The following is a 48,704-nucleotide window of genomic DNA, read 5'->3' as shown; positions in this document are numbered from 1 at the left end:
CCATCGGCGGCCTGGTGGAGATCGTGCCGCTGTTCTTCCAGAAGTCCACCACCGAAGCCGTGCAGGGCGTCAAGCCCTACACCGCGCTGCAATTGGCCGGGCGCGACGTCTATGTGCGCGAGGGCTGCTACAACTGCCACTCGCAGATGATCCGTCCGTTCCGCGCCGAGACGCTGCGCTACGGCCACTACTCGGTGGCAGGCGAGTTCGTCTATGACCATCCCTTCCAGTGGGGCTCCAAACGCACCGGCCCCGACCTGCACCGCGTGGGCGGCAAGTACAGCGACGAGTGGCACCGCATCCACCTGAACAACCCGCGTGACGTGGTGCCCGAGTCCAACATGCCCGCCTACCCGTGGCTGGAAAAGAACCAGGTGGACGCCGAGGCCATGCCGCGCCACATGAAGGCGCTGCGCACGGTGGGCGTGCCGTACACCGACGAAGAGATCGCCGGGGCCTCCGAGGCCGTCAAGGGCAAGACCGAGATGGACGCCGTCGTGTCCTATCTGCAGGTCCTGGGCCGGGCGCTCAAGTAATCAGAAGGAGCTGCCATGGACATCACCACCATGCGCATCGTGGCCACGCTGGCATCGCTGGCGTGCTTCGTGGGCATCTGGTTCTGGGCGTACATGCGCCGCAACCAGGCCCGCTTCGATGAGGCGGCGCAACTGCCCTTCATCGAGGACTGATGGACTACCGCACCCATAAAAGAGATAACCCATGAGCGATTTCACCAGTAATTTCTGGTCCCTCTACGTAGCGGGCATCACCATCGCCGGCATCGTCGGCTGCGCCCTGCTGCTGTGGCTGACCTCGCGCAAGAAGATCGAGTCCGCCGCCGACAACACCACCGGCCACGTCTGGGACGAGGACCTGACGGAGATGAACAACCCCATGCCCCGCTGGTGGATGTGGCTGTTCGTGCTGACGCTGATCTTCGGCGCCGGCTACCTGATCGCCTATCCGGGCCTGGGCACCTACAAGGGCCAGCTCGGCTGGTCGCAGCTCGGCGAGTACCGCGCCGAGGTCAACCGCGCCCAGACGGAGCTCGAACCCATCTACGCGCGCTTCGCCAGCATGAAGACCGAAGAGCTGGCCACCGACCCGGCGGCCATGGCCATCGGCGACCGCCTGTTCATGAACAACTGCGCGCAGTGCCACGGCTCGGACGCCCGCGGCAGCAAGGGCTTCCCCAGCCTGGTGGATGGCGACTGGCTGCACGGCGGCACGCCGGAGAACATCCACCAGACCATCAAGGAAGGCCGTGTGGGCATCATGCCCCCAATGGCCGCCGCCGTCGGCTCCAGCGATGACGTGCGCAACGTGGCCCACTACGTGCTGAGCCTGTCGGGCAGCCCGCACGACTCCCTCAAGGCGTCGCTGGGCAAGTCCAAGTTCACGGCCTGTGCGGCCTGCCACGGCGCGGATGGCAAGGGCAACACGGCCCTGGGTGCCCCCAACCTCACCGATGACATCTGGTTGCATGGCTGGGGCGAGGCCGCGATTGTGAATATCATCAACAACGGCAAGACCAATGAAATGCCGGCGCAGAAGGACAAGCTGACCGATGCGCAGATCAATGTGCTGACGGCCTACGTCTGGGGCCTGTCCAACAACAAGGCCGGCGGCAACCGCTGATGCCCTGATGTGCGGCCGGCGGTCCCGCTCCCCGAGCGGGACTCCGGCCGTTTTTTCGTTTCCGGAAAGGGTCCTGCCAGCCACCGACCCTTTCTCCCCGAGATCGCCAAATGAAGCCAGCCGACGGGCAGCCCCGCAAGAAGATCATTCCCATCGTTCCCGCAGCCCAGGGGAGTTCCCAGGGCGAGATGGTCTCGCTGTACGAGGCGCAGAAGAAAATCTACCCGCGCTCCATCAGCGGCCTGTTCGCGCGCTGGCGCTGGGCCATGGTGTACCTCACGCAGCTGGTCTTCTACGGCCTGCCTTGGCTGCAGTGGGGCGAGCGCCAGATGGTGCTGTTCGACCTGGGGGCAAGGCGCTTCTACATCTTCGGGCTGGTGCTGTACCCGCAGGACTTCATCTACCTCACCGGCCTGCTCATCATCTCGGCGCTGTCGCTGTTTCTGTTCACGGCGGTGGCGGGGCGGCTGTGGTGCGGCTTTGCCTGCCCGCAGACGGTCTATACCGAGATCTTCATGTGGATCGAGCACAAGATCGAGGGCGACCGCAGCGCGCGCATGCGCCTGGACAACGGGCCGTGGACCTTCGAGAAAATCTGGAAGAAGACGCTCAAGCAGGCCGTCTGGATCGCCGTGTCCTTCTGGACAGGCTTCACCTTCGTGGGCTATTTCGTGCCCATCCGCGAGCTCGGCGGCGAGCTGATGGCGCTGCAGGGCTCGTGGCAGATCTTCTGGGTCCTCTTCTACGGTTTCGCCACCTACGGCAATGCCGGCTTCCTGCGCGAGCAGGTGTGCAAGTACATGTGCCCGTACGCGCGCTTCCAGAGCGCGATGTTCGACAAGGACACCATGGTCGTGACCTACGACCCCGAGCGCGGCGAGCCGCGCGGGCCGCGTAACAAGACCATCGACTACAAGGCCAAGGGCCTGGGCGACTGCATCGACTGCACCCTGTGCGTGCAGGTCTGCCCCACGGGCATCGACATCCGAAACGGCCTGCAGTACGAATGCATCGGCTGCGGCCTGTGCGTGGACGCCTGCGACACCGTGATGGACAAGATGAAGTACCCGCGCGGGCTGATCCGGTTTTCCACGCAGAACGGCGTGGCCAACCACTGGACGCAGTCGCAGATGCTCAAGCGCGTGTTCCGCCCGCGCGTGCTGCTGTACTCGGGCGTGCTGGTGGCGCTGTGCCTGGGCATGCTGGCGAGCCTTGTGGTGCGCACGCCCTTCAAGGTGGACGTGGTGCGCGACCGCGCCGCGCTGTCGCGCATCGTGGCCGGCGGCAAGCTGGAGAACGTCTATCGCCTGCAGATCATGAACGCCACCGAGCAGCCGCAGCGCTACGCCATCAGCGCCCGCGGCCTCGAAGGGCTGGAGCTGGCCTCCGAGCCCGAGGTCGACATCGACGCAGCGGATTCGCGCTGGGTGTCGGTGCGGCTGCACCTGCCCTACGGCGCGGTGCCGCCCGGCTCGCATACCGTGTACTTCGACATCCGCGCCGAGACCACCGGCGTCCAGGTGGCGGAAAAATCCGTCTTCCTGGTGCCGCGCTGACGCCACCCGCGGGCCTCGCAGCCGCGGCGATCCACCCCGAAGCCCCTGCCGGGCGGCTTCGGGGCTTTTTCCTTCCATGATGCCCGCCGGTCGTGCGGGCCCGGGCGCCTTCCATGAGCACCAAGATGTCTTCCTCTCCGTCCCCTCAGGCTGCCGGCCAGCCGCCCTCGCAGCCGTGGTGGAAGTACGGCCATGTCTGGCTGATCATCGCCGGCCCCGCCATCGTGGTCGTGGCCGGCTTCTTCACCCTGTGGCTGGCCATGAGCCGGCCCGACCCCGTGGTGGCCGAGGACTACTACCAGCGCGGGCTGGACATCAACAAGACGCTGCAGGAAGAGGGCGGGGCCGCGGCGGGCACCCAGCAGGCTGCCGGCATGGAGCCAGCCATCAAGGGGCGCAACCACGCAGCCACCCCGGCCGAGCACAAGCCCCGGTGAGCGTGCGGCAGCCGCGCGGCACCGCTGCCGCCGCGCCGCTGCATCGCCTCATCGACTCATCGCAGCGGTGCGCCGCTTTAACAGGTTTTTTCGCGGCGCGGTCTGACAGGGATTCAGGAGTGGCCACCTTTGCACGCAGCCGTCGCAGTGCTAGTCTGCAGGCATTGCATGGAGGTCACTGATGCGCACCCAACGGATGATGTGGATAGGCTGGCCCGCTTTCCTGATGGCGGGCGTGCTGGAGATGGTGGTTTTTGCGTTCGTCGATCCGGGCTCGCTCTACTGGTTCGACCAGCCCGTCACGTTGTCGCGCCAGGGGGTCTATACCATCGCCTTCTTCGTGTTCTGGGCCATCGTCATGGTCTCCAGCGCCCTGACCACCCTGCTCGCGCAATCGCCCTTCGAGATGAACCGCTGCCCGGTGCCCACCGGCGAGCGGCCGCTCGACTGCGCGAAGTTCTCGCCCTGACAGCCAGATCCCTGTGCCCACGCGGCAGCCCGGGCTGACCGGGCCGGCCGGGCCTTGGCAGCTGCGTCAGGCCTGGGCGATGGCCGCGGCCAAGGCTTGGCCGACTTCCGCCGTGCTGGCGCTGCCGCCCAGGTCGGGCGTGCGCGGGCCCGAACGCAGCACCTGCTCGATGGCGCGCAGCATGGCGTCGTGCGCAGCGCGGCCCGCGCCGTCTCCCTCGGTAAGAAAGTCCAGCATCAGCGCGCCCGACCAGACCATGGCGATCGGGTTGGCGATGCCGCGCCCATAGATGTCCGGCGCCGAGCCGTGTACCGGCTCGAACAGGCTGGGAAAGCTGCGTTCCGGGTTCAGGTTGGCCGAAGGCGCAAGGCCGATGGTGCCCGTGGTCGCCGGCCCCAGGTCGGACAGGATGTCGCCGAACAGGTTGGTTGCCGCCACCACGTCGAAGCGTCCCGGCTGCAGCACGAAGCGCGCCGCTAGGATGTCGATGTGCTGCTTGTCCAGCACCACGCCGGGGTAGTCCTGCGCCACTTCTTCGGCGCGCTGGTCCCACCAGGGCATGCTAATGGCGATGCCGTTGCTCTTGGTCGCCAGCGTCACATGCCGGCGCTCGCGGCTGGCGGCCAGGTCGAAGGCGAAACGCAGCAACCGTTCGGCGCCCTTGCGCGAATAGACCGATTCCTGGATCACGATCTCGCGCTCCGTGCCCTCGAACATGATGCCGCCCAGCGCCGTGTATTCGCCCTCGGTGTTCTCGCGCACCACCACGTAGTCGATGTCGCCAGGCTTTCTGCCGGCCAGCGGGCAGGGCACGCCCTCGAACAGGCGCACCGGGCGCAGGTTGATGTACTGGTCGAACTCGCGGCGGAACTTCAGCAGCGATCCCCACAGCGAGACATGGTCGGGCACCGTGGCCGGCCAGCCGACGGCGCCGAAATAAATGGCGTCCATGCCGCTGAGCTGCGCCTTCCAGTCCTCGGGCATCATGCGCCCGTGTTCCAGGTAGTAGTCGCAGTGCGCCCAGTCGAGCGGGTGCAGCTCCAGCTCCAGGCCAAAGCGCTCGGCAGCGGCCTGCACGCAGCGCAGGCCCTCGGGCATGACTTCACGGCCGATGCCGTCGCCGGCGATCACGGCAATCTGAAAGGGGCACTGCATGAGGGTCTCCGCGGGATTTTCCGGTTGGTATGAAAAAGTGAGCAACAACCCAGCGTAATTCCTGGACTTGCGATGAAAAACACTTGCAAATCCTTGATAGGCACCGGTCTTTTGCTATGCAAACTATAGCGTCAGCGTGACAGAGCCGCCTTCACCGCGCTGGAGACCTGGCCCATCTCGGCCTTGCCGGCCAGGCGCGTCTTGGCCACGCCCATGACGCGGCCCATGTCGGCCGGGCCGCTTGCGCCCGTCTCGGCAACGATGGCGCGCACGGCCTCCTCGACCTCGGCGGCCGACATGCGCTCGGGCAGGTAGGCCGACAGCACCGCCAGCTCGGCCTTTTCCTGGTCCGCCAGGTCCTGGCGGCCGGCGGCCTCGAAGGCCTGGATGCTGTCCTTGCGCTGCTTGATCAGCTTGTCCAGCGTCGCCACCACGGCGGCATCGTCGAGCTCGATGCGCTCATCCACCTCGCGCTGCTTGATGGCCGCCTGCAGCAGGCGGATGGTGCCCAGCCGCCCGCTGTCCCTGGCACGCATGGCGGACTTCATGTCTTCGGTGATCTGGCTCTTCAGGCCCATGGCGGTCTCCTGATGGAAAAAAGCAACAAAAAACCCGCGCCTGGCGTCCCTGGCGCGGGTTGTGGGGCGAGACCGGTGAACGACAGACTCGTTCGCGGCGCGCCACGGCAGGGTGCCGGTCAGTACAGCTTCTTGGGCAGCTGCATGCTGCGCACGCGCTTGTAGTGGCGCTTGACGGCGGCGGCCTTCTTGCGCTTGCGCTCGGCGGTGGGCTTTTCGTAGAACTCGCGGGCGCGCAGGTCGGTCAGCAGGCCCAGCTTTTCGATGGTGCGCTTGAAGCGGCGCAGGGCCACGTCAAAGGGTTCGTTTTCTTTTACACGGATGGTGGTCATCAGCTCATGTTTTCCAGTGGGTGCCAGCAGAGGGTTTGCGGGAAGATCGGGCCCACAAGCCGTGCGCGGCGGTTTTGCCCGTCTCTAACTAGTATTGGCCGACGGGCGTTTGCCAGCAAAGCCGGGCATTATATAGCGTATTGGTGAGCTCCAGCTCAGGCGGTGGTGACGCCCTGCGCCAGCTGCAGGCCGCCCCGGTCGGCGTCCAGCGTGACCAGGGCGCCCAGCGGCAACGTCAGGTTGGGTCGGCAGTGGCCGCTCTTCCAGCCCGCCAGCACCGGCACACCGAGCGGCAGCAGCCGCTCGCGCAGGACCTGCGCGAGGCGCCGCGCATCCGCCTCGCGGCGCCCAGGCGTGCTGGTGTCCGCCGAAATGTCGGAAAAATCCCCGACCAGCACGCCGCGCACCTGCTCCAGTTTGCCGGCCAGCTGCAACTGCAGCAGCATGCGGTCGATCTTGTAGGGCGCCTCGCCCACGTCCTCGATGAACAGGATGGAGCCTTGCGTGGCCACCTCCCAGCGCGTGCCCATGAGGGCGCTGATCAGCGCCAGGTTGCCCCCCACCAGCGGCCCCTGCGCCACGCCCCCGCGCAGGGGCACGAGGCTGGCCGGCTCGGGGTGGGGCAGCCAGTCGCCCGCGCCCAGCCGGCCCTGCAGCAGCGACCCCAGGAGCGATTCGGTCGGCTCGGGCGGCTCGCGCAGCAGGTCGGATGCGAGCATGGGGCCGTGGAAAGTGACGAAACCCGCCTCGCGCGCCAGTGCCAGGTGTAGGGCAGTGATGTCGCTGTAGCCGACGAACGGCTTGGGATGGCGCCGCAGCAGCTCCCAGTCCAGCCGCGCCAGCAGCTGCGCGCTGCCGTAGCCGCCGCGCAGGCAGACGATGGCGCCCACCTCGGGATCGGCGAAGGCGGCGTGCAGGTCGTGCGCCCGCTCGGCATCGCCCGCAGCCGGAAACTCATGGCCGTCCAGCCCCTGCGGCTGCTGCAGCGCGCTGGCGTGCAGCCGCGGCACGAAGCCGCGGGCGGTCAGCCACTGGGCCGCCGCCTGCGCCTGCCCGGCCGCCGGTGAGGCAGGGGCCAGCACCGCGACCACCGCGCCGGGGCGCAGCGCCGGCACCGGGCGTGCGCCCGGGGTTGCTCCCGCGGCCTGCGCGGGCGGGCGGCCAGGGCGGGGCGCGCCGGCGGGTGCGGGCCCCGGCAGGCCTGCGCCGCTGGCGGGCTGCAGGGGTGGCCGCTGTCCGCATGCAGACAGGGCCGTGGCCAGCGCCAGGGCGGCCGGGGGGCGAAGAAGGTGGCGACGCTGCATGGCTGGCCTCGAGCGGAGTCTGGATGGGGAGTGTGCAAGTGGCGAGGAAGGCGGCAGAAGCGGGAAGGGCGGGGCGGATGCCTCTTCAACCTGCGGCCAGCGCCTGCGCGCAGGCGTGGGCGCTGGACCAGGCCCACTGGAAGTTGTAGCCGCCCAGCCAGCCCGTCACGTCCACCACCTCGCCGATGAAGTACAGCCCGGGTTGGTGGCGACACTCCAGGCTCTGCTGCGACAGGGCGCGCGTGTCCACGCCGCCCAGGGTCACCTCGGCCTTCTTGTAGCCCTCGGTGCCGGTGGGGGTCAGGCGCCAGTCGGCCAGGGCCTCGGCCAGGCGCTGCAGGGCGCGGTCGCCGGCCTCGTTCACGGGGCGCTGCCATTCCTCGTTCTGGCCGGCCCAGGCGTCGGCCAGGCGCGTCGGCACATGGGCGGCGAGTTCGTTGGCGATGCGCTTCCTGGAGCGCGCCTTGGCCTGCAGCAGGGCCGCGCCCAGGTCGGTGCCCGGCGCCAGGTCGATCTGCAGCGCCGTGCCCGGCTGCCAATAGCTGGAAATCTGCAGCACCGCCGGGCCCGACAGGCCGCGGTGCGTGAACAGCAGATCCTCGTGAAAGACGGCTCGCCCCTTCTTGCCCTCGCCCGTGGCGATGGCCACCGGCAGCGCCAGGCCGGCCAGGCCGGCGTAGGGCGCCCAGGCCGCGCCGTCGAAGGTCAGCGGCACCAGGCCGGGGCGCTGCTCCACCAGGGGCACGCCGAACTGGCGCGCGATGCGGTAGCCGAAATCGGTCGCGCCGATCTTCGGAATCGACAGGCCGCCCGTGGCCACGACCAGGCTGCGCGCCTGCACCGGGCCCCGGTCGGTATCGATTTCATAGCAATGACCCGTTGTCTGCTCTGGGCCTGCGGCCAAAAAGGCCACATTTTTCACACTGCAGGGCTGCCAGCGCTCGACGCCGCCGTCGGCGCACTCGGCCAGCAGGAGGCCGATGAGGTCCTCGGCCGAGCGGTCGCAAAACAGCTGGCCCTTATGCTTTTCGTGGAAGGCGATGCCGTGGCGCTGCACCAGGGCGATGAAGTCGGCCGGCGTATAGCGACTCAGCGCCGAGCGGCAAAACTGCGGGTTGGCGCCGACGAAGTGGCGCTGCGGCGCGCGCACGTCCAGGTCGCGGTTGGTGAAATTGCAGCGACCGCCGCCGGAGATGCGGATCTTCTCGGCCACGCGCGCCGAGTGGTCGATCAGCAGCACCCGCAGGCCGCGCTGCCCTGCCTGGGCGGCGCAGAACAGGCCGGCGGCGCCGGCGCCGATGATGACGGCGTCAAAGAAGGGAGGGGTCACGAAAGACAGGGCAGGGCGGCGCCGCCGGGCGGCGCGGGCTCACGGTCCCACGGCGCCCGCCGCGGGAAGGAGCGGGTGCGCGATTGTGCAGCGGAACCGGGCCGGCGCCGTCAGCCGGCGGCAGCCGCTTGTCGCACCGCATCCAGCCGCGGCCCGGCCAGCGCCCCCATGCCCCGCACCACGTCGCCCACCACGATCACGCTGGGGCTGGCCAGTCCCTCGCGCGCCAGGGTCACGTGCAGCGCGGCCAGCGTCGTGGTGGCGTGGCGCTGGTGGGGCAGGCTGGCATGCTGCACCACGGCCACGGGCGTGTCGGCGGCCAGGCCTCCGGCCAGCAGGCCGTCCTGGATCTGCCGTGCGCCGCGCATGCCCATGTAGATGACCAGGGTCAGCCGCGCCTGGCTGGCGGTGGCGGCCAGCAGCGGCCAGTCCACCCCGGCGCCGCCGGGCTGGGCATGGCCGGTCAGCAAGACCACGCCCTGGGCGTGCGCGCGGTGGGTCAGCGGCACGCCCAGCGCCGTGGGTCCGGCCAGCCCGGCGGTGATGCCGTTGACCACCACGGGCTCGATGCCGGCGGCGCGCAGCGCCTCGGCCTCTTCGCCGCCGCGCCCGAAGATGAAGGGGTCGCCGCCCTTCAGGCGTACCACCGTCTCGCCCGCGCGCACCTCGGCCACCATCAGCCGCTCGATGAAGGCCTGGGGCGTGCTGCGGCAGCCCCCGCGCTTGCCCACGTGCACGATGCGCGCGCTGGCCGGCGCCAGCGCCACGATGTCCTCGCTCACCAGGTCATCGACCAGCAGCACCGTGGCGCGCGCGATGGCGCGCGCGGCCTTCAGGGTGAGCAGTTCGGGGTCGCCCGGGCCGGCGCCGACCAGGGTGCAGCTGCCCAGGGGGCGCTGAGGGGTGTCAGGCATGAAGGCTCTCCTGGTTCAAGGCGCCGACCTGGCGGGCCAGCTGCATGATGTGACGCACCTGGCGGGCCAGCGGCGCGGGCACGGGCAGGTCGCCCGCCAGCACGGCCCGGGTGTAATGGCCGGTGCTGACCGCGTCTATGGCGGCGGGCAGGCCGGGCACGCTGTCGGCCGTGCCTGGCTCCTGGGGGCTTGCCAGCACCTGCCGGCCGGCCACGAAGCCGTCATGGCGTGCCTGGCGGCGCGGGTCGGCCGCCACCTCGCCCTCCAGGCCGCGCGAGACGAACAGGTGCATGGCGCGCGTCTGCGCCACGGCGCAGGTCAGGTCCAGGTAGTCGGCATGGGTGTGGCTGGTGACCACCAGCGTCGGCCCGGCGCAGGGCGCCAGCAGCTTGGCCACGCTGTGCGCCGGTGTGCGCAGGCCGATCACCTCGCGCACCGTCAGCAGGCGCGCCAGGCCGGGCAGCAGCGCGGCGCTGGCCAGGTGCGCCACCGCGCCCGGCGCCACGGCCGTGGCGGAGGCAAGCGCGGGTACGCCCAGGGCCTGCAGCACTTCGGGCGCGGTGACGCGGCGCTCCTCGGTGCGCATGCCGTGCAGCAGCACCGGCAGGCCCTCGCGCGCCAGCAGCAGGGCCAGCAGCGGCGTGAGCACGGGCAGCCGGCGCGCGCCGTTATAGCTGGGCAGCACGACCAGCGGCAGAACGCCGGGCGAGGGCGGCAGCAGTGCCATGCGCGCCTGCACGGCGTCGAGAAAGCCGCACATCTCCTCGGCCGTCTCGCCCTTGATGCGCATGGCCAGGCAGAAGGCACCCACTTCCAGGTCGGTGGCCTGGCCGTCGAGCAGCTGGCCGAACAGGTCGGCCGCCTGCGCGCGATCCAGCGCCTGGGCACCGCGCGCGCCGCGGCCGATGTCCTTGAGGTAGTGGCTGATGCCCATGCTGCGCCGCCTGTACGTCCGTTATGCGAAAACGCAGATTGTGGGGGTTGGCTGATGACGCGTGGTTATATGGTTCTGCGGCGCCTGCCCGGCTACCCGGTTTTGTATTGAAAACCGCGGAAACCGTTGCCAGTGCTGGACGGGCAGCTATGGTTCGAGGAGCTGACCCGCCTCCCAGCGCCCGCCCAGGGCGCGGTACAGCGCCACGCGGTTGGCCTGCTCGGCCTGCTGCAGGGCGATCAGGCCCTGCTCGGCGGCGTACAGGCTGCGCTGGGCATCGAGCACGCCCAGGTAGCTGTCGGCACCCAGGCGAAAGCGCGCCTCCGACAGCTCGAACGCGCGCCGCGTGGCCTCCAGCAGCGAGCGCTGGGCGGCCAGGCGGCCGGCCAGGGTGCCGCGGTCGGCCAGCGCGTCCATGACCTCGCGAAAGGCGCCCTGGATGGCGCGCTCGTACTGCGCCAGCGCCGTCTCGCGCGCCACCTCGGCCACGCGCAGGCTGGCGCGGTTGCGGCCGGTGTCCAGCAAAGGCAGGCGGATCTGCGGGGCGAAGCTCCAGGTGCCGTTGCCGCCGGCGAACAGGCCCGACAGCTCGTTGCTGGCCGTGCCCACCGAGGCCGTCAGGCTGATGGTCGGGAAGAAGGCCGCGCGTGCCGCGCCGATCTGCGCGTGCGTGGCCTGCAGGGCATGCTCGGCCGCGCGCACGTCCGGGCGTGCCAGCAGCACCTGCGAGGGCAGGCCGGCGGGCACCTCGGGCAGTGCGGTGGCGGGCGCGGGGGGCGGCAGCGCCGGGCCTGCCTGCACCGGGCTGAAACGGGTGGCAGCTGGCGTCGCCCCGGCCAGCGCCTGCACGCCCGGCGGCAGCAGGTTGGTCGGCACCGGCGCGCCCACGAGCAGCGCCAGCAGGTTGCGCCCGCGCGCCACCTGGGCCTCGAAGGCGCCGGCCTCGGCGCGGGCGGCATCGACCGTGGTCTGCACCTGCGCCAGCGTCAGGCCCGAGGTGGCGCCCAGCTCGTGGCTGCGTCGGGTCAGCTCCAGCTGCTGCTCGCGCGCCTGCAGCGTGGCGCGTGCCAGGTGCAGGCGGCGCGCGTCGGCGTCCAGCGCCAGCCAGGCCAGCATGACTTCGCTGGCCACGCTGATGCGGGCACTGGCCTGGTTGTCCTGGCTGCGCAGGAACTCCTGCAGCGCCGCCTCGTTCAGGTTGCGCACGCGGCCCCAGAAGTCGAGCTCGAAGCCGGCCAGGCCCACGCCCACGCTGTACTGGCTGGCCGTGTTGCCGCGCCCGGCGGCCGTGAGGTCGTCGGCCGTGCGCGCGCGGCTGGCGCTGCCCGTGCCGGCCACGCTGGGCAGGCGGTCGGCCTGGGCGATGCCGTACTGCGCGCGGGCGCGCTCCACGGCCAGCACGGCCACGCGCAGCTCGCGGTTGCCGGCCAGCGCCTGCTGCACCAGGGCGCGCAGGCGCGCGTCCTGCACGAAGTCGGCGTGCCCGGCCTCGCCGGCCAGGGGCGCCAGCGGCACCTCGGCGCCGGGCTCGGCCTGCAGCGCGGCCGGCACGGGCAGCGCCGGTGCCTCGTAGGGCGGCGCCAGCGACATGCAGGCCGGCAACAGCAGGGGCAGGGCCAGCAGGGCGGCGCGCGCCAGCGGTCGGGGCGCGCAAGGGGTGGGCAGGCAGGGCACGGGAGTCATGGCGAGGAGGCGGCGGTGTGTGGGGTGGCGGCGCCGTCATCCGCCGCGCGGGCCGCGCCGCGCGTGAACAGGCGGCGCACGACCAGGAAGAACACGGGCACGAAGAAGATGCCCAGCAGGGTGGAGAACACCATGCCGCCCAGCACGGCCGTGCCGATGGCCTGGCGCCCGCCGGCGCCCGCGCCGGTGCCGATGGCCAGCGGCAGCACGCCGAAGCCAAACGCCAGCGACGTCATCAGGATGGGCCGCAGGCGCAGGCGCACGGCCTGCACCGTGGCCTCGATGATCGACAGGCCGCGCTCCTGCAGCTGCACGGCGAACTCGACGATCAGGATGGCGTTCTTGGACGCCAGGCCCACGGTGGTGAGCAGCCCCACCTGGAAGTACACGTCGTTGGCCATGCCGCGCGTGTAGGTGGCGACGAGCGCGCCGATCACGCCCAGCGGCACGGCCAACATGACCGAGACCGGCACGCTCCAGCTCTCGTACAGCGCAGCCAGGCACAGGAACACGAACAGGATGGACACGGCGTACAGCATGGGCGCCTGCGCGCCCGACTGGCGCTCCTGCAGCGAGGCGCCCGTCCACTCGAAGCCGATGCCCGGCGGCATCTTCGCCATGATGGCCTCGACGGCGGCCATGGCGTCGCCCGAGCTCGCGCCGGGGGCCGTGTTGGCATCCATCTCCAGCGCCGGACTGCCGTTGTAGCGCATGAGCTGGGGCGAGCCGCTGGTCCAGGTGGTGGTGGCGAACGAGGCGAAGCGCACCATCTCGCCGTTCTTGTTGCGCACCGCCCACTGGCCGATGTCCTGCGGCAGCATGCGATACGGTGCATCGCCCTGCAAATAGACGCGCTTGACGCGGCCGTTGTGGATGAAGTCGTTGACGTAGTTGCCGCCCAGGGCAGTGGACAGGACCTGGTTGATGTCGCTGGTGGACAGGCCGAGCGCGGCGGCCTTGCGGTCGTCCACCACTACCTTCAGCTCAGACGTGTCGTCAAAACCCGTGGTGCGCATGTTGATGAGCTGCGGCACGTCGCGCGCGGCGGCGATCAGGTCGTCCTTGGCCTGCATCAGCGCGTCGTGGCCCAGGCCGTTCAGGTCTTTGAGCACGAAGTTGATGCCGGCGCTCGAGCCCAGGCCGCGCACCGGCGGCGGCAGGGTGACGAAGATGCGTGCGTCGCGGATGCGCGCCAGCGCCTTGTTGGCCGCGCGCGCTATGTGCTCGGCGGACTGCGAAGGCAACGGCCGCTCGGCCCAGGTGGTCAGGCGCACGAACATGCTGCCCGAGCTCTGGTTGCCATTGAAACCCAGGATGGCGTTGGTGCTGAAGACCTCGGGCTGGTCCTTGAAGTACAGGCGCACCTGGTCCATCACCTCGGCCAGGCGCGCGTCGGTCGCTCCGGAAGGCAGGGTGACGTTCACGCGCACGAAGCCCTGGTCCTCGTTGGGCAGAAAGGACGTGGGCAGGGCGCGGAACATCAAGGCCACGGCCGCCAGCACCACCGCGAACAGGAGGGCCATGCGCCCGGTGCGGCGCAGCAGGCGCGCGACCGTACCCTGATAACGCGTGGCGCCGGCGTCGAAATAATGGTTGAAGCCGTTGAAGAAGCGGTCCAGCCAGCCCAGCGGCCCGGCGCGCGGCGTGCGCCCGGCCTTGTCGTGGGCGATGGGCTTGAGCAGCGTGGCGCACAGCGCCGGCGTGAGCGTGAGCGCGACGAACACCGACAGCGCCATGGCGGCGACGATGGTCACCGAGAACTGCCGGTAGATGACGCCCACCGAGCCGGCAAAGAAGGCCATGGGCACGAACACCGCCGACAGCGTCAGGCCGATGCCCACCAGCGCCGGGGTGATTTCGCGCATGGACTTGCGCGTGGCTTCCTTGGCCGGCAGGCCCTCCTCGCTCATGACGCGCTCGACGTTCTCCACCACCACGATGGCGTCGTCCACCAGCAGGCCGATGGCCAGCACCAGGGCGAACATGGTCAGCATGTTGATGGAGTAGCCCATGGCCGAGAGCACGCCCAGCGTGCCCAGCAGCACCACCGGCACGGCGATGGCCGGGATCAGCGTGGCGCGGAAGTTCTGCAGGAATAAGAACATCACCAGCGTGACCAGCACCATGGCCTCGGCCAGGGTCTTGACCACCTCGTGTAGCGAGGCGCGCACGAAGGGCGTGGTGTCGGAGCTGACGAAGCCGGTGATGCCGTCCGGGAAGTAGGGCGCCAGCTCGGCAATCTTTGCCGCCACCGCGTCGGCCACGGCCATGGCGTTGGCGCCGTCGGCCAGCACGATCCCCAGGCCGGCGCCGGGCTGGCCGTTCAGGATGGAGCGCACGGTGAGGTTGTCCGCCTCCAGCGCCACGCGCGCCACGTCGGCCATGGTGACCACCGAGCCGTCGCTCTGCGCCTTGAGCACGATGTCCTGGAACTCCTGCACGGTTTGCAGCTTGGAGCGCGCCGTGACCGTGGCGTTGAGCATCTGGCCCGGCACGGCCGGCAGCGCCCCGAGCTGACCGGCCGAGACCTGCACGTTCTGCGCATTGAGCGCCGCCACCAGGTCCGACGGCATGAGCGCGTATTTCTCCAGCAGCTGCGGGTCCATCCAGATGCGCATGGCGTAGCTGGTGCCGAACACCGTCACGTCGCCCACGCCATCCACCCGGGCGATCACGTCCACCACGTTGCTGGTCAGGTAGTCGCCGATCGTCACCTGCGACACATGCGGGTCGGGCGAAGTGAAGACGTAGGTGACGAGGTAGTCCTGCCCGCCCTTGTTGACGAACACGCCCCGGCTTTTCACGGCCTCGGGCAGGCGGTTGAGCGCGCCCTGCAGCTTGTTCTGCACCTGCACCTGGGCCACGTCGATGTCGGCGCCGGGAGCGAAGGTGAGCGTGGTGCGCGAGCGGCCGGCCGAGTCGCTGGTGGACTGCATGTACAGCAGGTTGTCCAGGCCCTTGAGCTGCTGCTCGATGACCTGGGTGACGGAGTTTTCCACCGTCTCGGCCGAGGCGCCGGTGTAGGTGGTGTTGATGGTCACGCGCGGCGGAGCGATGTCGGGGTACATCTCCAGCGGCAGCGTGAAGATGGACAGCGCGCCGGCCAGCATGACGACGATGGCCAGCACCCAGGCAAAGACCGGGCGATTGATGAAGAACTGCGCCATGGCCGGTCAGCGCGCAGCGGCAGGGGTGGCAGACGGCGGGGTGGGGGCGCCCGGCCCCTGGCCCTTGTCGCCGCTGGCGCGCGGGGCCCAGGGCACGGGGCGCACGCTGTCGCCCGGGCGCACGCGCTGGCTGCCGTCGACCAGCACGCGCTCGCCCGCGGCCAGGCCCGACAGCACCTCCCAGCGGTCGGCCACGGCCGCGCCGGTCACGATGCGGCGGCGCTCGACCTTGTCCTCGGGCGTGACCACGAGCACGCTGGCGTTGCCCGCGGGGTCGCGCGTGACGGACTGCTGCGGCGCCAGCAGCGCCGCCTCGTTCACGCCGGCCTGCAGCACCGCGCGCACATACATGCCGGGCATCAGCACGCCGTCCGGATTGGGCAGCACCGCGCGCAGCGTGATGGCGCCCGTGCCGGGGTTGACCTGCACGCCGCTGAACTGCAGGCGCGCCGCGTGGGCGTAGGTGCTGCCGTCGTCGAGCACGATGGCCACGCGCGTGGCCTCGCCGCTGCCGTCGCGGCGGATGCGACCGCTGGCCAGCTCGTTTTTCAGGCGCAGCAGCTCGGTGCTGGACTGGGTGATGTCCACGTAGAGCGGGTCGATCTGCGTGACCGTGGTCAGCGCCGCGGCCTGGTTGGCCGTCACCAGCGCGCCCGGCGTGACGGTGGAGGTGCTGGTGCGCCCGGCAATGGGCGACTTGACCTGGGTGTAGCCCAGGTTGATGCGCGCGGCGCGCACGGCGGCGGCGGCCACCTCCACGTCCGAGCGGGCCAGCTGGGCGGCGGCCTGGCTGTCGTCGTGCAGCTGGCGGCTGATGGCGTCGATCTTGAGCAGCTCGGCGTTGCGCCGGGCGTTGGACTCGGCCGTGGCCAGCGCCGCGCGTGCCTTGGACTGCTGCGCCTGGGCCGAGGCCAGCGCCACCTCGAAGCTGGCCGGGTCGATCTGGTAGAGCACCTGGCCGGCGCGCACCGCGGCGCCCTCGGTGAACAGGCGTTTTTGCACGATGCCGCCGACCTGTGGCCGGATCTCGGCCATGAGCGAGGCGCTGGTGCGCCCGGGCAGCTCGGTGGTGACGACCTGGCGCTCGGGCGCCAGCGTGGCGACGCCCACCTCGGGCGGCGCGGCGGGCGCTTGGCCGCCATCCGCCTTGCTGCTGCCCTCGCCCTTGCAGCCGGCCAGCGCCAGCGCCAGGGCTGCCGTGGCCAAGCCCAGGCGCGCGGCGCGGCGCATTGGTTGCAGGCGGCGGGCTTCATCAAACACGGCAATGCTCATGGAACACGATCGAAGGCAGAGAGGGGGCAGCAGCGCGGCTGCGCGCACGGGCACGGGCCCGGCCGGGCGCAGACGCTCACATACGGAAAAGGGAAACTGTCGCACAAGGCAGCGGCGACGAAGGCGCATGGTAGTGGGCTTCATGATTCTTTACACAGGCCGCAGGCGCCCCGGGTTGGGCCGGGTTGCGCCGGCCGCCGTGTTGTGCAAACACTAGGGCACAGACCCATCCGTCCACTTTGCCCGGGAGGCCCCATGACCAACGTTGCAGAAATCCTAAGGACCAAGCCCGACAACCAGGTATACAGCGTCTCGCCCACGGACAGCGTGCTCACCGCGCTGCAGCGCATGGCCGACAAGGGCATAGGCGCGCTGCTGGTGATGGAGGGCGACGAGATCGCCGGCATCTTCACCGAGCGCGATTACGCGCGCAAAGTGGTGCTGCAAGGCCGCTCCTCGGGCGACACGCCGGTCAGCGAGATCATGACGCACGCCGTGCGCTTCGTGCACCCTTCGCAGAGCAGCGAGGAATGCATGGCGCTGATGACCCGAAACCGCCTGCGCCACCTGCCCGTGGTGGAGGACGACCGCGTGGTCGGGCTGGTCTCCATCGGCGACCTGGTCAAGAACGTGATCTCGCACCAGCAGTTCCTGATCGAGCAGATGGAGCAGTACATCACCGGCGGGCATTGAGCCACGTCCGGCCAGTCGCGCCCGGCCATGCCCCCCCGCCGTCCAGGGCGCCGGGGCGCCACTACACTTCGGCCGCATGAGCGAGCTGATCCTGGGCTTTGAGTCCTCCTGCGACGAAACGGGCGTGGCGCTGGTGCGCGCGGGCGGGGGTGCTGCCCTGCCGCAGCTGCTGGCGCACGCGCTGCACAGCCAGATCGAGATGCACCAAGCCTATGGCGGCGTGGTACCCGAGCTTGCCAGCCGCGACCACATCCGCCGCGTGCTGCCGCTGACCGAGGCGGTGCTGGCCCAGGCCGGCGTGGCACTGGCCGAGGTGGACGTGGTGGCCTACACGCGCGGGCCAGGCCTGGCCGGCGCGCTGCTGGTGGGCGCCGGCGTGGCGTGCGCGCTCGCCGCCGCGCTGGACCGGCCCGTGATCGGGGTGCACCACCTGGAGGGCCATCTGCTGTCGCCCTTCCTGAGCGCCGACCCGCCCGAGTTTCCCTTCGTCGCCCTGCTGGTCTCGGGCGGGCACACGCAGCTGATGCGGGTCGATGGCGTAGGCCGCTATGAGCTGCTGGGCGAGACCATCGACGACGCGGCCGGCGAGGCCTTCGACAAATCGGCCAAGCTGCTCGGCCTGGGCTACCCGGGCGGGCCAGCGCTGTCGCGCCTGGCCGAGCAGGGTGAGCCGGCCGCCTTCAAGCTGCCGCGCCCGCTGCTGCACAGCGGCGACCTGGATTTTTCCTTCGCCGGCCTGAAGACGGCCGTGCTCACGCAGGCGCGCAAGCTCGGCGACGACCTGCCCGGGCGCAGCGCAGACCTTGCGGCCAGCACGCAGGCGGCCATCGTCGATGTGCTGGTCAGGAAGACGCTGGCCGCGCTGGCCGCCACCGGCCTCACGCGCGTGGTGGTGGCCGGCGGCGTGGGTGCCAACCGGCGCCTGCGCGCGCAGCTCGACGCGGCCTGCGCCGAGCGCGGCGTGCGCGTGCACTACCCCGAGCTGCACCTGTGCACCGACAACGGCGCCATGATCGCCATGGCCGCTGCCATGCGGCTGCAGGCGGGCCTTGAGCAGCCGCGGCGCGACTACGCCTTCGACGTCAAGCCGCGCTGGCCGCTGGAAGAAGTGGGCGCGGCTGGGGTCACGCCTGGCGGCTGACGCCTGACGCCTGACGCCCCATGCCGCCCGGCCAGCGGCCTTGTGAAATTTCCATGAAAACAGCTGCAACCCCTTGGTGCACAAGGGCCTGCAGCTATGCTTTCGAGAGTCCTCAGAATGGGTAGTGCCGCGGCGTGGTCTGCACCGTGATCCAGCGCAGCTCGGTGAATTCCCGTACCCCGTCCATGCCGCCGAAGCGCCCATAGCCCGACTGCTTGACGCCGCCGAACGGCATCTGCGCCTCGTCGTGCACCGTGGGGCCGTTGATGTGGCAGATGCCGGCCTCGATGCGCGCGGCCACCTGCCAGGCACGGGCCACGTCGCGGCCGAAGATGGCCGAGGACAGGCCGAACTCATTGTCGTTGGCGCAGGCGATCGCCTCCTGCACCCCCTGCACGCGCACGATGGCCTTGACCGGCGCGAACGACTCCTCGTGGTAGATCTGCATGTCGCGCGTGACGTGGTCCAGCACGGTGGCGGGCATCAGCGTGCTGTCGGCCCGGCCCCCGCACAGCAGCTGCGCGCCCTTGGCCAGGGCGTCGTCGATCAGCGCGTTGCAGCGCTGCACGGTGGTCATGTCCACCACCGAGCCCAGCACCACCGGGCCCTGGCGCGGGTCGCCCAGGGGCAGGGCCTGCGCGCGGGCGGCCAGGCGGGCGGCGAACTCGTCGGCCACGCTCGCGTCCACGATGATGCGCTCGGTGGACATGCAGATCTGGCCCGAGTTGGCGAAGGCGCCGAACACGGCCGCATCCACGGCGGCGCCCAGGTCGGCGTCGTCCAGCACCACGAAGGGTGCCTTGCCGCCGAGCTCCAGCACCGCGGGCTTCAGGTACCTGGCGCAGGTCTGCGCCAGCAGGCGGCCCACGCGCGTGGAGCCGGTGAAGTTCACGCGCCGCACCGCCGGGTGCGCCACCATGGCCTCGACCACGGCGGCCGCGTTTTCGGGCGCGTTGGTGATGAAGTTGACCGCGCCCGGCGGCAGGCCGGCCTCTTGCAGCGCGTCGATGATCAGGCCGTGCGTGGACGGGCACAGCTCCGAGCCCTTGAGCACCACCGTGTTGCCGCAGGCCAGCGGCGTGGCCACGGCGCGCGTGCCCAGGATGACCGGGGCGTTCCATGGCGCGATGCCCAGCACCACGCCGGCGGGCTGGCGCACGCCCATGGCCAGGCTGCCGGGCACGTCGGACGGGATGACCTCGCCGGCGATCTGTGTGGTCAGCGCCGCGGCCTCCTGCAACAGGCCGGCGGCCAGCTGGACGTTGAAGCCGGCCCACAGGGCCGAGGCGCCGGTCTCGGCGGCCATGGCGCGCACGAAATCGCCCTCGCGCGCCAGCAGGGCGGCTGCGGCCTTTTGCAGCAGCGCGCGGCGGGCGTTCGGGCCGAGCGCCGCCCAGGCGGGAAAGGCGTCGGCCGCGGCCTGGACCGCGGCGACGGCATCGGCCGTCGTGGCCGCGGGCGCCACGGTGGCCACGCTGCCGTCGAGCGGGTTGCGCCGCTCGAAGGTGGCGCCATTGCCGGCGGCGCGGCGCTCGCCGTGGATCAGCATGGAAATCGCGCTCATCGAAGAACTCCTGTGTCGGGTCGGGTGGGAAAGGGGGAAAAGGGGGAAGGGCGGGCGTTCAGGCCACGCCGAGATAGGCGCGGCGCACCGCGTCCGAGCGCAGCAGGGCCTGCGCGTCGTCGGCCGCCACGATGCGGCCGCGTTCGAGCACATAGCCGCGCTGCGCGATCTGCAGCGCCTTGCGTACGTTCTGCTCGACCATCAGCACCGTCACGCCCTGGGCCGCGATGCGCTGGGCGATGGCCAGCAGCTCATCGACCATGCGGGGGGCCAGGCCCAGCGAAGGCTCGTCGAGCATCAGGAGGCGCGGGTGGCTCATCATGGCGCGGGCCACGGCCACCATTTGTTGCTCGCCACCGCTCATGGTGCCGGCCAGCTGCTGGGCACGCTCGTGCAGGCGCGGAAAGTCGGCAAATGCCTGCGCCAGGCGCTCCGCGCGCTCGGCCGGCGTGGCCAGCCAGCCGCCGAGTTCGAGGTTCTCCGCGACGCTCATCTGCGCAAACAGCTGGCGGCCCTCGGCCACCAGGGCCATGCCCGAGCGCACGCAGGCGGTGGCGTTGCCGGCCGGCACGTCGCGGCCATCGAGCTGCACCGAGCCGCGGCGCGGCAGCAGCCCCGCCAGCGCCTTGAGCAAAGTGGTCTTGCCGGCGCCGTTGGGGCCCAGGATGACGGTGATGCCCGGCTGGGCGTCGAGCGTGATGTCCCGGAGCACTTCCAGGCCGTTGTAACCCGCGCCCAGGCCGCGCACGGCCAGGGACGCTCCGGTGGCAGCGGTCGTTGTCATGGCTGCGCTCCTTCCTGCAGCGTGTCGCCCAGGTAGGCCTCGACCACGGCGGCGTCGCGCACCACGGCCTCGGGCGTGGCGTCGGCGATTTTGCGGCCCTGGTGCAGCACCAGCACGCGCTCGACGTAGCGCAGCAGCGTGGCCACCGCGTGCTCGATCCACACCACGGCCAGGCCCCAGTCGTCGCGCAGGCGGCGGATGCGCTGGGCCATGGCCTCCACCTCCGCTTCGGTCAGGCCGGCGGCAACCTCGTCGAGCAGCAACAGTCGTGGGCGCGTGCCCAGGGCCATGCCGATCTCCAGCAGCCGCTGCTGGGCGGGCGTGATGTCCTCGGCCGGGTGCTCGGCCAGGTGCGCCAGGCCCAGCAGCGTGAGGATGTCGTCCTCGCTTTGCAGGCCCGGCGGGCTGCTGCGGTGGCGCCCGGCAAACTGCATGCCAAAGCGCACGTTGTCGCGCACCCGCATGCTGCCGAAGACGCGCGGCGTCTGGAAGGTGCGGGCAATGCCGTGGGCGGCGTAGCGGTGCGGCGCCTGGCCGGTCAGTTCGCTGCCGCCGGCCAGCAGCTGGCCGGAGGTCGGCGGCTGCACGCCCGAGATGGCGTTGAAGAAGGTGGTCTTGCCCGCGCCGTTGGGGCCGATGATGCCCACCAGTTCGCCGGCGCGAAAGTCCGCGTCCACCGCGTCCACCGCGGTCAGGCCGCCAAAGCGCACGGTCAGGCCGCGCGCCTGCAGCAGCAGAGCCTGCTCAGCCATGGGACACCTCCTTCTTCCTGCGCCACAGTGTCGCCAGGCCGTCGGGCAGGTAGAGCACGCACAGGATCAAAAGGCCGCCCAGCACCATCATGTAGCCATAGGGCAGCTGCAGGCGCAGCGTCTCGGCCAGGATGCTGAAGACCACCGCCGCCAGCACCGGCCCGGCCAGGCTGGTGGCGCCGCCGATCAGCGCGATCAGCACGGTCTGGAAGCCGATGAAGGGGCTGAAGACGGCCGGCGGCTCGATGTAGGTCCAGCGCACGGCCATGGCCGCGCCCACCGCCCCGGCGAAGGCGGCCGTGAGCGCAAAGCCGAGGATCTTGGTGCGGCGCGTGTCCACGCCCAAGGTCTGCGCGCGCTGCTCGTCGGCGCCGATGCCCGCCAGGGCCAGGCCGAAGCGGCTGCGCTGCACGGCAATCGCGGTGGCGATGGCGGCCGCAGCGATCAGCAGCACCGTGAGGTACACCGTCTCGTTGCTCGGCACCACGGCCAGCACACGGCCCACCGTGCCCGAGGCCTGCTTTTCCACATAGGTCACGGCGTGGCGGATCAGCTCGGTCATGCCGAAGGTGAGCACGGCGAAGTAGGTGCCGCGCAGGTGCAGCACGGCCGCGCCCATGACGGCCGCCACCAGCGCCGCGATGGCCGCGCCGCAAGCGATGACCAGCGGCCAGGGCAGCACCTCCAGCAGCACCGCGCAGGTGTAGGCGCCGACTCCGAAAAAGGCCGAGGTGGCCAGCGACAGGTAGCGTGTGGCGCCGCAGAACATGGCCCAGCTGGTCGCCAGGGCGATGTACATCAGGCAGCTGAGCGCCACCGAGGTGGCGAAGTCCGAGGCCAGCCAGGGCAGGGGGGCGGCCAGCACGACGCCTGCCGCGAGCAGCAGCCAGGGTTTGGCAAACAGGGGATTCATCGTCATCGCTTCTTCGAAAACAGACCGTTGGGCCGCCAGATCAGCACGCCGATGAACACCGCATAGCTCAGCAGCATCTTCAGGGACGGGCTGCCAAAATGCATGCCCAGCGCCTCGACCACGCCCAAAAGCAGGCCGCCGGCGAGGCTGCCGGCAATGCTGCCGAAGCCGCCGAGCGTGATGACGATGAGCGCGGTGATGGTGTAGGGCTCGCCCATGGAAGGCGAGATCTCGTAGGTCATGGACAGGAGCGCCCCGGCCACGCCCGACAGGCCCAGGCCGATGCCGAACATCAGCGGGTGCAGCCGGGCGGTGTTGATGCCCACCAGCTGCGCCCCGGTGGGCGACTGCATCAGCGCGCGCACCGCCTTGCCCAAGAGCGTCCAGCGCAGCAGCGCGATCAGGGCCAGCGACAGCGCCAGCGCCACGGCAAACAGCACCAGCTTGTTGCCGGTGAAGCGCATGCCGGCCACCTGCACCGGGTCGGCCAGGTATTCATAGCCGCGCAGGTCGCCGCCCCAGGCCAGCAGGGCGGCGTTCTGCACCAGGAACATCAGGCCGAAGCCCACCATCAGGCTGCGCGCCTCGAACACGTCCACGTTGGGCGCGCGCGCGGCCAGGCGCCGAAAGCACAGCACGTGCACCAGCATGCCCAGCCCCATCAGCAGCACGAAGGCCACCGGCACCAGCAGCAGGGGCGAGAGGCCCCACTGCACGTGCGCCCACCAGGTCAGGAAGGCGCCCAGCATCAGGAACTCGCCGTGCGAGATGTTCATGATGCGCATCAGGCCGTACTGCAGGTTCAGGCCGATCGCCACGAGCGCGTAGATGCCGCCCGTGATGAGGCCGCCGGCCAGCAGCTCGGCCCAGGAAATCCAGCTCATGCGTCGTTCACTTCCATGCCGGCTTGGGTGCCATGAGCTGCGCCGTGGCGCGCGCGGGCGGCCACACCACCTCGAACTCGCTGCCCTGCCACTGGCCCACGGTGCCGGGGATGGAGGCGTTCTCGCTGCCGGCAAAGCGGATCGGGCCGAGGATGGTCGGGAACTCGGTCCGGGCCACGTGGTCGCGCAGCGCCTTGCGGTCCAGCCCCACCGCCTCGACCGCCTGCTGCAGGATCTGCAGGCCGGCCCAGGCGTGGCCGCTGGCCCAGCGGTCGGGCTCCTTGCCGAACTTCCTGGTGTGGGCGTCGAAATACGCCTGCGCCTCGGGGCTGGTCTTGCCGTTCCACGAGCCCATGCCCAGCACGCCCTCGGTGTTGCCGGCCATCACGTTCTTGTAGAGCTGGAAGGCCGTGCCCACCGAGGCGTAGAAGTAGCGCGGGTTGAAGCCCACCTCGCGCGCCTGGCGGCTGGCGAGGATGGTATCCGGCGGGTAGGTGATGCCGATGAAGGCGTCGGGGTTCTGGTCCTTGATGCCGCGCAGCACCGGCGCCAGGTCCTTGACGCCCAGCGGGTAGCTCTTGCGCTCGACCACCTGGATGTCGGTCTTTTTCAGGGAGCTGTTGAGCGCGGCGAAATTCTCCAGGCCGAACAGGTCGTCCATGTAGACGATGGCGACAGTCTTGACACGCTGCGCCACCAGCAGGTCCACCAGCGCGCCCATCATCTTGTCGGGCTGCTGCAGCAGCGAGAAGAAGTAGGGCAGCTGCATGTCGATCAGCTTGCGAGATAGCGCCGTGGGCGACAGCAGCGGGTAGCCGAAGCGGTTGGCCAACGGCGCGATGGCGAAGTTGGCGCCCGAACCCCAGGGCGGCAGGATCAGATCCACCTTGTCGCTGCCCATGAGCTTTTGGTAGGTGCGCACGCAGGTTTCGGTCTCGCTGCGGTCGTCGTAGCCGATCAGCTCGATGGGGCGGCGCGTGCCCTTCACGTTCAGACCGCCGGCGGCGTTCACCTGCTCGGCCCACAGCAGGTAGTTGGGCTCCTGGCTGACCTGGGCGCCCGCAGCCCACGGGCCGGTGCGCGAGATGGCGTAGCCCACGCGCACGGGCGCCGCCTTCTGCTGGGCCATCAGGCGGGGGGCAAAGGCGAGCGTGCCCACGGTGGCGGCTGCGCGCTGCAGCCACAGGCGCTTGCTGGATGGCGTTGTCGTCATGCTGGTCTCCTTCGTTGTCGTCATGGCAGCCTGGGGGGCGATGCGCCATCGTAGGAAGGAGGGCCGCGAACTGCTGTGCTGGCTGTGCACAAAACGCTTGCCGCACCGTGCACGCTTGAGGGGGTTTACCCGCACACCCGGGGACAGGAGGGTGCACGGCCGCGCCTTGGGCCGCGCGCGCGCCCGGGGCTCTGCTACGCTGGCGGCGCGCGGCAGGCGCGCCTGCCCGGAGCCCGTCCGGGGTGCCCGCGGTGCAGTCCACCATTTCCAGGGAGAAACGCATGTTCTTCAGGCAAGTCCTGTCCCGTCGCCCACGGTGGTGGGTCGCGCTGGTGTTCGTGGCCAGCCTGCTGGGGTGCTCGGGCGGCACGCCAGACGACCCAGCGCCCTACGCCTTCGCCCTGGAGCGGGACATGCTCACCATGCGCGATGGGGTGCGCCTGGGGGTGACCTACTACCGTCCCACGGCCCGGGCGGCCGGCGAGACCTTCCCGGTCATCATGGAGATGGTGCCCTACCGCAAGGACGACTTCTTCGCGCTGGGCGACTATGAATACGGGGCCTGGTTTGCCAGGCGCGGCTACGTCCTGGCCCGGGTGGACGTGCGCGGCACGGGAGCGAGCGAGGGCCCGATTCCGGTGAGCGAGTATTCGCAGGCCGAGATCGCCGACGCGGTCGAGCTGGTGGGGCAGCTGGCCGCCAAGCCCTGGGCCAATGGCAAGGTGGGCATGTACGGGGTTTCCTGGAGCGCCTTCAATTCCCTGATGACGGCGCAAAGAAAGCCGCCTGCGCTCAAGGCCATCATTGCGGCGCACGGCTCCACCGATCTGTTCTACAACGACGTGCACTACATCGACGGTGTACTGCACCTGGACTACTACGCGCACCAGATCGATACCGACAACTCGATGCCGCAAAGCCCGGACTATGCGCTGGACGATGCGTATTTTCGCAACCGCTTCGACCGCGAACCCTGGCTCTTCACCTGGATGCGCCAGCAGCAGGACGGGAGTTTCTGGCGCCAGGAGTCGGTGGGCCTGCAGGGGCCGCTGGAGGTGCCCGCCTACCTGATCGGCGGGCTGCTCGACGGCTACCGGGACTTCGTGCTGGACGTCAAGCGCAATGCCAGGGCACCGGTGATTGCCGAGATCGGCCCCTGGAACCACGCCTGGCCGGAATACGGCAGCCCTGGCCCCAATTACGAGTGGCGCGAAAAGGCGCTGCGCTGGTGGGATTACTGGCTCAAGGACAAGAACAACGGGGTGCTCGATGAGCCGCGCTGGACGGCCTTCATGCGCACCTGGCAGCCGCCTGCGACCGACAGGGACACCGTGCCCGGCCAGTGGCGCTGTGAGAAGGACTGGCCGGTGCCGGGCAGCAGCACGCTGCAACTCTTTGCACAGGCGGGCCATGGCCTGACGGACAGGTCCATCGGGGCGGCCGGCGCCGACAGTCTGGTCTATCGCGCAGGTACCGGCATGGCGGGCGGCAACTGGTGGGGCGAGCAGACCGGGGACATGGCAGCAGACGATGCCCATAGCCTGGTGTATGACACGCCGCCGCTCACGCAGGCGGTGGAGATCATGGGCCAGCCCCAGGTGCAGCTGCGCGTGGTGGCGGATGCGCCCATGTATCAGTGGACGGTGCGGCTGGAGGACGTGGCGCCCAGTGGCGAGGTCACGCTCATCAGCGGCGCACTCATCAACCCGGCCCAGCGATTTTCAAGGCTGAGCCCGCAGCCGTTGGTGCCCGGCGAGGCGGTCGAGCTGGCGGCGAACATCCACTTCACCACCTGGCGCTTCGAGCCCGGCCACCGCATACGGCTGGCTGTGTCCAACGCGCAGTTTCCCATGGCCTGGCCCAGCCCCACGGCGGGCAGCACCCAGTTGCTCACGGGCAGCCAGACCTGGCTGAAGCTGCCCGTGGTGCCGCCCGCGGGCAGTGCCGCGCTGGCCTGCAGTCTGCCGCCACCCGAAAAGAGCGAACAGGCGCCTTTTGGCCGCGAGCTCTACACCCGCGGGCCGCAGACCACCAGCGTGCGCGACGAGGCCACGGGGACATCCACTGTTACCACCCAGGGTGAAAGCGCCTGGAAGATCGACAACAACCACTACCAGTCAAAAGAGTCCTACCGCTGGCAGGTGAGGGATGCCGATCCGGCGCATGCGCGCTTCGAGGGCGAGCGCCGCAATGTGTTCACGATTGCGGGGCGTGAGATCGACTTGGCCACGCAATCGCGCATCGAATCGGACGCCACCATGTTCCATGTCACCTTCACCAAGAGGCTGCTGCGCAATGGCACGCTGGTGCGCGAGCGAACGTGGTCGGACAGCATTCCCCGCAATTTTCAGTGAATGAACATGCGAGCCGGCCCGTCTTTCGGGCAGGCTCCACGGCGGCGGGGATGAGGGGGCCCCGGAGTTCTCATGCCTCGTACCAGCCCCTGGATGAGTTCACGAGCCGGACCACCAGCAGCATGAGCAAGCGGGATGCCCGACCACCACGGCCATGCCTGGGCCCCGGTCGAAGGAGGATGTCAAAATGCAAAACGCCCCTGGTGGGCGGCGCCGCAACCGCGCGCATCCGCGCCACCGACGCTGGAGAGACGCATGACCCATCCCCTGATCGAGCTGAGCACCGACGCCGTTGCGCCGGGTGAGCGGCTGCGCCTGTGGGGCGACGCCGTCTGGCGCCTCATTGGCGGGCTGGAGTCCGACGCCTTCGGCGACGAGGCCTTCAGCGGGCGCATCGTCTCGGGGCAGGCCGGCTACGTCAACCTGTGCCACCTGCACGTGAGCCGGCACCGCGTGGTGCGCACGCCCGGCAGCATCCGCAACAGCGACCGTGCCTACCTGAAGGTGGTCGCACAGATGGAGGGGCGTGCCTGCTTCGAGCAGGACGGCCGCCAGGTCTGGCTGTCGCCAGGCGAGTGGAGCATCTATGACACCACGCGCTCCTACGCCGTCACCAACCCCGGGTCGGTGAGCCAGCTGGTGCTGATGATCCCCAAGGATCTGCTGCCCGAGCGGCGCCTGGCGCTCGACGAGCTGATGGTGCAGCGCTTCTCGGGCCGCTCGGGCGTCTCGCGCCTGGCCTGGGACGCCATGCGCTCTGCGTTCGACGAGCTGCCCGGCCTGTCGCCGCGCGCCGGCGACGGGCTGGCCGACGTGATCACGCAGCTGGTGCAGCTGGCGCTGCTCGAACGCGCCGGCCAGCCCACCCAGCTGACCCAGCGCGAGGCGCTGCGCGACCGCATCCTGCACTACATCGACCGGCACCTGGCCGACCCGGGTCTGAACGTCGAGCGCGTGGCGCGCGCCCTCAACTGCAGCCGGCGCCACCTGTACAACGCCATGTCCGAGGACGAGGAGACGCTGGCGGTCATCATTCAGCGGCGGCGCCTGCAGGGCTGCGCCCGGGCGCTGGCGGATGCCACCCAGGCACAGCGCCCGGTCACCGACATCGCCCTGGCCTGGGGCTTTTCCAGCAGCACGCACTTCAGCCGGGCCTTTCGCGCCCACGCGGGCTGCAGCCCGAGCGAGTACCGCGCGCGGGCGCTGGAGCGGGGCGCGGCGGCCCTGGCGCCACCCGCTCCGGCCATCGGCCCCATCATTTTGAGCTGAGGGTTTTGGGGCTTGAGCCGTTATGGGTCAACGGTTGTTCGCTATTTAAAAAGAAGCAAAAAGGGCTGCCGTGTGGCAGCCCCTGGTTTTCCGCCTGCGCCCGCGGAAGGCGCAGCTGGCACCTGCTTACTGGATGGCCAGGGTCACGGCGCGGCTTTCGGGCAGCACCTTGGCCAGGCTCAGGCTCAGCACGCCGTGTTCGAGCCTGGCCGAGCTGGCGGCAGCATCGATTTCCTGGGCAAACTCCCAGGAGCGCCTGACGCGGCGCGGCGCGCCCTCGATGCTGGCCACGCTCACGCGGGCGCCCTCGATGGTGATGGCCAGCTGCTCGCGCGCCAGGCCAGGCACGTCCAGGTTCAGGGTGATGGTCTTGTCGTCCTGCTCCAGCCGCACGCCGGCCTGGGCGGACACGGTGGACTGCAAAAAGCGCTGCAGGGCCAGATCGGCGGCATGCGGAGTGGCAACGGCGGCGCGGCGGATGACGGGTGCGAAAATCATGGTTCAGGTTCCTTGCCTTGAATGACAGTTGAGGTCGGCATGTGCGTCGCCGGCCCGATGGTCTCCAAATGTGCATGGCGGATGCGTTTTCAAGAGCCCGTCCGGCAGGCCGCGCAACCCCAGGGCGGACCCTCTTCACCGCTTCACCACGCCCCACCCATGAATCCTCGTCCGTTCCGCCTGCGCACCGCGATCGCCGCCACCCTTGCCCTGGCGCTTGCCGCCTGCTCCGCCATTCCCGACTCCGTCCCGGCGCTGGAGCGGGGCGTCGTTCCGTTCAAGCCCAACGATTTCGACAGCTCCGGCACCTTCATGCGCCACGTCGGTGCGCCGCAGGAGCGCACCTGCGAGGCCGCGCGGCGCGCGCTGCTGAGCCAGGGTTACCTGGTGCACACGGCCAGCGCCGACCTGGTGGCCGGGCGCAAGTACTACCAGCCCCAGACCGACACGCACTACGCCATCGAACTGCGCATCGTCTGCGCGCCGGAAGGGGCCCAGGGCCAGAACACCTCCGTCTTCGCCAGCGCCCTGCAGGACCGCTACGTCATCAAGAAGGTCAACAACTCGGCCTCGCTGGGGGTGGGCGGCATTGGATCGGTGTCGCTGCCGGTCAGCGCCACCGACGACACGCTGGTCAAGGTGGGCAGCGAGACGCTGCGCGACAGCCAGTTCTACGACCGCTTCTTCCAGCTGTTCGAGCGCTACGTGCCGCTGCTGCCGGCGGGCGCGCAGGACGAGTCACTGCCGCTCCTGATCCCGCCGGCCCAGTCCCAGCCCGTCGCGGCGCCGACGAGCCTGCCGGCCGCTGCGCTGGCGCCTCTGCCGGCACCCGGAGCATCGCCCGACGCAACCCTGCCGACGGATGCGCAGCACGACGTGCCCGGACAGGAGTCCCCGCTGCACAACGATGCCCGGCAGGACGGCGAGGACCCGTCCTGAGCCAATCCCGACCGCATGCATGAACAGCCTGCAAAATTTCTTTGCTTCCTGGGTCATTTACGGAGAAATGACGTCTTTTGGCTGAAGGATGAAAGATGTTGGGCGGGCGACTTCCTGGTGCAGTGAAAATGTCTCGATCAGGTGTCTTTTGCCGTCATTCGTAGGTAAAGTTACAATCTTTTGCCGGCTTTTGCCGGCTTTTCTTTTGATCCGATTATTTTCAGGCTGGACAGCCACAGCGTTCGCGCAGCCTCGCAGAATCAGTCCCGTTGCGGCGCCCCGCTTGGGCTGCACCCCGTTTCGACCTGTTCTGCTTGACCACGAATGACCCTGTTTTCCCGTCGAGCCGCCCTTGCGGCCCTGTCCTTCTGCACAGCCAGCGCCTCCTGGGGCGTGCTGGCCCAGCCCTCCGCAGCGACCCCTGGCGCGCCCATCAAGGTGGCGCTGGTCGAGAGCCTGTCCGGCAGTTTCGCCAATACGGGCGAGGCGGTGTTTCGCAATGTCGCCTGGGCCATCGAGCGGGTGAACGGCCGCGGCGGCGTGCGCCTGCCGGCCGCTGCCGGCGGCAGCCGGCCCCTGCAGCTGCTGCGCTACGACAGCAAGGGGCAGAACGAGGAGGCGCTGTCGGCGCTGCGCACGGCCATCGACGATGGGGCGCGCGTCATCCTGCAGGGCAACTCCTCGGCCACCGCGGCGGTGCTGATCGAAGCCATCAACAAGCACAACCAGCGCGAGCCCGAGCGGCGCGTGCTGTTCCTGAATTATTCCGCCGTCGACCCCATCCTGACCAACGAGAAGTGCAGCTTCTGGCACTTTCGCTTCGACGCGCACGCCGACATGCGCATGGCGGCGCTGATGGAGGTGCTGCGCGGCGACAAGCAGCTGTCGCAGGTCTACCTGATCGGCCAGGACTACAGCTTCGGCCAGGCGGTGCTGCGCGAGGCGCGGCACCAGCTGGCGCGCCAGCGCCCGGACGTGGCCATCGTCGGCGAGGAGCTGCACCCCGTGGGCCGCGTCAAGGACTTCGCGCCCTACGCCGTGAAGATCAAGGCCAGCGGCGCGCAGGCGGTCATCACCGGCAACTGGGGCAACGACCTGACCCTGCTGGTCAAGGCCGCGCGCGAGGTGGGCTGGAGCGGCATGTTCTACACCTTCTATGGCAACGCCCTGGGGGCGCCAGCGGCCCTGGGCGACGCCGGCGTGGACCGCGTGGTGGCCGTGGCCGACTGGCTGCCCAACCTGCCCACGGCCGGCAGCGAGGCCTTCTACCGGTCCTTTCGCGAGCGCTTTCCGCGCCCGCAGGACGACTATGTGCACATGCGCATGCAGCTCATGGTCGAGGCGCTGGCGCAGGCACTGGAGCGTGCGGGCGGCACCGATGCCGTGGCCGTGGCGCGGGCGCTGGAGACGGCGGACGTGTCGCTGCACGGCCAGCGCGGGCGCATGCGCGCCGAAGACCACCAGTTCCAGCAGCAGCTGGTGGTGGGTGTCATGGACAGGGTGGGTGCGCCAGGCGTGCCGTTCGACGTGGAAGGCTCGGGCTACGGTTTTCGGGTGGTGCGCCAGATTCCGGCCGACCAGGCGCAGCTGCCCAGCAGCTGCCGGATGCAGCGGCCCTGAACTGCCTCATGCACCGCGCACTGCGCGGGGCCAGCGCAGGCGGCGCCGCTCGCGCTGCAGCTGGGCCAGGGCCGTGGCGGGCACGGGGGCGTAGCGCGCCTGCTCCACACGCAGCAGCCACAGCGCCGCAGGCTCGGCGGCGCTGCCGAAATGGTCGCGCGCGCGCTCAGCCATGGCGCGCGGCGGCAGGTGCGCGGGCAGCGCCAGGCCGGCGCGGGCCAGGCGCTGGCGCGCGCGCTGCAGCAGGCGTTGCCACGGGTCCTGCCGGCGCCGCTGCAGCGCCGCCCAGGCCAGGCCCGCCAGGCCGGCGGCGGCGACCGTGCCCGCCAGCACGCGCAGCAGGTCGCGCCAGTCGGGCGCGTCCACGCCCAGGCTGCGCAGCAGGCCCAGCTGCCGGTCCTGGGTGTAGTTGAGCACCCACTGGTTCCAGCGGTTGTTGGCCGCCTCCCACACGACGCGCAGGCGGCGCAGGGCGTTCGGGCTGACCACCACCTCCACGGCGCTGCCCAGGCCGCTGCGCGCGGGTGTCAGGCGCTGGGGCAGGGCGGTGCGGTCGGGCGAGATGGCGGCCGTCGGGTCCACGCGCACCCAGCCGCGTTCCTCCATCCACACCTCGGCCCAGGCATGGGCGTCGCTCTGGCGCACGGTCCAGTAGCCGTCGATGTCGTTGAGCCGACCGCCCTGGTAGCCCGTCACGATGCGGGCCGGCACGCCGCCCGAGCGCATCAGCACCACGAAGGCCGAGGCGATGTGCTCGCAGAAACCCTGCTTGCGCTCGAACCAGAACGCGTCGGCCGTGTGTTCGCCGTACAGGCCGGGCTCCAGCGTGTAGCGATAGCCGCCTGCGCGCAGCCGCGCCAGCGCCGCGCGCACGAAGGCCTCGGTGTCGCCTGCGGCCGCACTGCCCTGCAGCTCGCGTGCCAGGGCCCGGGTGCGCGGGTTCAGCCCCGCGGGCAGCTCGCGGTGCACGCGCAGCTCGGCGCTGTCCGCCAGCGGGCCGTGGCGAAAGGCCAGGTGGCTCTGCGCCTGGTAGCGCAGCACGCTGGTGATGGGGCGCGCGGCCAGCCACTGCAGGTCCTGCGTCATGAAGGGGTGGTAGCCGGCGGGCAGGGCGGGCGCCTCGTCGGCGGCGTCCAGCACCAGCAGCCACGGCCGGTAGCTGGGCTCGAGCGTGATCTCGTAGCGCACGGGCTCGCCCTGCACCTGCAGCCGCGCGGGCGCCGACGGGCCCCAGAAAGGGCGGCCCGCTGCGGTCTGCCCCAGGGCCTGCCATTCCCGCCCGTCGAACACGGTGAGCACCGGGCCGCGAAAGTACAGGCTCTCCTGTGGCGGCGGGCGGGCGCCGTCCTCGAAGCGCACGCGCAGGGCCACGCTCTCGTCGAGCGCCAGCTCGGCCACGCTGCCGATGCGCATCTGCCCGGACAGGCCACTGCGCCCCTGGGCCAGGTCGGCGGGCACGCCCCACAGCGGCGCCATGCGTGGGAAGACCAGGAACAGCGCCACCATCACCGGCGCGCCCAGCAGCGTCATGGCCCCCGCGGTGCGCAGGCTCTCGTGCAGCGGCGGCCGGCCCACCGGGCGGTGGGCGTTGACCAGCGCCGTGAGCAGGCCCAGCAGCGCCAGCAGCATGGCGGCGGCCGTCAGGAGCGACTGCGAGAAGAAGAAGTTGGCCAGCAGCGTGAAGAAGCCCAGGAAGAACACCACCATGGCGTCGCGCCGCGCGCGCAGCTCCAGCGTCTTGAGCGCCAGCAGCATGGCGATCAGCGTGACGCCGGCCTCGTAGCCGAGGATGGTGCGGTGCGTCAGCAGCGTGAGGGCCAGGACCGTGGCCAGCAGCGCGCGCGTGGTCCAGCGCCCGGGCAGCGGCCGCGCGCGCCAGCCCTGCAGGGCGCGCCAGGCCAGCAGCAGCGCGGCCATGGCGCTGGCCCAGGCAGGGATGTGCGCCGCCAGGGGTGCCAGGCACAGGGCGATGACCAGCAGCAGGAACAGCGTGTCGCGCGTTTCCCGTGGCAGGTGGGCGGCCCGGCTGCGCAGGTTCACGGGCGCGCTCCCGGAAAGCTACTCAAAAAATAGCTGCATCTCGTTGTCATGCCTGGGTTTGCGCGGGATTTCATGCCAGGGCCAGTGCCTCCAGGCAGCGGCGCCTGTGCGCCGGGCCGCTGGCCGGGGCGATGGCCTGCCCGGGCAGGCGCAGGCCGTAGTCCAGCCCCAGGCGGTCGGCCTGCAGCACCCAGCTGGCCAGGCGCGACAGCCGCGCCTCAGGGTCGGCCAGGCCGGTGGCGGCGGCGTCCAGCCACAGGCTGTGGCGCTGCTCGGCGTGGCTGTCGCGGCTGACCAGTTCGCTGCTGCCGCTGGCCAGTGCACGGGCCGCCTTCTTCCAGACGATCAGCCGCAGCGGGTCGCCGCGGCGGTAGGCGCGCACGCCCTCGAAATCGCCCGTGCCCGGGGCCGCGGCGCTGGCGCCGCCGCCGGCCTGGGGCTGGCCAGGCGGCAGCGGCGGGACCGGGTCTTCCGGGCGCGGGTAGGCCAGCAGCGGCGCCGCAGGGCGCCACAGCGTCCACACGCGCAGAATGCCCAGCGGGTAGAGCGTCTGCGCCGTCAGCAGCGGCGCGTCCTGCAGGCCGCGCCGCGCGGGCGCGAACGTCAACTGCACGCTGGCGCTGCCTTCGGCCGGCACGTCGGCCAGCGCCCAGTGGCCGCTGCCGTGCACCGCCAGGGCGACGGCATGGCGCGGCCGGCGCCGGCGGCTGTGCAGCTGCACCTGCAGGGTGGCGGCCGAGCCGACGAAAGTGGGTTCGGGCGCGACCAGGTGCAGCGACAGGCCGCGCAGCGTGGCGTGGGCCAGGGGGATGCTGGCCAGCGCGCTGCCGGCGAGCAGAAAGGTCAGCAGATAGCCCAGGTTGAGCTGGAAGTTGATGGAGCCCACCAGCAGCACCAGCAGGGTGGCCGCCAGCATCCAGCCTGAGCCCGTGGGCAGCACGTAGAGGTTGCGCTGGCCCAGCACCAGTGTGTCGCTGCGCGGCAGCCGCGCGCTCCACCAGCGGCGCCAGCGCCCTGCCAGGCGCTGATGCGGCCAGACCCGGGCTGCCCCGGCAGCAGCCCTCACGGCGCCACCGCCTCCAGCAGGGCGCGTACCTGCTCGACGCTGCCTCGCCCGGCATCGCCCAGCGGCACCAGCCGGTGCGCGATGGTCTGGGCGATGATGGCCTGCACATCGTCGGGGGCTACGTAGTCGCGCCCGTCGATCAGCGCCTGGGCCTTGGCCGCGCGCACCAGGGCGATGCCGGCGCGCGGCGACAGGCCCTGCACGAACCAGCGGCCCGAGCGCGTCGCGGCGATCAGGTCCTGCACGTAGCCCAGCAGCGCGTCGGACGTGTGCACGGCCAGCACCTGCTGCTGCAGGCCGGCCAGCTCGGCATGCGTGAGCAGGGGCAGCAGGCTGTCCACCATGCCGCGGCGGTCGCTGCCGGCCAGCAGCAGGCGCTCGGCGGCGCGGTCGGGGTAGCCCAGCGAGATGCGCATCAGGAAGCGGTCGAGCTGGCTCTCGGGCAGGGCGAAGGTGCCCAGCTGCTCCTGCGGGTTCTGCGTGGCGATGACGAAGAAGGGCTCGGGCAGGGCGCGCGTGGCGCCTTCGGCGGAGACCTGCTTTTCCTCCATGGCCTCGAGCAGGGCGCTTTGCGTGCGCGGACTGGCGCGGTTGATCTCGTCGGCCAGCAGCACCTGGGTGAAGACCGGGCCGGGGTGAAAGGCAAAGGCCTGGCTGCCTCGCTCATAAACGGACACGCCCGTGAGATCGCTGGGCATCAGGTCGGCGGTGAACTGCACGCGCGCAAACTGCAGGCCGAAGGTGCGTGCCAGGGCATGCGCCAGGGTCGTCTTGCCCACGCCGGGCAGGTCCTCGATCAGCAGGTGGCCGCCCGCCAGCAGGCAGGCCACGCAGTCGCGCACCTGGGCATTTTTGCCCACGATCACCGTGTTAAGCTGGTCAAGAAGCGCCTGGATCTTGCTTTGTGCGTGCATCATGCGGCGCCACGTTATCGGAAAAAACTCAAGGGGCAAGGGGACAATGACTACGGGCAAGACCGGTTACTACAGCCACCGCGACTTCTGGCTGCACGAGATGGGGGCCGGCCATCCGGAATGCCCGGCGCGGCTGGACGCCATCGAGGACCGCCTGATCGCCACCGGCATCGCCGATGCGCTGGAGCGTCGCGACGTGCCGCTGGCACCCCTGGCCGACATCGAGCTCGCGCACGACCGCATGTACGTGGCCGCGCTGCGCGGCATGTGCGAGCGCCTGGTCGAGGAGGAGGACGCGGGCGGCCCGCCCCACGCCCAGATCGACACCGACACCGCCATGAACCGCCACACCTGGCAGGCCGCGCTACGTGCCGCCGGGGCGGCGCTGGCCGCCACCGACGCGGTCATGAACGGCGATCTGGAGAACGCCTTTTGCAGCGTGCGCCCGCCCGGGCACCACGCCGAGCGCGCCAAGGCCATGGGCTTTTGCTTCTTCAACAACGTGGCCATTGCCGCCAAATATGCGCTGGAGCGCTACCACCTCAAGCGCGTGGCGGTGGTGGACTTCGACGTGCACCACGGCAACGGCACCGAGGACATCCTCGCGGGCGACCCGCGCGTGCTGATGGTGGGCATCTTCCAGCACCCGTTCTACCCGTTCAGCGGCGACCAGAACCCGGCGGCCAACATGCTCAACGTGCCCGTGCCCGCCTACACCAAGGGCATGGACGTGCGCGACATCGTCGAGATGATCTGGATGCCGCGCCTGGAGGCTTTCAAGCCCGAGATGATCTTCGTCTCCGCGGGCTTCGATGCCCACCGCGAGGACGACATGGGCCAGCTCGGCCTGACCGAGCAGGACTACACCTGGATCACCATGCGCATCAAGGACGTGGCGCGGCGCTTCTCGAAAAACCGCATCGTCTCGTGCCTGGAGGGCGGCTACATGATGGGGCCGCTGGCCCGCAGCGTGGAGGCGCACCTGCGCGTGCTGGCCGATCTGTGAACCGAAGGAAGAGAAAGCCATGACCGAACCTGCTGCGCTGGTACTGCTCGAGCGCGACGCGCGCGGCGTGTACACGCTGACGCTGAACGACCCCAAACGCTTCAACGCCCTGGGCGGCGAGATGCTGGACGCCCTGCAGCACGCGCTCGACGAGGTGGCGCACGACGAGGATGCGCGCGCCGTGGTGCTGGCCGCCAGCGGCAAGGCCTTCTGCGCCGGGCACAACCTCAAGGACATGGCCGCCCACCCGCAGCTGGCCTGGTACCAGCAGCTGTTTGCCCAGTGCAGCCGCGTGATGCTGTCCATCCACAAGCTGCCGGTGCCGGTCATCGCCCGCGTGCATGGCATGGCCACGGCCGCCGGCTGCCAGCTGGTCGCCCAGTGCGACCTGGCGGTGGCGACGTATGAGGCCAGCTTTGCCACCAGCGGCATCCACTACGGCCTGTTCTGCGCCACGCCCAGCGTGCCTCTGGTGCGCAACGTGCCGGCCAAGCGGGCCATGGAGATGCTGCTCACGGGCGACTTCATCGACGCGCAGACGGCGCTGGCCGAAGGACTGGTCAACCGCGTGGTGGCGCCCGGGCGGCTGGACGCCGAGGTCGAGTCCCTGGTGCAGTCCATCGTGGAGAAGCCCCGCGTGGCCATCGCCATGGGCAAGGCCCTGGTGCACCAGCAGCGCGAGCTGGGGCTGGACGCCGCCTATCAGCTCGCCGGCCAGGCCATGGCCACCAACATGATGGACGACGCCGCGCAGGAGGGCGCGCGCGCCTTCGCCGAGAAGCGCCAGCCCGCGTGGAAGCAGGCTGCCAGCGCCGCCTGAACCCGCCGCCCGGCCCGGCCGGGCGCCCCTGTCGCCGCCGGGCTCGACCAGCCGCAAGCAGGCTGGCATAATCATCGAAAAGCACGACCGTTCGTTTTCTTTTTGGGCCGTGTTGCCGGCAGCGCCGCGCAATAGAATGGGCCGGTTTACGTGAACGTCAATCAAGCCAGCAATCAACCATCTTCGAAGGAGCCGCTGCAATGAAGGTTTTGGTCCCCGTCAAGCGCGTGGTGGACTACAACGTGAAGGTCCGCGTGAAGTCGGACGGCACGGGTGTGGACACCGCCAACGTCAAGATGAGCATGAACCCCTTTGACGAGATCGCCGTCGAGGAGGCCGTGCGCCTGAAGGAAAAGGGCGTCGTCACCGAGGTCATCGCCATCTCCTGCGGCCCCACGCAGGCGCAGGAGACGCTGCGCACCGCCATGGCCATTGGCGCCGACCGCGCCATCTTGGTGGAGACGCCGGCCGACGCCGACCTGCAGCCCCTGGCCGTGTCCAAGCTGCTCAAAGCGGTGTTGGACAAGGAGCAGCCCCAGCTCGTGATCCTGGGCAAGCAGGCCATCGACGACGACTCCAACCAGGTCGGCCAGATGCTCGCCGCCCTGGCCGACCTGCCGCAGGCCACGTTCGCCAGCAAGGTCGAGATGGCCGGCGACAAGGTCAACGTGACACGCGAGGTCGACGGCGGCCTGGAGACCGTGGGCCTCACGCTCCCCGCCGTGATCACCACCGACCTGCGCCTCAATGAGCCGCGCTACGTCACGCTGCCCAACATCATGAAGGCCAAGAAGAAGCAGCTCGACACCTTCAAGCCCGAGGACCTGGGCGTGGACATCGCCCCGCGCGTCAAGACGCTGAAGGTGGCCGAGCCCGCCAAGCGCGGCGCCGGCATCCGCGTGCCCGACGTGGCCACCCTGGTGGACAAGCTGCGCAACGAAGCCAAGGTCATCTGACGGCCTGCAACCAGACAGAGAGAACATCCCATGACTGCACTCGTCATTGCTGAACACGACAACGCGAGCCTCAAGGGCGCCACCCTCAACACCGTCACCGCGGCCCTGGCCTGCGGCGGCGACGTGCACGTGCTGGTCGCCGGCGAGAACGCCCAGGCCGCCGCCCAGGCTGCCAGCCAGGTTGCCGGCGTTGCCAAGGTGCTGCACGCCGACGGCGCATCGCTCAAGGACGGCCTGGCCGAAAACCTGGCTGCCCAGGTGCTCGAAGTCGCCCGTGCCGGCGGCTACAACCACATCCTGTTCCCGGCCACGGCCAGCGGCAAGAACGTCGCCCCGCGCGTGGCTGCCAAGCTGGACGTGGCCCAGGTGAGCGACATCACCCGCGTGGACAGCCCCGACACCTTCGAGCGCCCCATCTACGCCGGCAACGCCATTGCCACCGTGCAGAGCAGCGACAGCGTCAAGGTCATCACCGTGCGCGGCACCGGGTTTGACGCGGCCGCGGCCAGCGGCGGCAGCGCCCCGGTCGAAGCCGTGCAGGCCGTGGCCGACAGCGGCAAGAGCAGCTTCGTCGGCCGCGAGGTGACCAAGAGCGACCGTCCCGAACTCACGGCCGCCAAGGTCATCATCTCCGGCGGCCGGGCCCTGGGCAGCGCCGAGAAGTTCCAGAGCGTGCTCACGCCCCTGGCGGAGAAGCTGGGCGCGGCCATCGGCGCCTCGCGCGCGGCGGTGGACGCCGGCTACGCCCCCAACGACCTGCAGGTCGGCCAGACGGGCAAGATCGTCGCGCCGCAGCTCTACATCGCCATCGGCATCTCGGGCGCCATCCAGCACCTGGCCGGCATGAAGGACTCCAAGGTCATCGTGGCCATCAACAAGGACCCGGAATCGCCCATCTTCGGCATTGCCGACTACAGCCTGGAGGCCGACCTCTTCGAGGCCGTGCCCGAGCTGGTCCAGGCCCTCTGAGGCCCCGCGCCGCGCTAGTACGGCAGCGCGCCAAGGCATCGCTTGCGATGCCTTTTTTTTCACCCATCCGCCGGTTTTCTTTGTTTTCACGCTGACATCGTCGAGGAAGTCATGAGCTACACCGCCCCCGTCAAGGACATGCTGTTTGCCATCGAGCATCTGGCAGACATCGCGCAGATCGCGCAGATGCCCGGCTTCGAGGAGGCGGGGCTCGATACCGCCACCGCCGTGCTGGAAGAGTGCGCACGCTTCAATGAGGGCGTGGTGGCGCCGCTGAACGTCGCGGGCGATCAGAACCCCTCGTCGTGGAAGGACGGCGCCGTCACCACCACGCCGGGCTTCAGGCAGGCGTATGTCCAGTTCACCGAAGGCGGCTGGCAGGGCCTGCAGCACCCCACCGACTTCGGCGGCCAGGGCCTGCCCAAGACCATCGGCGCGGCCTGCGTGGAGATGCTCAACAGCGCCAACCTGAGCTTTGCCCTGTGCCCGCTGCTCACCGACGGCGCCATCGAGGCGCTGCTCACGGCCGGCAGCGACGAGCTCAAGAGCACCTACCTGGAGAAGCTGGTCTCGGGCGAGTGGACCGGCACCATGAACCTGACCGAGCCCCAGGCGGGCTCGGACCTGGCGCTGGTGCGCACGCGCGCGGAGAGCCAGCCCGACGGCACCTACAAGATCTTCGGCACCAAGATTTTCATCACCTACGGCGAGCACGACATGGCGGACAACATCGTCCACCTGGTGCTGGCGCGCGTGGCCGGCGCTCCCGAGGGCGTCAAGGGCATCAGCCTGTTCGTGGTGCCCAAGTTCCTGGTCAACCAGGACGGCAGCCTGGGCGCGCGCAACGACGCGCACTGCGTATCCATCGAGCACAAGCTGGGCATCAAGGCCTCGCCCACGGCGGTGCTGCAATTTGGCGACCACGGCGGGGCAGTGGGCTGGCTGGTGGGCGAGGAGAACCGCGGCCTCGAATACATGTTCATCATGATGAACGCCGCGCGCTATGCCGTGGGCGTGCAGGGCATCGCCATTGCCGAGCGCGCCTACCAGAAGGCCGTGGCCTATGCCCGCGAGCGCGTGCAGAGCCGCCCGGTCGATGGCAGCGTACGCGGCAGCGCCACCATCATCCACCACCCGGACGTGCGCCGCATGCTGATGACTATGCGCGCGCTGACCGAGGGCTGCCGCGCCATGGCGCTGGTGGCCGCCGCCGCCTACGACGCGGCGCACCAGCACGCGGACGCCACGGTGCGCAGCGACAACGCCACCTTCTACGAATTCATGGTGCCGCTGGTCAAGGGTTTTTCCACCGAGATGAGCCTGGAGGTGACGTCGCTCGGCGTGCAGGTGCATGGCGGCATGGGCTTCATCGAGGAGACGGGCGCCGCGCAGTACTACCGCGACGCGCGCATCCTGCCCATCTACGAGGGCACGACGGCCATCCAGGCCAACGACCTGGTGGGGCGCAAGACGCTGCGCGACGGCGGCACCACGGCGCGCGCCATTGCCGCGCAGATCGAGAAGACCGAGGGCGAACTGGGCGCCAGCGGCAGCGAGGCCGCACGCGCCATGGCCGCGCGCCTGCAGGCCGCGCGCCAGGCCTTCCTGGAGGTGGTGGACTTCGTCGCCGCCCAGGGCAAGCAGGACCCCAACGCCGCTTTTGCCGGCAGCGTCCCCTACCTGATGCTGGCGGGCAACCTGGTGGCCGGCTGGCAGCTGGCGCGCGCCCTGCTGGTGGCCGAGAAACTGTCCGGTCAGGGACAGGACGAGGCCTTCCTCGCCGCCAAGATCGCCACCGCCCGCTTCTATGCCGAGCACATCCTGGTGCGCGCGCCCGGCCTGCGCGACGAGATCGTGCAGGGCGCGGGCAGCGTCATGGCGCTGGCCCCGGAAGCGTTCTGATCCAGCCGACATAAAACCAGCATCGCCCCTTTCAGGAGACTTCATGCCTTTGCCCCCCGTCCTGCAGAACCTGCGCCTGCCCGTCATCGGCTCGCCGCTGTTCATCATCAGCAACCCCCAGCTCGTGATCGAGCAGTGCAAGGCCGGCATCGTCGGCTCCATGCCGGCGCTCAACGCCCGCCCGGCCGAGCAGCTCGATGACTGGCTGGCCGAGATCACCGAAACGCTCGCTGCCTGGGACAAGGCGCACCCCGACCGCCCGTCCGCGCCGTTCGCCATCAACCAGATCGTGCACAAGAGCAACGACCGGCTCGAGCACGACATGCAGGTCTGCGCCAAGTACAAGGTGCCCATCGTCATCACCAGCCTGGGCGCACGCGAGGACGTGAACCAGGCCGTGCACGGCTGGGGCGGCGTGGTGCTGCATGACATCATCAACAACCGGTTTGCCCACAAGGCAATCGAGAAGGGCGCCGACGGCCTGATCGCCGTGGCCGCCGGCGCGGGCGGACATGCGGGCGTCAAGAGCCCGTTCGCCCTGGTGCAGGAGATCCGCCAGTGGTTCGACGGCCCGGTGGCGCTGTCCGGCGCCATCGCCACGGGCGGCGCAGTGCTGGCGGCGCAGGCCATGGGCGCCGACTTTGCCTACATCGGCTCGGCCTTCATCGCCACGCACGAGGCGCGCGCGCAGGAGGCCTACAAGCAGGCCATCGTCGAGGGCACGTCCGACGACATCGTTTACAGCAACCTGTTCACCGGCGTGCACGGCAACTACCTGGCGCCGTCGATCCGCGCGGCCGGTCTGGACCCGGACCACCTGCCCGAGTCCGACCCGAGCAAGATGAACTTCGGCGGTGACGCCAAGAAGGCCTGGAAGGACATCTGGGGCTGCGGCCAGGGCATTGGCGCGGTGGATGCGGTGGTGCCCGCGGCCGAGCTGGTCGAGCGCCTGGACCGCGAGTACCGGGCCGCGCGCCAGCGGCTGTCGCTGGCCTGAGCGGCCGGGGGCGCACCCCAGGCACCCCGAGGTGCAGAAACACGAAAGGCAGCCGAGGCTGCCTTTTTTCGTCGTGCGGTGCGGCTGCTCGTTCAGCGGTGCAGCTCGCCGGCGCTCTCGGGCTGGAAGGTGATGGAGTCCACCCGCACCGTGACCTGGCCGGTGGGGCTGGGCATCTCGAACTCGTCGCCCACGGCCAGGCCCAGCAGGGCGATGCCCACGGGCGCGAAGACCGAGACCTTGTCGCCCGAGCCGTCCATTTCCTTCGGATAGACCAGGGTCAGGGTGCTGGTCTTCTTCGTCTCCAGGATGGTGAACTGCACGGTGGAGTTCATGGTCACCACGTTGGGCGGCATGTCCTTGGGGTCGAGCACGTCGGCGCGGTCGAGTTCGGCCTCCAGCTGGTCGCGGCCGGGAAAGGGCGCGCTGCTTTTTTCCAGCAGCGCCTCGATGCGGTCCATGTCCAGCGACGACAGGGTGATGGCGGGTTTGCGCAGCATGTGGGGCTCCCTTGTGGGCGGTTGTTCGAAGTGTCTCTTGTCTGGAGGGCAAAGCGGCTGCGGGCAGCGCTGGCAGAGGACGTGCCTGGCCAGACGGAGAAAAGCCCGGGCAACGGGGTTGTCCGGGCCATGGCTTGTGTGTGTTGCACCCGCAGGGCGCAAGGGCCCGATTGTGCGGGCGCGCCGCGCCTTTGCCAAGAGATCTCGCACGCGGGCGCTGCGAATAGCGCAGGCCTTGCCAAGACCGGGCAAAGGGCGTAGCGCGGCCCGGGCGCGCGTCAGCCGGCGAGCTGGCGTGCGTGGTGGCGCAGGTGGTCGTCCATGAAGGTCTGCACGAAGTAGTAGCCGTGGTCGTAGCCGGCGTGGCGGCGCAGCGTGAGCGGCTGGCCGGCGGCCTCGCAGGCGGCCTCGAACAGGTGCGGGTGCAGCTGCTCGGCCAGGAATTTGTCGTCCAGGCCCTGGTCGATCAGCAGGCCGCCGGGGTAGGGCGCGGCGGCCTGGGCGCTCATGAGTTCGGTGGCGTCGTGCGCACCCCAGGCCTTGCGGTCGGCACCCAGGTAGCCGGTGAAGGCCTTCTCGCCCCAGGGGCAGCGCGTGGGCGCGCAGATGGGGGCCAGGGCCGACAGGCTTTTGAAGCGGCCCGGGTGGCGCAGCGCCAGGGTGAGCGCGCCGTGGCCGCCCATGCTGTGGCCGGCGAGGCCCAGGCGGTCGCCGGCGATGGGCAGGTGCTCAGCCAGGAGCGGCAGCAGCTCGGCCACAAGCCAGGATTCCATGCGCCAGTGCCTGGCCCAGGGCGCCTGCGTGGCGTCGAGATAGAAGCCCGCGCCCACGCCGAAGTCCCAGGCTTCGTCCTCGCCAGGTACGCGGGCGCCGCGCGGGCTGGTGTCGGGGGCTATGAGCGCCAGGCCCAGCTCGGCCGCCAGGCGCTGCGCGCCGGCCTTGGCGGGGAAGGTCTCCTCGGTGCAGGTCAGGCCCGCCAGGTAGATGAGCGCCGGCACGGGCGTGCCGCCCAGCGCCTGCGGCGGCAGGAAGACGGCAAAGCGCATCGGCAGGCCTATCTCGCGCGAGGCATGGCGGTAGAAGCGCTGCTCGCCGCCAAAGCAGGCGTGGGTGCTCAGCAGTTCAGGGGTCTGGGACATGCGTGCTCCTTGTTTGATAGCTGCAGCTCTTGGGCCGGTGTCACTTTCGCAATAAAAACATGCGCAAAGCGTTGCAACGCCTGGAGCTGCAGCTCTTTTTTTGGTAGTGGACCGGGTTTGTCAGTCCACGTAGTGCACCACCGAGCGAATGGATTCGCCCCGGTGCATCAGGTCGAAAGCCTCGTTGATATCGGTCAGCGGCATGGTGTGCGTGACGAAGGGCGCCAGCTCGATGCGCCCGGCCATGGCGTCCTCGACCATGCCGGGCAGCTCGCTCCTGCCCTTGACGCCGCCAAACGCCGTGCCCAGCCACTTGCGGCCGGTGACCAGCTGGAAGGGCCGCGTGCTGATCTCCTGGCCGCTGCCGGCCACGCCGATGATCACGCTCTGGCCCCAGCCGCGGTGCGCGCACTCCAGCGCCGCGCGCATCACGTTGACGTTGCCGATGCACTCGAAGCTGTGGTCCACGCCCCAGCCGGTCATCTCGACGATGACCTGCTGGATGGGTTGGTCGTGGTCCTTCGGATTCACGCAGTCGGTGGCGCCAAAGGTGCGCGCCAGATCGAACTTGGCCGGGTTGGTGTCGATGGCGATGATGCGCCCGGCGCCGGCGAGCTTTGCGCCCTGCACCACGGCCAGGCCGATGCCGCCCAGGCCGAACACGGCCACCGTGTCGCCCGGCTGCACGCGGGCCGTGTTCTTCACGGCGCCCAGGCCGGTGGTCACGCCGCAGCCCAGCAGGCAGACCTGCTCGGGATTGGCCTCCGGGCTGACCTTGGCCAGCGACACCTCGGCCACCACGGTGTACTCGGAAAACGTCGAGCAGCCCATGTAGTGGTAGATCGGCTCGCCGTTGTAGGAAAAGCGCGTCGTGCCGTCGGGCATCAGGCCCTTGCCTTGCGTGGCGCGCACGGCCACGCACAGGTTGGTCTTGCCGCTCTTGCAGAACAGGCACTCGCCGCACTCCGCCGTGTACAGCGGAATGACGTGGTCGCCCGGCTGCACGCTGGTCACGCCCTCGCCGACCTCCACCACGATGCCCGCGCCCTCGTGCCCGAGCACCGCCGGGAAGACGCCTTCCGGGTCGTCGCCCGAGAGCGTGAACGCGTCGGTGTGGCACACGCCGGTGTGGGTGATGCGCACCAGCACTTCGCCGGCTTTCGGGGGAGCCACGTCGATCTCGACGATTTGCAGGGGTTGTCCGGCGGCAAAGGCGACGGCGGCGCGTGACTTCATGGGAGGAGCCTTTCTTTTTCTGGCGGTTGAGTCATATGCGGATGAACGTCCGACTGTAGGCCACGGACGCACAAAACGAAAAAGCCCGCAGGCATGGCACCTGCGGGCCGAGGGGCAAGGGCGGCAGCCCTGGGCCCTGGGGGCGGACGATCAGCGCTGCGCCAGGTCGGGCACGTCGCGGCGCGGCGAGCCGACGAACAGCTGGCGCGGACGGCCGATCTTGTACTCGGGGTCGGCGATCATCTCGTTCAGCTGGGCGATCCAGCCCACGGTGCGGGCCAGCGCGAAGATGCCGGTGAACAGCTTGGTCGGGATGCCGATGGCGCGCTGCACGATGCCCGAGTAGAAGTCCACGTTCGGGTAGAGCTTGCGCTGCACGAAGTAGTCGTCCTCCAGGGCGATCTGCTCGAGCTTCTTGGCCAAGGCGAACAGCGGGTCGTTGTGCAGGCCCAGGGCTTCGAGCACCTCGTTGGTGGTCTCCTGCATCAGCTTGGCGCGCGGGTCGTAGTTCTTGTACACGCGGTGGCCAAAGCCCATCAGGCGCACGCCCGAGTTCTTGTCCTTGACCTGGTTGATGAACTCGCCGACCTTCTCGATGCCGCCGTTGGCCTGGATGTCTTCGAGCATGTTCAGCGCCGCCTCGTTGGCACCGCCGTGCGCCGGACCCCACAGGCAGGCCACGCCGGCGGCAATCGCCGCGAACGGGTTGGTGCCCGAGCTGCCGCACAGACGCACGGTGGAGGTGGAGGCGTTCTGCTCGTGGTCGGCGTGCAGGATGAAGATGCGGTCGAGCGCGCGCTCCAGCACCGGGTTGACCTGGTATTCGGCGCAGGGCGTGCCGAACATCATGCGCAGGAAGTTGCCGGCATACGACAGGTCGTTGCGCGGGTACATGTAGGGCTCGCCGATGCCGTACTTGTACGCCATGGCCACCAGGGTCGGCATCTTGGAGATCAGGCGGATGGCGGCGATCTCGCGGTGCTTGGGGTTATTGATGTCGGTGCTGTCGTGATAGAAGGCCGACATCGCGCCCACCAGGCCCGTCAGCACGGCCATGGGGTGGGCGTCGCGGCGAAAGCCCCGCAGGAAGAACTGCATCTGCTCGTGCACCATGGTGTGCTTGAGCACCAGCTTGTGGAAACTGTCGCGCTCGCTCTGGCCCGGCAGCTCGCCGTTGAGCAGCAGGTAGCAGGTGTCCAGGTAGTCGCACTTGGTGGCCAGCTGCTCGATGGGGTAGCCGCGGTACAGCAGCTCGCCCTTGTCGCCGTCGATGTAGGTGATCGACGACTGGCATGCGGCCGTGGACAGGAAACCCGGGTCATAGGTGAACATGCCCGTCTGGCCGTAGAGCTTGCGGATGTCCACCACGTCCGGGCCGATGGTGCCTTGATAGACGGGGAGCTCCACGCTCGGGCTGCCGTTGCTGAACGATAGCGTCGCCTTGTTGTCTGCCAGTTTCATTTGCGGTTTCCTTCGGTTGTGTTGGGCTGTGGGAGGGTGCGGACAGGGGTGATGGAACGACCGGGCGGCAGCGCGTCAGCTGCGCTTTCGCATCTGCGCCAGCACGGTCCGCACCTCGTCGGTGTCCAGGTCGCCGGCCGGCTCCTTGCGGGCAAGCAGCAGGTCCAGCAGGTCGTTGTCGGACAGGTCCATGAGCTGGCCCAGGCCGCGCGCCTGGGCGCTGCTCAGGCGCTGTCCGTGGGTGTTGAAAAAGCGCTCGATGAACAGGTCGTTCTCCACCAGGCCGCGCCGGCAGCGCCAGCGCAGCACGGCGGTTTCGCGCTCGTCGAGCCAGGTGTCGCCTTCAGCCACGAAAGCCCGATCAGATGGCGCGGCGCACCATCAGCTCGCGGATCTTGCTGATCGCGGCGGCGGGCTTCAGGCCCTTGGGGCACACGTCCACGCAGTTCATGATGGTGTGGCAGCGGAACAGCCGGTACGGGTCTTCCAGGTTGTCCAGCCGCTCGCTGGTGGCCTTGTCGCGGCTGTCGGCGATGAAGCGGTAGGCCTGCAGGAGGCCCGCCGGGCCGACGAACTTGTCCGGGTTCCACCAGAAGCTCGGGCAGGCGGTGGAGCAGCTCGCGCACAGGATGCACTCGTACAGGCCGTTCAGTTCCTCGCGCTCCTCGGGCGACTGCAGGCGCTCCTTGGACGGCGAGACCGGCTCGTCGTTCTGCAGGTAGGGCTTGATCGAGTGGTACTGGTTGAAGAACTGCGTCATGTCCACGATCAGGTCGCGGATCACGGGCAGGCCGGGCAGGGGCTTCAGGACGATGTCGCCCGACAGCGTGCGCATGTTGGTCAGGCAGGCCAGGCCGTTCTTGCCATTGATGTTCATGGCGTCCGAGCCGCACACGCCCTCGCGGCAGGAGCGGCGGAACGACAGGGTCGGGTCCTGCGCCTTGAGCTTGACCAGGGCGTCGAGCAGCATGCGCTCGTGGCCGTCCAGCTCTACCTGCACGGTCTGCATGTAGGGCTTGGCGTCCTTGTCCGGGTCGTAGCGATAGATCTTGAAAGTGCGTTGCATTGCGTATCTCTTTCGTGCGACGGGGCGGTCAGAACGTGCGGACCTTGGGCGGGATGCTCTCCACGCTCAGGGGCTGCATGTTCACGGGCTTGTAGGTCAGGCTGTTGGTGGCGCTGTGCCACAGCGTGTGCTTGAGCCATTCCTGGTCGTTGCGGCCCAGCGGCGCCGTGGGGTGGTCGGCAGGGTGCTCATAGTCATAGACCGTGTGCGCGCCGCGGCACTCGTGGCGCGCCGCCGCCGAGACCATGGTGGCCTGCGCGGCCTCGATCAGGTTGTCCACCTCCAGCGCCTCCATGCGCGCGGTGTTCCAGACCTTGGAGTGGTCCTTGAGGCCGATGGCCTGCACCTTCTGGCGGATCTCGGCGATCTTGGCGACGCCCTCGTCCATGCTCTTTTGCGTCCGAAACACCCCGGCGTGCTGCTGCATGGTCTGGCGGATCTCATTGGCCACGTCCTGCGCGTACAGGCCGCCGGAGTTGCCCTCGATCTGGTTCAGGCGCGCCAGCGTGCGCTCGGCCGCGTCGGCCGGCACGTTGTGGTGCTCGCCGAACTCGCGCACGAACTGCACGATGTGGCGGCCGGCGGCCTTGCCGAACACCAGCAGGTCCAGCAGCGAGTTGGTGCCCAGGCGGTTGGCGCCATGCACCGACACGGCCGAGCACTCGCCCACCGCGTACAGGCCGGGCACCACGTTGCTCTTCTCGCCGTCCCAGGTCACAACCTGGCCGTGGATGTTGGTCGGGATGCCGCCCATCTGGTAGTGGATGGTGGGCACCACGGGTATCGGCTCCTTGGTGATGTCCACGTTGGCGAAGTTGTGGCCGATTTCCTCCACCGAGGGCAGGCGCTTTCGGATGGTGTCCGCCCCCAGGTGGTCGAGCTTCATCAGGATGTAGTCCTTGTTCGGACCGCAGCCGCGCCCTTCCTTGATCTCCTGGTCCATCGAGCGCGAGACGAAGTCGCGCGGCGCCAGGTCCTTCAGGGTGGGGGCGTAGCGCTCCATGAAGCGCTCGCCTTCGCTGTTCAGGAGGATGGCGCCCTCGCCGCGGCAGCCCTCGGTCAGCAGCACGCCCGCACCGGCGACGCCCGTGGGGTGGAACTGCCAGAACTCCAGGTCCTGCAGCGGAATGCCGGCGCGCGCGGCCATGCCGAGGCCATCGCCGGTGTTGATGAAGGCGTTGGTCGAGGCCGCGAAGATGCGGCCCGCGCCGCCCGTGGCCAGCAGCACGGCCTTGGCGT

45 protein-coding genes are annotated in these 48,704 nt (G+C 69.8%); 18 read left to right on the top strand and 27 right to left on the bottom strand.

Going from position 1 to position 48,704, the window contains the following annotated elements:
• The 6 genes from ccoO to RT051_RS06430 form a co-directional block, all read left to right on the top strand.
• Window positions 1–536 (top strand): cytochrome-c oxidase, cbb3-type subunit II (ccoO, locus tag RT051_RS06455; protein ID WP_313073875.1); only part of this gene is annotated, 536 nt, incomplete at its 5' end.
• A gap of 15 nt (window positions 537–551) precedes the next feature.
• Window positions 552–689 carry a cbb3-type cytochrome c oxidase subunit 3 gene (locus RT051_RS06450; RefSeq protein WP_313073872.1) on the top strand — a complete coding sequence of 46 codons (138 nt, stop codon included), beginning with the start codon at window positions 552–554 and terminating at the stop codon, window positions 687–689.
• Between the two features lie 31 nt (window positions 690–720).
• Window positions 721–1,638 carry a cytochrome-c oxidase, cbb3-type subunit III gene (gene ccoP / locus RT051_RS06445; protein ID WP_313073869.1) on the top strand — a complete coding sequence of 306 codons (918 nt, stop codon included), beginning with the start codon at window positions 721–723 and terminating at the stop codon, window positions 1,636–1,638.
• A gap of 110 nt (window positions 1,639–1,748) precedes the next feature.
• On the top strand, window positions 1,749–3,194 hold the full coding sequence (ccoG, locus tag RT051_RS06440) for a cytochrome c oxidase accessory protein CcoG (protein ID WP_313073866.1): 1,446 nt from the start codon (window positions 1,749–1,751) through the stop codon (window positions 3,192–3,194).
• A 113-nt stretch (window positions 3,195–3,307) separates the two neighbouring features.
• Window positions 3,308–3,631 (top strand): FixH family protein, encoded by a 324-nt coding sequence (locus RT051_RS06435; RefSeq protein WP_313073863.1) that lies wholly within the window; start codon window positions 3,308–3,310, stop codon window positions 3,629–3,631.
• 181 nt (window positions 3,632–3,812) lie between these two features.
• Window positions 3,813–4,100, top strand: a complete 288-nt coding sequence (locus RT051_RS06430; RefSeq protein WP_313073860.1) for a hypothetical protein — start codon at window positions 3,813–3,815, stop codon at window positions 4,098–4,100.
• 66 nt (window positions 4,101–4,166) lie between these two features.
• Here the strand turns inward: RT051_RS06430 and RT051_RS06425 are convergent, their stop codons facing one another.
• The 10 genes from RT051_RS06425 to RT051_RS06380 form a co-directional block, all read right to left on the bottom strand.
• Window positions 4,167–5,255, bottom strand: a complete 1,089-nt coding sequence (locus tag RT051_RS06425) for a tartrate dehydrogenase (RefSeq protein ID WP_313073857.1) — start codon at window positions 5,253–5,255, stop codon at window positions 4,167–4,169.
• A 131-nt stretch (window positions 5,256–5,386) separates the two neighbouring features.
• Entirely contained in the window at window positions 5,387–5,833 is a 447-nt protein-coding gene (locus RT051_RS06420; protein WP_313073855.1) for a GatB/YqeY domain-containing protein, read from the bottom strand.
• 119 nt (window positions 5,834–5,952) lie between these two features.
• Window positions 5,953–6,165, bottom strand: coding sequence for a 30S ribosomal protein S21 (gene rpsU, locus RT051_RS06415; RefSeq protein WP_007833691.1), 213 nt, complete (start codon window positions 6,163–6,165; stop codon window positions 5,953–5,955).
• 155 nt (window positions 6,166–6,320) lie between these two features.
• Window positions 6,321–7,469 carry an LD-carboxypeptidase gene (locus RT051_RS06410; RefSeq protein WP_313073851.1) on the bottom strand — a complete coding sequence of 383 codons (1,149 nt, stop codon included), beginning with the start codon at window positions 7,467–7,469 and terminating at the stop codon, window positions 6,321–6,323.
• An 85-nt stretch (window positions 7,470–7,554) separates the two neighbouring features.
• Window positions 7,555–8,799, bottom strand: a complete 1,245-nt coding sequence (locus tag RT051_RS06405; protein ID WP_313073848.1) for an NAD(P)/FAD-dependent oxidoreductase — start codon at window positions 8,797–8,799, stop codon at window positions 7,555–7,557.
• Window positions 8,800–8,909: 110 nt separating this feature from the next.
• The gene (cobA, locus tag RT051_RS06400; RefSeq protein ID WP_313073845.1) at window positions 8,910–9,713 is read right to left on the bottom strand and encodes a uroporphyrinogen-III C-methyltransferase; all 804 of its coding nucleotides are present in this window, start codon (window positions 9,711–9,713) and stop codon (window positions 8,910–8,912) included.
• Window positions 9,706–10,647, bottom strand: coding sequence for a DNA-binding protein YbiB (ybiB, locus tag RT051_RS06395; RefSeq protein WP_313073842.1), 942 nt, complete (start codon window positions 10,645–10,647; stop codon window positions 9,706–9,708). The genes cobA and ybiB overlap by 8 nt, the downstream gene beginning before the upstream one ends.
• A gap of 147 nt (window positions 10,648–10,794) precedes the next feature.
• Window positions 10,795–12,330, bottom strand: a complete 1,536-nt coding sequence (locus RT051_RS06390; RefSeq protein WP_313073840.1) for a TolC family protein — start codon at window positions 12,328–12,330, stop codon at window positions 10,795–10,797.
• Entirely contained in the window at window positions 12,327–15,497 is a 3,171-nt protein-coding gene (locus tag RT051_RS06385) for an efflux RND transporter permease subunit (RefSeq protein ID WP_313073837.1), read from the bottom strand. Before RT051_RS06385 ends, RT051_RS06390 begins: the two co-directional genes overlap by 4 nt.
• A gap of 6 nt (window positions 15,498–15,503) precedes the next feature.
• Window positions 15,504–16,769 carry an efflux RND transporter periplasmic adaptor subunit gene (locus RT051_RS06380; RefSeq protein ID WP_409520558.1) on the bottom strand — a complete coding sequence of 422 codons (1,266 nt, stop codon included), beginning with the start codon at window positions 16,767–16,769 and terminating at the stop codon, window positions 15,504–15,506.
• Between the two features lie 255 nt (window positions 16,770–17,024).
• Between RT051_RS06380 and RT051_RS06375 the strand changes: the two genes are divergently transcribed.
• Window positions 17,025–17,462 carry a CBS domain-containing protein gene (locus tag RT051_RS06375; RefSeq protein ID WP_313073834.1) on the top strand — a complete coding sequence of 146 codons (438 nt, stop codon included), beginning with the start codon at window positions 17,025–17,027 and terminating at the stop codon, window positions 17,460–17,462.
• Between the two features lie 76 nt (window positions 17,463–17,538).
• On the top strand, window positions 17,539–18,603 hold the full coding sequence (gene tsaD, locus RT051_RS06370) for a tRNA (adenosine(37)-N6)-threonylcarbamoyltransferase complex transferase subunit TsaD (protein WP_313073831.1): 1,065 nt from the start codon (window positions 17,539–17,541) through the stop codon (window positions 18,601–18,603).
• A gap of 112 nt (window positions 18,604–18,715) precedes the next feature.
• On the opposite strand, the gene RT051_RS06365 is transcribed toward tsaD, so the two are convergent.
• Genes RT051_RS06365 through RT051_RS06340 form a run of 6 tightly spaced genes read right to left on the bottom strand, consistent with a single transcriptional unit; the run spans window position 18,716 to window position 24,713 of the window.
• On the bottom strand, window positions 18,716–20,167 hold the full coding sequence (locus tag RT051_RS06365) for an aldehyde dehydrogenase (protein ID WP_313073828.1): 1,452 nt from the start codon (window positions 20,165–20,167) through the stop codon (window positions 18,716–18,718).
• Window positions 20,168–20,225: 58 nt separating this feature from the next.
• Window positions 20,226–20,951 carry an ABC transporter ATP-binding protein gene (locus RT051_RS06360; protein WP_313073825.1) on the bottom strand — a complete coding sequence of 242 codons (726 nt, stop codon included), beginning with the start codon at window positions 20,949–20,951 and terminating at the stop codon, window positions 20,226–20,228.
• Window positions 20,948–21,703, bottom strand: coding sequence for an ABC transporter ATP-binding protein (locus RT051_RS06355; RefSeq protein WP_313073823.1), 756 nt, complete (start codon window positions 21,701–21,703; stop codon window positions 20,948–20,950). Before RT051_RS06355 ends, RT051_RS06360 begins: the two co-directional genes overlap by 4 nt.
• On the bottom strand, window positions 21,696–22,622 hold the full coding sequence (locus tag RT051_RS06350; RefSeq protein ID WP_409520557.1) for a branched-chain amino acid ABC transporter permease: 927 nt from the start codon (window positions 22,620–22,622) through the stop codon (window positions 21,696–21,698). Before RT051_RS06350 ends, RT051_RS06355 begins: the two co-directional genes overlap by 8 nt.
• Window positions 22,619–23,500 carry a branched-chain amino acid ABC transporter permease gene (locus RT051_RS06345; protein ID WP_313073820.1) on the bottom strand — a complete coding sequence of 294 codons (882 nt, stop codon included), beginning with the start codon at window positions 23,498–23,500 and terminating at the stop codon, window positions 22,619–22,621. Before RT051_RS06345 ends, RT051_RS06350 begins: the two co-directional genes overlap by 4 nt.
• A gap of 7 nt (window positions 23,501–23,507) precedes the next feature.
• Window positions 23,508–24,713 (bottom strand): amino acid ABC transporter substrate-binding protein, encoded by a 1,206-nt coding sequence (locus tag RT051_RS06340; protein WP_313073817.1) that lies wholly within the window; start codon window positions 24,711–24,713, stop codon window positions 23,508–23,510.
• 281 nt (window positions 24,714–24,994) lie between these two features.
• Between RT051_RS06340 and RT051_RS06335 the strand changes: the two genes are divergently transcribed.
• A complete protein-coding gene (locus RT051_RS06335) occupies window positions 24,995–27,067 on the top strand; it encodes a CocE/NonD family hydrolase (RefSeq protein WP_313073814.1) in 2,073 nt (690 codons plus the stop codon).
• Between the two features lie 255 nt (window positions 27,068–27,322).
• Window positions 27,323–28,336 carry a helix-turn-helix domain-containing protein gene (locus tag RT051_RS06330; RefSeq protein ID WP_313073811.1) on the top strand — a complete coding sequence of 338 codons (1,014 nt, stop codon included), beginning with the start codon at window positions 27,323–27,325 and terminating at the stop codon, window positions 28,334–28,336.
• A 126-nt stretch (window positions 28,337–28,462) separates the two neighbouring features.
• On the opposite strand, the gene RT051_RS06325 is transcribed toward RT051_RS06330, so the two are convergent.
• A complete protein-coding gene (locus tag RT051_RS06325) occupies window positions 28,463–28,834 on the bottom strand; it encodes an Hsp20/alpha crystallin family protein (RefSeq protein ID WP_313073808.1) in 372 nt (123 codons plus the stop codon).
• A gap of 159 nt (window positions 28,835–28,993) precedes the next feature.
• Here RT051_RS06325 and RT051_RS06320 point away from each other — a divergent pair, with 159 nt between their 5' ends.
• Both RT051_RS06320 and RT051_RS06315 read left to right on the top strand, forming a co-directional pair.
• Complete coding sequence (locus RT051_RS06320; RefSeq protein ID WP_313073805.1) at window positions 28,994–29,773, top strand: DUF2242 domain-containing protein; 780 nt, start codon at window positions 28,994–28,996, stop codon at window positions 29,771–29,773.
• Window positions 29,774–30,097: 324 nt separating this feature from the next.
• On the top strand, window positions 30,098–31,393 hold the full coding sequence (locus RT051_RS06315; protein WP_313073802.1) for a branched-chain amino acid ABC transporter substrate-binding protein: 1,296 nt from the start codon (window positions 30,098–30,100) through the stop codon (window positions 31,391–31,393).
• Between the two features lie 6 nt (window positions 31,394–31,399).
• On the opposite strand, the gene RT051_RS06310 is transcribed toward RT051_RS06315, so the two are convergent.
• From RT051_RS06310 to RT051_RS06300, 3 genes are all read right to left on the bottom strand, one after another.
• Window positions 31,400–33,433: a DUF3488 and transglutaminase-like domain-containing protein gene (locus tag RT051_RS06310; protein ID WP_313073800.1), complete on the bottom strand. Its 2,034-nt coding sequence runs from the start codon at window positions 33,431–33,433 to the stop codon at window positions 31,400–31,402.
• 70 nt (window positions 33,434–33,503) lie between these two features.
• A complete protein-coding gene (locus tag RT051_RS06305) occupies window positions 33,504–34,499 on the bottom strand; it encodes a DUF58 domain-containing protein (RefSeq protein ID WP_313073797.1) in 996 nt (331 codons plus the stop codon).
• Complete coding sequence (locus tag RT051_RS06300; protein ID WP_313073878.1) at window positions 34,496–35,413, bottom strand: MoxR family ATPase; 918 nt, start codon at window positions 35,411–35,413, stop codon at window positions 34,496–34,498. Before RT051_RS06300 ends, RT051_RS06305 begins: the two co-directional genes overlap by 4 nt.
• A 46-nt stretch (window positions 35,414–35,459) precedes the next feature.
• Here RT051_RS06300 and RT051_RS06295 point away from each other — a divergent pair, with 46 nt between their 5' ends.
• The 6 genes from RT051_RS06295 to RT051_RS06270 all read left to right on the top strand — a co-directional run bounded on the left by RT051_RS06295 (window position 35,460) and on the right by RT051_RS06270 (window position 42,063).
• Window positions 35,460–36,419, top strand: a complete 960-nt coding sequence (locus RT051_RS06295; protein WP_313073794.1) for a histone deacetylase family protein — start codon at window positions 35,460–35,462, stop codon at window positions 36,417–36,419.
• A gap of 19 nt (window positions 36,420–36,438) precedes the next feature.
• Window positions 36,439–37,239 (top strand): enoyl-CoA hydratase, encoded by an 801-nt coding sequence (locus RT051_RS06290; RefSeq protein WP_313073791.1) that lies wholly within the window; start codon window positions 36,439–36,441, stop codon window positions 37,237–37,239.
• Between the two features lie 200 nt (window positions 37,240–37,439).
• Complete coding sequence (locus RT051_RS06285) at window positions 37,440–38,195, top strand: electron transfer flavoprotein subunit beta/FixA family protein (protein ID WP_313073788.1); 756 nt, start codon at window positions 37,440–37,442, stop codon at window positions 38,193–38,195.
• 30 nt (window positions 38,196–38,225) lie between these two features.
• Window positions 38,226–39,164 carry an FAD-binding protein gene (locus RT051_RS06280; protein ID WP_313073785.1) on the top strand — a complete coding sequence of 313 codons (939 nt, stop codon included), beginning with the start codon at window positions 38,226–38,228 and terminating at the stop codon, window positions 39,162–39,164.
• Between the two features lie 111 nt (window positions 39,165–39,275).
• Window positions 39,276–41,066: an acyl-CoA dehydrogenase gene (locus RT051_RS06275; protein ID WP_313073783.1), complete on the top strand. Its 1,791-nt coding sequence runs from the start codon at window positions 39,276–39,278 to the stop codon at window positions 41,064–41,066.
• Between the two features lie 43 nt (window positions 41,067–41,109).
• Entirely contained in the window at window positions 41,110–42,063 is a 954-nt protein-coding gene (locus tag RT051_RS06270; protein ID WP_313073780.1) for a nitronate monooxygenase family protein, read from the top strand.
• Window positions 42,064–42,155: 92 nt separating this feature from the next.
• On the opposite strand, the gene rnk is transcribed toward RT051_RS06270, so the two are convergent.
• The 7 genes from rnk to RT051_RS06235 form a co-directional block, all read right to left on the bottom strand.
• Complete coding sequence (gene rnk / locus RT051_RS06265; protein WP_313073777.1) at window positions 42,156–42,563, bottom strand: nucleoside diphosphate kinase regulator; 408 nt, start codon at window positions 42,561–42,563, stop codon at window positions 42,156–42,158.
• Between the two features lie 278 nt (window positions 42,564–42,841).
• Entirely contained in the window at window positions 42,842–43,702 is an 861-nt protein-coding gene (gene fghA / locus RT051_RS06260) for an S-formylglutathione hydrolase (RefSeq protein WP_313073774.1), read from the bottom strand.
• Window positions 43,703–43,822: 120 nt separating this feature from the next.
• Window positions 43,823–44,938: an S-(hydroxymethyl)glutathione dehydrogenase/class III alcohol dehydrogenase gene (locus RT051_RS06255; RefSeq protein ID WP_313073772.1), complete on the bottom strand. Its 1,116-nt coding sequence runs from the start codon at window positions 44,936–44,938 to the stop codon at window positions 43,823–43,825.
• 150 nt (window positions 44,939–45,088) lie between these two features.
• Window positions 45,089–46,399, bottom strand: coding sequence for a citrate synthase (locus RT051_RS06250; protein WP_313073769.1), 1,311 nt, complete (start codon window positions 46,397–46,399; stop codon window positions 45,089–45,091).
• A 75-nt stretch (window positions 46,400–46,474) separates the two neighbouring features.
• Window positions 46,475–46,750 carry a succinate dehydrogenase assembly factor 2 gene (locus tag RT051_RS06245; protein WP_313073766.1) on the bottom strand — a complete coding sequence of 92 codons (276 nt, stop codon included), beginning with the start codon at window positions 46,748–46,750 and terminating at the stop codon, window positions 46,475–46,477.
• Between the two features lie 10 nt (window positions 46,751–46,760).
• Window positions 46,761–47,465, bottom strand: coding sequence for a succinate dehydrogenase iron-sulfur subunit (locus tag RT051_RS06240; protein ID WP_313073763.1), 705 nt, complete (start codon window positions 47,463–47,465; stop codon window positions 46,761–46,763).
• 28 nt (window positions 47,466–47,493) lie between these two features.
• A partial coding sequence (locus RT051_RS06235) for an FAD-binding protein (protein ID WP_313073760.1) occupies window positions 47,494–48,704 on the bottom strand: 1,211 nt, incomplete at its 5' end.

Source organism: Melaminivora sp. (assembly GCF_032059615.1).
In the GTDB taxonomy this organism is placed as follows: domain Bacteria; phylum Pseudomonadota; class Gammaproteobacteria; order Burkholderiales; family Burkholderiaceae_C; genus Melaminivora.
This window is presented reverse-complemented; position numbering and strand designations above follow the sequence as displayed.

What these genes read in the sequence shown, in the direction of transcription:
- RT051_RS06450 (WP_313073872.1), top strand. Translation starts at nt 552, where the DNA reads ATGGACATCACCACCATGCGCATCGTGGCCACGCTGGCATCGCTGGCG.
- ccoP (WP_313073869.1), top strand. Translation starts at nt 721, where the DNA reads ATGAGCGATTTCACCAGTAATTTCTGGTCCCTCTACGTAGCGGGCATC.
- ccoG (WP_313073866.1), top strand. Translation starts at nt 1,749, where the DNA reads ATGAAGCCAGCCGACGGGCAGCCCCGCAAGAAGATCATTCCCATCGTT.
- RT051_RS06435 (WP_313073863.1), top strand. Translation starts at nt 3,308, where the DNA reads ATGAGCACCAAGATGTCTTCCTCTCCGTCCCCTCAGGCTGCCGGCCAG.
- RT051_RS06430 (WP_313073860.1), top strand. Translation starts at nt 3,813, where the DNA reads ATGCGCACCCAACGGATGATGTGGATAGGCTGGCCCGCTTTCCTGATG.
- RT051_RS06425 (WP_313073857.1), bottom strand. Translation starts at nt 5,255, where the DNA reads ATGCAGTGCCCCTTTCAGATTGCCGTGATCGCCGGCGACGGCATCGGC.
- RT051_RS06420 (WP_313073855.1), bottom strand. Translation starts at nt 5,833, where the DNA reads ATGGGCCTGAAGAGCCAGATCACCGAAGACATGAAGTCCGCCATGCGT.
- rpsU (WP_007833691.1), bottom strand. Translation starts at nt 6,165, where the DNA reads ATGACCACCATCCGTGTAAAAGAAAACGAACCCTTTGACGTGGCCCTG.
- RT051_RS06410 (WP_313073851.1), bottom strand. Translation starts at nt 7,469, where the DNA reads ATGCAGCGTCGCCACCTTCTTCGCCCCCCGGCCGCCCTGGCGCTGGCC.
- cobA (WP_313073845.1), bottom strand. Translation starts at nt 9,713, where the DNA reads ATGCCTGACACCCCTCAGCGCCCCCTGGGCAGCTGCACCCTGGTCGGC.
- ybiB (WP_313073842.1), bottom strand. Translation starts at nt 10,647, where the DNA reads ATGGGCATCAGCCACTACCTCAAGGACATCGGCCGCGGCGCGCGCGGT.
- RT051_RS06390 (WP_313073840.1), bottom strand. Translation starts at nt 12,330, where the DNA reads ATGACTCCCGTGCCCTGCCTGCCCACCCCTTGCGCGCCCCGACCGCTG.
- RT051_RS06385 (WP_313073837.1), bottom strand. Translation starts at nt 15,497, where the DNA reads ATGGCGCAGTTCTTCATCAATCGCCCGGTCTTTGCCTGGGTGCTGGCC.
- RT051_RS06380 (WP_409520558.1), bottom strand. Translation starts at nt 16,769, where the DNA reads ATGAGCATTGCCGTGTTTGATGAAGCCCGCCGCCTGCAACCAATGCGC.
- RT051_RS06375 (WP_313073834.1), top strand. Translation starts at nt 17,025, where the DNA reads ATGACCAACGTTGCAGAAATCCTAAGGACCAAGCCCGACAACCAGGTA.
- tsaD (WP_313073831.1), top strand. Translation starts at nt 17,539, where the DNA reads ATGAGCGAGCTGATCCTGGGCTTTGAGTCCTCCTGCGACGAAACGGGC.
- RT051_RS06365 (WP_313073828.1), bottom strand. Translation starts at nt 20,167, where the DNA reads ATGAGCGCGATTTCCATGCTGATCCACGGCGAGCGCCGCGCCGCCGGC.
- RT051_RS06360 (WP_313073825.1), bottom strand. Translation starts at nt 20,951, where the DNA reads ATGACAACGACCGCTGCCACCGGAGCGTCCCTGGCCGTGCGCGGCCTG.
- RT051_RS06355 (WP_313073823.1), bottom strand. Translation starts at nt 21,703, where the DNA reads ATGGCTGAGCAGGCTCTGCTGCTGCAGGCGCGCGGCCTGACCGTGCGC.
- RT051_RS06350 (WP_409520557.1), bottom strand. Translation starts at nt 22,622, where the DNA reads ATGACGATGAATCCCCTGTTTGCCAAACCCTGGCTGCTGCTCGCGGCA.
- RT051_RS06345 (WP_313073820.1), bottom strand. Translation starts at nt 23,500, where the DNA reads ATGAGCTGGATTTCCTGGGCCGAGCTGCTGGCCGGCGGCCTCATCACG.
- RT051_RS06340 (WP_313073817.1), bottom strand. Translation starts at nt 24,713, where the DNA reads ATGACGACAACGCCATCCAGCAAGCGCCTGTGGCTGCAGCGCGCAGCC.
- RT051_RS06335 (WP_313073814.1), top strand. Translation starts at nt 24,995, where the DNA reads ATGTTCTTCAGGCAAGTCCTGTCCCGTCGCCCACGGTGGTGGGTCGCG.
- RT051_RS06330 (WP_313073811.1), top strand. Translation starts at nt 27,323, where the DNA reads ATGACCCATCCCCTGATCGAGCTGAGCACCGACGCCGTTGCGCCGGGT.
- RT051_RS06325 (WP_313073808.1), bottom strand. Translation starts at nt 28,834, where the DNA reads ATGATTTTCGCACCCGTCATCCGCCGCGCCGCCGTTGCCACTCCGCAT.
- RT051_RS06320 (WP_313073805.1), top strand. Translation starts at nt 28,994, where the DNA reads ATGAATCCTCGTCCGTTCCGCCTGCGCACCGCGATCGCCGCCACCCTT.
- RT051_RS06315 (WP_313073802.1), top strand. Translation starts at nt 30,098, where the DNA reads ATGACCCTGTTTTCCCGTCGAGCCGCCCTTGCGGCCCTGTCCTTCTGC.
- RT051_RS06300 (WP_313073878.1), bottom strand. Translation starts at nt 35,413, where the DNA reads ATGCACGCACAAAGCAAGATCCAGGCGCTTCTTGACCAGCTTAACACG.
- RT051_RS06295 (WP_313073794.1), top strand. Translation starts at nt 35,460, where the DNA reads ATGACTACGGGCAAGACCGGTTACTACAGCCACCGCGACTTCTGGCTG.
- RT051_RS06290 (WP_313073791.1), top strand. Translation starts at nt 36,439, where the DNA reads ATGACCGAACCTGCTGCGCTGGTACTGCTCGAGCGCGACGCGCGCGGC.
- RT051_RS06285 (WP_313073788.1), top strand. Translation starts at nt 37,440, where the DNA reads ATGAAGGTTTTGGTCCCCGTCAAGCGCGTGGTGGACTACAACGTGAAG.
- RT051_RS06280 (WP_313073785.1), top strand. Translation starts at nt 38,226, where the DNA reads ATGACTGCACTCGTCATTGCTGAACACGACAACGCGAGCCTCAAGGGC.
- RT051_RS06275 (WP_313073783.1), top strand. Translation starts at nt 39,276, where the DNA reads ATGAGCTACACCGCCCCCGTCAAGGACATGCTGTTTGCCATCGAGCAT.
- RT051_RS06270 (WP_313073780.1), top strand. Translation starts at nt 41,110, where the DNA reads ATGCCTTTGCCCCCCGTCCTGCAGAACCTGCGCCTGCCCGTCATCGGC.
- rnk (WP_313073777.1), bottom strand. Translation starts at nt 42,563, where the DNA reads ATGCTGCGCAAACCCGCCATCACCCTGTCGTCGCTGGACATGGACCGC.
- fghA (WP_313073774.1), bottom strand. Translation starts at nt 43,702, where the DNA reads ATGTCCCAGACCCCTGAACTGCTGAGCACCCACGCCTGCTTTGGCGGC.
- RT051_RS06255 (WP_313073772.1), bottom strand. Translation starts at nt 44,938, where the DNA reads ATGAAGTCACGCGCCGCCGTCGCCTTTGCCGCCGGACAACCCCTGCAA.
- RT051_RS06250 (WP_313073769.1), bottom strand. Translation starts at nt 46,399, where the DNA reads ATGAAACTGGCAGACAACAAGGCGACGCTATCGTTCAGCAACGGCAGC.
- RT051_RS06240 (WP_313073763.1), bottom strand. Translation starts at nt 47,465, where the DNA reads ATGCAACGCACTTTCAAGATCTATCGCTACGACCCGGACAAGGACGCC.